Annotated in this window: 31 protein-coding genes (1 of these 31 running past the window's edge); 6 read left to right on the top strand and 25 right to left on the bottom strand. The window is 40.0% G+C overall.

The annotated features are described in order from the left end of the window. The 6 genes from FNW02_RS22775 to FNW02_RS22750 all read right to left on the bottom strand — a co-directional run. Positions 1–465: the 5' end (the start) of a type I polyketide synthase gene (locus FNW02_RS22775; protein ID WP_191759770.1), read on the bottom strand. 4,323 nt of this gene lie to the left of the window's left edge; 465 of the gene's 4,788 nt are visible here — the first part of the coding sequence; it begins with the start codon at positions 463–465; the stop codon falls past the left edge of the window. Positions 466–479: 14 nt separating this feature from the next. Further along, positions 480–3,725 carry a non-ribosomal peptide synthetase gene (locus FNW02_RS22770; protein WP_191759769.1) on the bottom strand — a complete coding sequence of 1,082 codons (3,246 nt, stop codon included), beginning with the start codon at positions 3,723–3,725 and terminating at the stop codon, positions 480–482. A gap of 123 nt (positions 3,726–3,848) precedes the next feature. Beyond that, a complete protein-coding gene (locus tag FNW02_RS22765) occupies positions 3,849–4,895 on the bottom strand; it encodes a TauD/TfdA family dioxygenase (protein ID WP_191759768.1) in 1,047 nt (348 codons plus the stop codon). A gap of 1 nt (position 4,896) precedes the next feature. Further along, complete coding sequence (locus FNW02_RS22760; protein ID WP_191759767.1) at positions 4,897–12,738, bottom strand: amino acid adenylation domain-containing protein; 7,842 nt, start codon at positions 12,736–12,738, stop codon at positions 4,897–4,899. A 1-nt stretch (position 12,739) separates the two neighbouring features. Beyond that, positions 12,740–19,420 (bottom strand): non-ribosomal peptide synthetase, encoded by a 6,681-nt coding sequence (locus FNW02_RS22755; protein WP_191759766.1) that lies wholly within the window; start codon positions 19,418–19,420, stop codon positions 12,740–12,742. A gap of 49 nt (positions 19,421–19,469) precedes the next feature. Beyond that, positions 19,470–20,378, bottom strand: coding sequence for a cupin-like domain-containing protein (locus FNW02_RS22750; protein WP_191759765.1), 909 nt, complete (start codon positions 20,376–20,378; stop codon positions 19,470–19,472). Between the two features lie 1,073 nt (positions 20,379–21,451). Here FNW02_RS22750 and FNW02_RS22745 point away from each other — a divergent pair. Together FNW02_RS22745 and FNW02_RS22740 are read left to right on the top strand one after the other, a co-directional pair. Then, on the top strand, positions 21,452–24,262 hold the full coding sequence (locus tag FNW02_RS22745; protein WP_191759764.1) for a TonB-dependent receptor: 2,811 nt from the start codon (positions 21,452–21,454) through the stop codon (positions 24,260–24,262). A gap of 127 nt (positions 24,263–24,389) precedes the next feature. Then, entirely contained in the window at positions 24,390–25,370 is a 981-nt protein-coding gene (locus FNW02_RS22740) for an iron-siderophore ABC transporter substrate-binding protein (protein WP_225225846.1), read from the top strand. A gap of 167 nt (positions 25,371–25,537) precedes the next feature. Here the strand turns inward: FNW02_RS22740 and FNW02_RS22735 are convergent, their stop codons facing one another. From FNW02_RS22735 to FNW02_RS22715, 5 genes are all read right to left on the bottom strand, one after another. Then, positions 25,538–27,349 carry an ABC transporter transmembrane domain-containing protein gene (locus tag FNW02_RS22735; RefSeq protein ID WP_191759763.1) on the bottom strand — a complete coding sequence of 604 codons (1,812 nt, stop codon included), beginning with the start codon at positions 27,347–27,349 and terminating at the stop codon, positions 25,538–25,540. A 219-nt stretch (positions 27,350–27,568) separates the two neighbouring features. Next, the gene (locus FNW02_RS22730) at positions 27,569–28,579 is read right to left on the bottom strand and encodes a methyltransferase (RefSeq protein ID WP_191759762.1); all 1,011 of its coding nucleotides are present in this window, start codon (positions 28,577–28,579) and stop codon (positions 27,569–27,571) included. A gap of 86 nt (positions 28,580–28,665) precedes the next feature. Next, positions 28,666–29,484 (bottom strand): ABC transporter ATP-binding protein, encoded by an 819-nt coding sequence (locus FNW02_RS22725; protein ID WP_191759761.1) that lies wholly within the window; start codon positions 29,482–29,484, stop codon positions 28,666–28,668. An 18-nt stretch (positions 29,485–29,502) separates the two neighbouring features. Next, complete coding sequence (locus FNW02_RS22720) at positions 29,503–30,543, bottom strand: FecCD family ABC transporter permease (RefSeq protein ID WP_191759760.1); 1,041 nt, start codon at positions 30,541–30,543, stop codon at positions 29,503–29,505. Then, positions 30,540–31,571, bottom strand: coding sequence for a FecCD family ABC transporter permease (locus FNW02_RS22715; protein ID WP_191759759.1), 1,032 nt, complete (start codon positions 31,569–31,571; stop codon positions 30,540–30,542). Before FNW02_RS22715 ends, FNW02_RS22720 begins: the two co-directional genes overlap by 4 nt. A gap of 363 nt (positions 31,572–31,934) precedes the next feature. Between FNW02_RS22715 and FNW02_RS22710 the strand changes: the two genes are divergently transcribed. The 3 genes from FNW02_RS22710 to FNW02_RS22700 are packed head-to-tail and all read left to right on the top strand — an operon-like array spanning position 31,935 to position 35,584. Further along, a complete protein-coding gene (locus tag FNW02_RS22710) occupies positions 31,935–34,040 on the top strand; it encodes an acylase (RefSeq protein ID WP_191759792.1) in 2,106 nt (701 codons plus the stop codon). 18 nt (positions 34,041–34,058) lie between these two features. Next, positions 34,059–34,760 (top strand): ABC transporter ATP-binding protein, encoded by a 702-nt coding sequence (locus FNW02_RS22705; protein ID WP_191759758.1) that lies wholly within the window; start codon positions 34,059–34,061, stop codon positions 34,758–34,760. Continuing rightward, on the top strand, positions 34,760–35,584 hold the full coding sequence (locus FNW02_RS22700; protein ID WP_191759757.1) for an ABC transporter permease: 825 nt from the start codon (positions 34,760–34,762) through the stop codon (positions 35,582–35,584). Before FNW02_RS22705 ends, FNW02_RS22700 begins: the two co-directional genes overlap by 1 nt. 159 nt (positions 35,585–35,743) lie before the next feature. Here FNW02_RS22700 and FNW02_RS22695 read toward each other — a convergent pair whose 3' ends face one another. The 12 genes from FNW02_RS22695 to FNW02_RS22640 all read right to left on the bottom strand — a co-directional run bounded on the left by FNW02_RS22695 (position 35,744) and on the right by FNW02_RS22640 (position 51,055). Beyond that, complete coding sequence (locus FNW02_RS22695) at positions 35,744–35,986, bottom strand: hypothetical protein (RefSeq protein WP_191759756.1); 243 nt, start codon at positions 35,984–35,986, stop codon at positions 35,744–35,746. Between the two features lie 105 nt (positions 35,987–36,091). Beyond that, positions 36,092–37,288, bottom strand: coding sequence for an alpha/beta hydrolase (locus FNW02_RS22690; RefSeq protein ID WP_191759755.1), 1,197 nt, complete (start codon positions 37,286–37,288; stop codon positions 36,092–36,094). A 159-nt stretch (positions 37,289–37,447) separates the two neighbouring features. Continuing rightward, complete coding sequence (locus tag FNW02_RS22685) at positions 37,448–39,925, bottom strand: dynamin-like GTPase family protein (protein WP_191759754.1); 2,478 nt, start codon at positions 39,923–39,925, stop codon at positions 37,448–37,450. Between the two features lie 375 nt (positions 39,926–40,300). Continuing rightward, positions 40,301–41,182 carry an aspartoacylase gene (locus tag FNW02_RS22680; RefSeq protein ID WP_191759753.1) on the bottom strand — a complete coding sequence of 294 codons (882 nt, stop codon included), beginning with the start codon at positions 41,180–41,182 and terminating at the stop codon, positions 40,301–40,303. 53 nt (positions 41,183–41,235) lie between these two features. Then, positions 41,236–42,288: a glutathione S-transferase family protein gene (locus FNW02_RS22675; RefSeq protein WP_431356822.1), complete on the bottom strand. Its 1,053-nt coding sequence runs from the start codon at positions 42,286–42,288 to the stop codon at positions 41,236–41,238. A gap of 247 nt (positions 42,289–42,535) precedes the next feature. Beyond that, complete coding sequence (gene rpmA, locus FNW02_RS22670; protein WP_162394929.1) at positions 42,536–42,823, bottom strand: 50S ribosomal protein L27; 288 nt, start codon at positions 42,821–42,823, stop codon at positions 42,536–42,538. A 30-nt stretch (positions 42,824–42,853) separates the two neighbouring features. Further along, entirely contained in the window at positions 42,854–43,267 is a 414-nt protein-coding gene (rplU, locus tag FNW02_RS22665) for a 50S ribosomal protein L21 (RefSeq protein WP_191759752.1), read from the bottom strand. A gap of 213 nt (positions 43,268–43,480) precedes the next feature. Beyond that, the gene (locus FNW02_RS22660; RefSeq protein WP_191759751.1) at positions 43,481–45,493 is read right to left on the bottom strand and encodes an AAA-like domain-containing protein; all 2,013 of its coding nucleotides are present in this window, start codon (positions 45,491–45,493) and stop codon (positions 43,481–43,483) included. A gap of 472 nt (positions 45,494–45,965) precedes the next feature. Next, positions 45,966–46,751: a sulfite exporter TauE/SafE family protein gene (locus FNW02_RS22655; RefSeq protein ID WP_191759750.1), complete on the bottom strand. Its 786-nt coding sequence runs from the start codon at positions 46,749–46,751 to the stop codon at positions 45,966–45,968. Between the two features lie 207 nt (positions 46,752–46,958). Then, positions 46,959–48,263, bottom strand: a complete 1,305-nt coding sequence (locus FNW02_RS22650) for a sulfite oxidase (RefSeq protein WP_191759749.1) — start codon at positions 48,261–48,263, stop codon at positions 46,959–46,961. Positions 48,264–48,445: 182 nt separating this feature from the next. Beyond that, positions 48,446–49,900 (bottom strand): aminotransferase class V-fold PLP-dependent enzyme, encoded by a 1,455-nt coding sequence (locus tag FNW02_RS22645; protein WP_191759748.1) that lies wholly within the window; start codon positions 49,898–49,900, stop codon positions 48,446–48,448. 912 nt (positions 49,901–50,812) lie between these two features. Then, positions 50,813–51,055, bottom strand: coding sequence for a hypothetical protein (locus tag FNW02_RS22640; protein ID WP_191759747.1), 243 nt, complete (start codon positions 51,053–51,055; stop codon positions 50,813–50,815). Between the two features lie 232 nt (positions 51,056–51,287). Between FNW02_RS22640 and FNW02_RS22635 the strand changes: the two genes are divergently transcribed. Beyond that, positions 51,288–53,486: a xanthine dehydrogenase family protein molybdopterin-binding subunit gene (locus FNW02_RS22635; protein WP_225225844.1), complete on the top strand. Its 2,199-nt coding sequence runs from the start codon at positions 51,288–51,290 to the stop codon at positions 53,484–53,486. A 58-nt stretch (positions 53,487–53,544) separates the two neighbouring features. Here the strand turns inward: FNW02_RS22635 and FNW02_RS22630 are convergent, their stop codons facing one another. Together FNW02_RS22630 and FNW02_RS22625 are read right to left on the bottom strand one after the other, a co-directional pair. Further along, entirely contained in the window at positions 53,545–56,514 is a 2,970-nt protein-coding gene (locus FNW02_RS22630; protein WP_191759745.1) for a CHAT domain-containing protein, read from the bottom strand. A gap of 351 nt (positions 56,515–56,865) precedes the next feature. Next, positions 56,866–57,462, bottom strand: a complete 597-nt coding sequence (locus tag FNW02_RS22625; RefSeq protein ID WP_191759744.1) for a hypothetical protein — start codon at positions 57,460–57,462, stop codon at positions 56,866–56,868. Between the last annotated feature and the right edge of the window lie 209 nt (positions 57,463–57,671).

Genomic DNA, 57,671 nt, shown 5'->3' with positions numbered 1-57,671 from the left:
CGCTACTTGCCGTTCGTCTACTGAGTTTCTAATATTTTGATTAAAATAAATGTTTAATAAGTAACCGCTTAGGTTAGAACCAGCAAAAACACCTATAGAACCATTATAGGTTTCGGAATCATACCCTGCTTTTTCTAGCGCTTCCCAAGCACACTCTAAAAAAATCCGGTGTTGCGGGTCGGTCATTTCTGCATCTCTGGGATTAAAACCAAAAAAGTTAGCATCAAAAAGTTCTGCATCTTTTATTACAGCATTAGCTTTCACATAATTTGGTTTGCTTAGAAGTTCTGCATCTACTCCTGCTTCCAGTAGTTCTTCATCACTGAAAAAAGATACTGATTCTATGCCATTTTTGAGATTATGCCAAAATTCATCAACATTATTAGCCCCAGGAAATTTTCCTGCTAATCCAATAATTGCTATTTCTGAACCGTTAGTAGGATATGTACCAGTTGGAATATTCATTATTTATTAATTCCTTAATTATTTTCAACTGATTTCATTTTTTGTAAGCGTTTTCTTTGTTGCGCTTTACCAGCTGAAATTTTCTCTGTTTGAGTATCATTGTCCTGTAACAATGCTGTTGCATTTGGAGATGTTAAATACTCTGCTAAAGAATTGATGGTAGGGTATCTAAATAAATCAAGGGTTGATAGTTCTGCTTTTAATATTTCCTGCAATTGGCTGTGAACTGTAACCAAAAGTAATGAATGACCGCCAATTTCAAAGAAATTATCGTGAATACCTATCTTTTCAAGATTTAAAGCTTTTTGCCAAACCGAGGCTATTGTCTTTTCAATCTCAGTTTGCGGCACTACATAAGCAACTTCTAATTCTGGGCGCACATCGGGCATTGGCAATGCTTGACGATCTACTTTGCCATTAGAAGTTAATGGTAATGCTTCTAATATCATAAAGGCATTTGGTAGCATATAGTCAAGCAATTTGTTTTGCAAGAAGCGGCGCAGTTCAGGAATCGTTAATGTTTTGTTTGGGTGGAGAGTTATGTAAGCTATTAAATTTTGATTTCCAGATTTATCCTCCCGAAGGATAACTACACTTGTCAATATTGATGGATGTTGATTAATAACCGCTTCAATTTCTCCTAGTTCAACACGAAAACCTCGTATTTTAACTTGGTTGTCAATGCGACCTATATACTCAATATCTCCACTCGCTAAAAAGCGAACTAAATCACCAGTTTTGTAAAGGCGATCGCCTGCTTTTTTACTAAAAGGATTGGGGATAAACTTCAGCGCTGTTAATTCAGGTTGATTTAGATAACCCCTAGCTAATCCAAGTCCGCCAATGTGCAATTCACCTACTACTCCCATCGGTACTGGTTGCAAATATTGGTCTAAAATGTACAACTCGGTATTAGCGATCGGCTTACCAATGGGTATAGATCCTGTTGAATGTTTCCCGACTGGAATCTGATAAACACAACAGCCTACCACTGTCTCTGTAGGGCCGTATTCGTTTACTAATATCGTATCTGGAGCTACATCTTGCCAGAAAGTTATACTTTGGGCTAATAAATTTTCTCCACCAATAATAAAAGCTCTAGTTTTATTTGCAATCTCTTCTTGGGATAACTGTTGTTTAAGCAAATCCAAGTGAGCGGGGGTAATTTTCACCAAACTTAAATTCGAGCTTTTACTTAAAGCTTGAGAAAGGGTTTCAATGCCTTGTTCTTCTGATAGTAATTCTATTGTACGACCAACTAATAAAGGTGAAAAAAGACTAGTGATTGTTAAATCAAAACCCAAAGGTGAATGAACTAAAGTTCCTACTCCTTGCTCTACTGGATATATTTGAGTACACCAACTTAAGTAATTAACTAATCCTTGATGAGGAATTAGAGTTCCTTTGGGTTTACCAGTGGAACCGGAGGTGTAAATAACATAGGCTAGATTTAACTCGGTTGTTGTAGTAATTGGATTTTCAATTTCTTGTTGGTTTATAGTTTGCCAATCACTATCTATACAAATTACTTTAATTCCATTTGTAGCTAAATCTGCAATTAAATGCTGTTGAGTCAGCAGCACTGGCATTTGAGAGTCGTTTAATATAAAAGCTTTTCTTTCTAAGGGATAGCTAGGGTCAATTGGTATGTATGCACCACCAGCTTTTAAGATACCTAAAAGTCCTATCAACATTAAAGGCGAACGCTCGACACAAAGTCCCACCATTACATCCGGTTTCACACCAAATTGTTGTAAGTAATGAGCTAGCTGGTTAGCACGGGTGTTTACTTCTTGGTAGGTAAATTGCTGATTTTTATAAATAATAGCAATGTTGTCTGGCGTGCGATCGCACCGCTGTTCAAACCAATGTTGGATGCACTTGTATTGTAGCTCTGCCGTTTTAGTATTGTTGAATGCAACTAAAAGTTCTTCTCGCTCTTGTTCACTGAAGATATCCAATTGTGATATCGCTAGATAAGGATTATTAATAACACTAACTAACAGCATTTGCCACTGATTCACCAAACGTTGAATATCTTCTTTACAGAAAAATTTGGCATCATAATGAAATTCTAATTTGACTAATTTATTTGGTGTATGAGTACAAGAAAGCTTTACTTTAAATCGGTCATAGCAGACATAACATTGATAAATTGAAAATACTACTTGAGGAGCATAATAACTAGTTACCGTTTTCTCAAAATCAAAACAAAATGGTAAAAATGACTGTTCTATATCATCTGTATTTGTGTTAAATAATGTATCCCAATTAAAACTATCCTGCCATTCAAGTATTTCATCTGTTAAGTTGTTAACCTGTATCAAGGTATTACTGAATGTATCATTTTCTTGCAAATGGCAAGCAAGCGGTAAATATTTGGCAAATAAACCTAGTGCTGCTTTTAATTCTTCGTAATTGCGACCATCACAGCCTAGACCTATAATTAAGTTTGATTGTCCAGTTAAACGCCAAAGTAGAATTTGCCAGCAAGTAAGGAAAAATATATTAATCGAGATTTCATATTTTTTAACAAGTTCTTCAATCTTAACAAGTAAATCACTGTGAATCACTAACTTAATCAATTGAGGATTAAATTCCGATGTTTCAGAAAGACGATTTTCAAAAGGAAGTTTTAAGCTATCCAAAGCCGAAAAATCTACTTGTTGCCAATACTTCTTCTTTGTTGTAATTTCTTCTGCTTCAAGTAATTCATTTTGCCATGTAGCGACATCAGCATATTGTAGTGGTTCTTCGTCGCTTAGTTCTACATTCTGCAAGCAGGCAGTGTAATACTGACTAATTTCATTAACTATATTTTTTAATGTTTGATAATCTGCACAGAGAGAGGATAAACTAATAAATAAAACGTATTTGATTGATGAACATTTTACCAACTCTACCTTAAATAATTGGTTTTCTTGACATTTTACGGATTGTTCTTTAATTGTCTCGAAAAGTTCTTCTATTTCTTCCAGTTGAGAAGATTGATTTTTTAAAATATGTTCATTCAAAATAACATTAATATCAGAATCTATAACCTGAACAGGTATTTTTAAACCACGCGGTCGATGAAAAGTTGTGCGAAGAATCTCATTTTTAGTAATAACTTTCTGTAACGCTTCTTTTAATATATCTAATTCTATATTTCCTTCAATAAAAATAGCACATTGATTCCGATATACATTACTACCTTGCTGTACTAACCAAAGGTGCTTTTGTTGAGGTGATAATGGAAAACCTTGAGTTTTTGCTTGCATTTTTCTTGTTCAATCCCATTTCAAATTGAGTCAAATTTTTTTTAACTGTTCTGTTTCAATGAATAGTTCCAAAAACGGTTAATATTGACAGATGCAGTGAGTTTAATAAAATAATTAACTATCTCAAGTTTGACTAAAACTTATCAGTTCGCTCATCGCAACAAAAAGCTTGCGTTCTCCCAGATATGGATTGCGTCCATGAGCGGTTAACACGTTGTCCAGTAATAATATGTCTCCTTGTTGCCAAGGAAAACATACTTCTAACCTCTGGTATACCTCACAGATATCAACCATTGTAGAGTCTTCAATAGGAGTACCATCTCCATAAAAGCAATTTCGTGGCAAATCTTCTTTTTTAAAAGATGACAGTAATGACTCACGAGTTTGTGTATCTAAACAAGCTAAATGCCAATGCTGTGCTTGATTAAACCAAGAAATTTCACCTGTCTGAGGATGCTTGATTACCGCTGGGCGAATAGAAATAGTTCTCAATCCACCATCATTTTTCCATTCAAAATCAATGAAATTATTTTGACAAAACTTTTCTACATCTGCTCTATTTTGAGTTTGAAAAACTGTTTGCCAGTCAAGCCCTAATCCATTTCCATAGTTACGAACATACATAACTTGTTTTTCAACAAATTGTTCCCTTACCTTGGGTTCTATGAATTGAAACACCTTACGACTATCAACTATTGGGGTTTCTCCACCTTGTTGTGCAGGTTGACTACAGCCGAATAAAATTTTCACAGGCCATCGATAATTAAAAGAATTCTCGTTATGCCACAGTAACTTGCTATCCGCAGGATAAAAAACTGGAGTATAAACTTTACCGCTTACTGTTTCGCGGTTATGTTCACCATTTTCATTAAATAATTCTGAACAAACCGCTAAACCAAATCTTTCAAATGCGGCTGCTGTGGTAATATTAAATCCTTTGAAAAGTATAGCACCATGTTTAATTAAATTTGTATTTACAAATTCTCGATTTGCCTCCGCCCAATCTGCAATATCAACATCTGATACGGATGGTTTGATAATTAACGGTAGGGTTTGCTCATCTCCAAACTTATCTAGTTTGATTAGTTCGGTTTCTAAATGGATGGATTTTCTCCCACCTTTGTGGAATTTTTGCTGTAAATTAAAATTACTTGTTTTTGTTGGTTTCATTTTAATCACTAACTTTAGGTACAATATCAATTGCTTTACGCTTAATTAAGCTTAATTTTTGTTTATATTCATTTTTTCGCTTTCCTTCTTCATTTAACTGATATTCTCTGTCTGACTGAATGATAATTTCTTCGAGTTGATTTAATTTAATAGCAGGATTTACAACAATTTGAGACAAAATTATTTCAAAACTATTTAGTAATCGGGCAATACTACTAGCATCAAATAAGTCTTTATTATATTTCAATAATCCAACTATTCCTTGTTCTGTATCTGTTAGTTCCAGAAGTAGATCAAATCTGGCGATCGCATTTTCTAAATAATCTAAATGAGTCAACGTTAAATCGGAAAGTGCTAAAGGATGTATGGGAGCATTTTGGAGAATGAACTTGACTTGAAATAAAGGAGTTTGGTTTAATTCTCTTTTGGGATTAAGAGCGCTAACTAGTTTCTCAAATGGTAAATCTTGGTGGGCATAAGCTTCTAGACAAACTTTACGTATTTGTTGCAGAAAATCACTAAAAGTAGGATTCCCAGATAAGTTACTACGCAACACTAATTGATTAACAAAAAAACCTATCAAATTCTCTATTTCAATTCTATTACGGTTTGCAATATCAGTCCCAACAACAATATCTTTGTCACCTGTATACCAATAAAGTAAAACCTTAAATGCTCCGAGTAACGTCATAAATAGTGTGGTTCCAAGACTATCGCTTAGCTTCTTAATTGCTTGGGATAAGGTTTTAGACAGTATTAAAGTTTGCCGCTTTTCTTGAGAGGTTTTGACTTCTAAAGACTGATGATTTTTAGGTAACTGTAAAACTGGCAAGTTATCTCCTAATTGCTTTTCCCAATATCTAAGTAACTTATCAAGTACCTCACCCTGCAAAAACTTGTGTTGCCATATCGAAAAGTCTGCATACTGGATATTTATCTCTGGAAGTGGTGAAGGCTTATCGTTAGAAAAAGCTTCATAAAGTACTGACACTTCTCGGATAAAGATTCCTTCTGACCAAGCATCAGAGATAATATGGTGCATCGTCACTAACAATATATATTCCCTAGTTTTCAATCGTAAAAGAGTTAACCTTAACAAGGGAGATTGCGCTAAATCAAACGGTTGTTGGTAACTTGCTAGCCTTAAATTTTCTACCTCTGTTGTCTGTTCAATAACAGGTAAATGTTGTAAATCTACTATTGGTAATGGTATCGCTAAAGTAGGAGCAATAAGTTGAACTGGTTGCCCATTTACCAACTGAAAATATGTTCGTAATATTTCATGTCTTCGCACTATTTCGTTAATACTTTGCTCTAAAGCAGTTATGTTGAGCGAACCTTGTAGCAGTACTGCACTAGAACCATTATAAATATATGACTTTGGATCTAATTGATGCAGAAACCATAATCTCTGCTGTGCAAAAGATAGGGGTAATTCTATCTCTCGTGAAACCCGTTCAATTGGTAGATTTAACTTAGCGACTAGCTTTTTTTCCTCGATACTTTTGGCTATTTTTGCTATCGTCGATAATTCAAAAATTTGGCGCAATGGTAACTCAACATCAAATATTTTATTAATGCGGGATGTAACTTGAGTTGCTAACAGTGAGTGTCCACCCAATTCAAAAAAGTTATCATTTATTCCTATTTTTTCTAAGCCAAGTACTTGCATCCAGATCATCGCCATCTGTTTTTCAACAAGCGTTTGAGGAGCAACAAAGGTTTCTTCAAACTCTGGACGTACTAGGTCAAGTGCAGGTAAAGCTTTCCGGTCAACTTTGCCGTTAGGTGTAAGTGGTAGTGCCTCTAATATTACAAAAGCACTTGGTAGCATGTAGCTTGGTAATTTTGACTCCAAAAAGCTACGCAGTTCAGGAATTGTTAGTGTTTGCTCGATTTTAGGGACTAAATAGGCGATTATTAGTTGAGAATCTACTGAATCTTTGCTGACTACAACTACAGCTTCTCGGACTGCGGAGTGTTGGCACAAGAGTGCTTCAATCTCTCCAAGTTCAATCCGAAAACCACGAACTTTTACTTGATGGTCAATGCGACCAATATACTCGATTTCTCCATTTGGTAGATAGCGTACCAAATCCCCTGTTTTATATAATCTACTCCCTCCTACCTTCTCAAAGGGATTGGGGATAAATTTCTCTGCTGTCAAATCAGGACGGTTGAAATAACCTTGTGCGAGTCCATCCCCACCGATATGTAATTCGCCTGCTATACCTACAGGAACTAACTGATTATATTGGTCTAGGATGTAAAGTTGTGTATTTGCGATCGCCTGACTAATCGGTACAATTGTGCTGTCTATTTCTACCTGGGATGCTGCTGACCAAATGGTGGTTTCTGTCGGGCCGTACATATTCCACAAACAGGCACACCGATGCAATAATTGATTGGCTAAATATCCAGGTAAAGCTTCTCCACCACAAAGGATTTTTAATTGCTCATTGCCATTCCAGCCTGCTGTTAGAAGTAGTTGCCAAGTCGCTGGTGTGGCTTGCATAACTGTCGCTTTGGAGTTTGTCAGTAAAACTGATAATTGCGTTCCGTCTGAGGCTACTTCACGACTAGCGATTACCAAACAACCACCAACTATGATTGGCAGAAAAAGTTCTAACGCCGCAATATCAAAAGAATATGTTGTGACTGCTAGTAAAGTATCCTCCTGGGTTAACCCTGGTGTTTTCCTCATGGAGTACAAAAAGTTGCTCAAAGCACTGTGGGGAATTTGTACGCCTTTGGGTTTACCTGTTGAACCAGAAGTATAGATAACATAAGCTAAGTTGTCAGGAGTTATATCAGATAATAAATTTTCTTGGCTTTGTTGAGCAATATAATGCCAATCTGCATCTAAACAAACGACTTCAGCTTGATGTTGTGGTATTACTTGTAAAAGTGACGTTTGAGTTAGTAATACTGAAGCTTGAGTATCTTCTAAGATAAATGCCAAGCGTTCTTTGGGATAACTAGGGTCTAGTGGGATGTATACACCTCCTGCTTTGAGGATGGCTAATAGTCCGATGACCATCCCTAAAGAACGCTCTAGACAAATCCCCACCAATACTTCTGCTTTTACTCCTAAAACTTGTAAATAATCCCCTAGTTGATTCGCTTTAGCGTTCAGTTCTTTATAAGTAAGTTGTTCTTCCTCAAACACCACTGCTACTGCATCGGGTGTTTTTTCTACTTGCGCTTCAAATAACTCATGAATGCATTGTTGAGGATATTTAACTTCTGTATCATTCCACTCAACCATTAATTGGCGTCGCTCAAATTCAGTTAACAGTGGTAACTCTGACAAACGCTGCTGTGGATTAGCAACAATTCCTTCAAGCAACGTTTGCAAATGCGCCGCCATCCTTTGTATGGAACTCTCTTCAAATAAATCAGTATTGTATTCTAAATTACCCAGTAATCCATCAACTGTTTCAGTTATATATAGGGTTAAATCCAACTTGGCACTATCACTATTGCTTTCTAAGGGGCTTAAAGTCAAACCAGGTAACTCTAAAGCAGACATCGGCGCATTCTGAAGCACAAACATCACTTGAAAGAGTGGTGTATGACTTAAATCCCGCTGTGGTTGCAGTTCCTCAACTAACAACTCAAAAGGTAAATCCTGATGTGCGTAAGCTCCTAAAGCTACTTCCCGCACCCGTTTAAGTAACTCTTCAAAGTTGGGATTTCCTGCTAAGTTAGTTCGCAGTACTAAAGTATTGACAAAAAATCCAATTAACCCTTCTATTTCTGCTCGGTTGCGATTAGCGATGGGCGAACCGACTACAATATCTTCGCTGCCTGTGTAACGCCATAACAATGTTTGGAAAGCAGCTAACAGAGTCATAAATAAAGTACTTCCCTGCTGCTGGCTGAGTTTATTTAAGGAACAAGAGAGCTGATTAGATAGCTTGAATGAGTAGGTCGAACCCCGAAAAGTCTGAATTGCTGGTCTTGGATGATCTGTGGGTAACTCTAATACTTTTGGCGCGTTCTTTAACTGCTTAAGCCAGTAAGATATCTGGGTTTTAAGTATTTCTCCTTGCAGCCATTCGCGTTGCCAAGCCGCGAAGTCTACATACTGTATTGGCAGTGCAGGTAACGGAGAGGGTTGCCCATTACAGAAAGCTTGATAAAGTGTTGCCAACTCCCGCACTAGTATATCTATTGACCAACCGTCAGAGACAATGTGGTGTATTGTCAATAAAATTATGTGTTCTTGTTGATTAAGACGTAATAGTTTCACTCTCAGCAGCAAGTCGCCTTTAAGATCAAAAGGTTTCTGTGCTTCTTGAGAAGCCTGTTTTTTGACTTCGGCTTCTTGTAGATTTAAAGGTAGCTCGCTAATATCAAATATTGGTAATATTAATGATATCGCTTCTGAGATCACAGCGATCGCTTGCCCTTCTATTGTTTGAAAATTGGTTCGTAGGGCTTCATGGCGGCTGATAATCTCGTTAAAACTTTGCTCTAGTGCCCCTATATTTAGTTGTCCCTCTAGGCGAACAGCAGCAGCAATGTTGTAGAAGGAATTATTTGGCTCTAATTGGTCAAGGAACCATAACCGTTGTTGAGCAAATGATAACGGTAATTCTTGCGATCGCAAAATCCGCTCAATATTCCTTGGCTCATTTCTTGAGTCTACCTTAAGAGCTTTTTCAATTTCTTTCGCTAGCCCAGCTATCGTTGGTTTTTCAAATAAATAACGTAAAGCAAGCTCTACTTTAAAAACTTGCCGGATTCGGGAAATTACACGAGTGGCAATTAATGAATGTCCACCTAATTCAAAGAAATTATTATTAATACCTACTTTTTCAATACCAAGTACTTCCGCCCAAATACCTGCTAATAAATTTTCGATTGGTGTGGAAGGAAGGATAATATTTGATGATGATATCTGTATAAATTCGGGAATAGGTAGCGCTTTCCGGTCAACCTTACCATTAGGTGTAAGTGGTAGTGCTTCTAATATTACAAAAGCTGCTGGTATCATATAGCTTGGCAACTTTGACTCTAAAAAGCCGCGTAGTTCAGCAATTGTCAGTGTTTGTGATTGAGGAACTACATAAGCAACTAAACGTTTAGAATCTTCGGAATCTCCACTTACTATAACTACAGTTTCTTGGACTGCTGGGTATTGGTTAATGAGTGCTTCAATTTCTCCCAATTCAACTCGGAAACCACGGACTTTTACTTGATAGTCAATGCGACCAATATACTCAATCTCTCCATTTGGTAAATAGCGGGCTAAATCCCCTGTTTTGTAGAGACGTTCAGAATTGTTTTCTGTTACCCCTTTGCCCCCCTGCCCCCCTGCTCCCCTGCCTCTTTGGAAGGGGTTGGGAATAAATTTCTCTGCTGTCAAGTCAGGGCGGTTTAAGTAACCCCTACCTACTCCCACACCACCAATATAAACTTCACCCGTTACACCTATAGCAACAGGGTTAAGATACTTATCAAGCAGATAGATTTGAATATTCGCAATGGGACGCCCGATAGGAACTATCTTTTGATTGGTAACACAATCTTTACACTGCCAAAAAGTGACATCTACAGCTGCTTCTGTTGGGCCATAAAGATTATGTAGTTGGGCATCAAGTTTATTTGAGAAGCGTTTTTGGAGTTGGGCAGGTAACGCCTCACCACTTGCTATCACCCGCTTGAGAGACTGACATTTTTCTAAACCTTCTGCTTCCAAAAACACTTGCAGCATTGATGGTACAAAATGTAAAGTTGTAATTTGCTGCTGGAAAATCAAGTTGACTAAATAGTTAGTATCTCGATGTCCTTCTGGTTGAGCTACTACTAAACGAGCGCCTGTCAACAATGGCCAGAAAAATTCCCATACAGATACGTCAAAACTGAAAGGTGTTTTTTGCAACACACTATCTGCTGTTGTTAATTGGTAGGCATCCTGCATCCACATTAAGCGATTGCATATTCCCCGATGAGTATTCATCGCACCTTTTGGTTTACCTGTAGAACCGGAGGTGTAGATGACGTAAGCAAGGTGATCACAAGTGATATTGCACACAGGATTTCCTGTATTTTCATCAGCAATTAGTCCCCAGTTGCCATCAATACAAACTACTTTAGCTTTGTGATTTGGTAGACTTTTTACTAAATATTGTTGTGTTAACAATACGCTTGGCTGAGAGTCTTCTAACATATAAGCCAAGCGTTCTTTGGGATAGCTAGGGTCTAGTGGGATGTATGCACCACCTGCTTTCAGGATGGCTAATAATCCGATGACCATCTCTAAAGAACGCTCTATACAAATCCCCACCAATTCCTCTGGTTTTACTCCCAGCGATCGCAAATAATGCCCTAGTTGATTCGCTTTGGTGTTAAGTTCTTTGTAGGTTAATTCTTGGTCTGCAAACACCACTGCTACTGCATCGGGTGTTTTTTCTACTTGCGCTTCAAATAACTCATGGATGCATTGTTGAGGATATTCAACTTCTGTATCATTCCACTCTACAAGCAACTGATGTCGCTCAGCTTCCGTTAAGAGCGACAATTCACCAAGACGTTGCTGTGGCTTTGTTAGCATACCCTCTAGCAAAGTCTGTAAATGTCTTAATATCCGGGTGATAGTGTCAATATCGAAGCGATCGCTACAAGTAATCTTGAGCAACAACTCTTCACCTGGAATCACGGTTAGGGTTATTGGATAGTTAGTCCTTTCAAAAGCATGAAAATTTTTGATCTCTAAATTTAGATTCTGCTCCAGTAAGGAAGTATCTAAAGGATAGTTCTCAAAAACTACAATACTCTCGAACAAAGATAAATCTTTAGGAACTTCGCTCCATCCTTGGACTTTTACTAACGGACTATACTCGTATTGACGTGCTTCTACCAATTGCTCTTTGATTTTCCCAAGCCAAGGCAAAAGAAATTCTTCGGGTGATACTTGTACTCTAATCGGCAGTGTATTGATCAACAGCCCTACCATAGACTCGACTTTAGCTAAAATCGGGGGACGACCTGAAGTTACTGCCCCAAAAACTACGTCCTCCTGACCACTGTAGTGGCTTAATAATAAAGCCCAAGCTCCCTGTAATAGAGTGTTTAGGGTTAATTGGTGTTGTTTTGCTAAAGATTGTAATCTTGCTGTTGTGACTACAGAAAGCTTAACTTCTCGCTCCTGAGAGCCATCAGTTTGAGCTAGTAATTTTCTAGTTCCTTGTACCGATAGCTGTGTTGGAGTGGTAAAACCTTTAAGCATCTGTCGCCAGAAAGTCTCAGCCTCAGCTAGGTTTTGTTGCTGTAGCCAGACAATATAATCCCGATATGGGCGAATAGGTTCTAGATGCACATCTTGACCATTGCTGAAAGCTTTGTAACAAGCAAAGACTTCCTTAAAAACCAAGGGAACAGACCACCCATCTAACAACAGATGATGATGACTCCAAGTAAAGCTGTAGGAGTTTTCCGAAAGTTGCACGAGTGTGAAGCGCATCAATGGCGGCTGTGTAAGTTCCAAACCTCTAGAGCGATCGCTTTGCCAAAAAAGTTCTAACTTTTGTTGTTGTTCTTCTGAAGAGAGATGCTGCCAGTTATATTCTTGCCACGGTAAGCTCACCTGCCGATGCACAATTTGTACTGGTTCTTTTAAACCTTCCCAAACAAAGCAGGTTCGTAGAATTGAATGTCGTTCTACAACATACTGCCATGCGCGACGAAATTCTGGAGTGTTGAGTTTTCCTTGGAGAGTCAAACTAAATTGTTCAAAATAGATGCCAGTGGATACTGCAAGACTATGGAACAAAATGCCCTGTTGCATGGGCGAGAGGGGATAAAAGTCTTCAATGTTTTTGTTTTTCACACTCATCTTAGATATCTCCCATAGCTGCTGTAATGGCATCGAGATCAGTCTGATCCCATTGGCTTTGCTTAAACTCAGCAAAATCGGAAGGAGTAAAACCACCTACATCGTCAGACTGACAATGAGCAATAAGCGATCGCAGTGCCTCAATAAACCTTTGAGCAAGTACTTCAATTGTGGTTTGCCGATGCAGCTGATTGCTGTAAGCCCAACTTATTTCCAGCTGTTCTTGATAAATCCCAGCGTTAATTTCTAATAAGTGAGTTCGTTTATTTCGCAAACTGTGAGTTGAACCACTTGAACCCGGTACTATGCTAAATAAAGATGATTCTGATAAAACTTGATTAAACTGTCCTAAATAATTAAAAATAACTTCAGCCTTTGACAAAGAAAACTGCTCAGTTATTTTCTTATCCCGACTCAGATAGCGCAGTAATCCATAACCAATACCTTGATTGGGAATTGCTCGGATCTGCTCTTTAATCGACTTCAAAGCTTTTGCTGGCTCGTTAGTATTTTCAAGATTTAGGTGTACTGGAAAAATACTTGTGAACCAACCTACAGTCCTCGATAAATCCACATCCTCGAAGATTTCTTCTCGCCCATGACCTTCTAAATCAATTAGTAGAGAACTTTCTCCCGTCCACTGGTGAAATGTTTGCAGTAGTGCTGTTAATAATACATCATTTATTTGTGTTCGGTAAGCTGCTGGTACTTGTTGCAGTAAACTTTGAGTTTCCTCTACAGACAGCGATACCGATACAATAGAAGTCGTTTCTTCTAGATTATTTCCACCAGGAAAATCTATCGGTATAGGTACAGATTGATGCTGTGTTTTCAGCCAAAAGTCTAGCTCTGAAAGTAGTGCTGAAGATTGGGCATATTTTTGTAGACAGCTAGACCATTGTTTATAAGAAGTTGTTTTGGGTGACAACTTTATTACTTTGCCTTGACTAATTTGCTGGTAAGCTGTTTGAAAATCTTCAATTAAAATTCGCCAAGAGACACCATCAACAACTAAATGGTGAATAATCCAAAGCAAATGGTTGGCTTGATTTTCACCCAAGTTAAAAAGGGCAACTTGGAATAACGGCCCTTGTGAAAGATTTAAGCTAGCTTGTAATTTAGTGGCTGCTGCTTCGATTGCTGCCGCTTGTTGATCTTTTGGCAATGCTAAAAAATCGAAGTATGTTAGTGGAATACTATTATCAGGACTAGCAATCAGTGCAGAAGTATTAAATTCTTCCTGGAGAAATCGTAAACGTAAAACATCATGATGCTTTTGTAGAAACTCTACGATTTTCTCTAAGATTATAGGGTCAATGTTCTGTTTGCTTTCTAACAACACTGACTGATTCCAGTGGTGTGGTTCTGGTTGATTTTGTTCAAAAAACCAGTGCTGAATAGGTGTTAACTCTAGCAAACCAGTTAGTTCCATCTGCTCGGCTTGAATTTTTTTAGTCGTTCCAACTACAAGCGCTAGTTGAGCGATCGTTTGATGTTGAAACAGTTGTTTAGGAGTCAGATTTAGCCCTATTTGGTTAGCTTTAAATATTACTTGAAGGCTAAGGATAGAATCCCCACCTAATCTAAAAAAATTATCGTTTCTACCTATTTCTTTTAAGCCTAATACCTCTGCCCAAATAACAGCTAACTGTTTTTCAACGTTCGTCTGTGGTGCAACAAAGGTTTCTTCGAGTTCTGGACGGACTGTATCAGGAATAGCTAGCGCTTTCCGGTCAACCTTACCATTGGGTGTAAGTGGTAGTGCTTCCAATATTACAAAAGCGGCTGGTATCATGTAGCTTGGTAACTTTGATTCCAGAAAGCCGCGTAGTTCAGCAATTGTCAGTGTTTGTGCTTGAGGAACTACGTAGGCGACTAAACGTTTAGAACTTTCGGAATTTTCACGTACAACAATTACAGCTTCTCGAACGGCTAAGTGTTGATTAAGTATGGCTTCTACTTCTGCTAATTCAATCCGAAAACCCCGAATTTTGACTTGATGGTCGATACGTCCGATAAATTCTAAGTTGCCATTAGGTAGGTAACGAACTAAGTCACCTGTCTGATAAAGCCGCTCCCCTCTTGAACTGTAGGGATTAGGAATAAACCTTTCTGCTGTTAAATCCGGTCGATTGAGATAGCCTCTAGCAACACCCATACCTCCAATGTACAATTCGCCAGGAGTTCCTACAGGCACGAGTTGTAAATAAGGGTCGAGAACGTAAGTTTGGACTTGGGGAATGGCTTTACCAATCGGCACTTCGCCAGCCGCCTGTATTGATAAGTCACAGAGCGTTGCTACAATTGTTGTTTCTGTAGGGCCGTAGCTATTGACAAGCCGTACCCGTTGACCAACCTGCTGCCACGTTATCAGGTGTTTTTTGTCAGCTCTTTCACCCCCAATAATCACTAATCGCAGGGAATCGGGAAGTGCCAAATCTGACGTTGCTAGTTCAGCGGTTACTTGATGCCAAAAGGCGGTAGGCAAATCAAGGACAGTTACCTCCCAATCACGACATTGCTGTAAAAATTGAGGTGTAGAACTTAACATCTCATCTGTACGCAGTATGAGAGCAGCACCACAGATTAGACAGGGAAAGATTTCTTCAGCAGCAGTATCAAAGCTGATGGAAGCAAATTGCAGGACGCGTTGGGTCGTCTTTAGTTCAAACTCTCTACATGCAGTATTGATATAGCAAGCCAAAGAGCGATGCTGAATCATTACCCCTTTGGGTGTTCCTGTTGAACCGGATGTATAAATTAGATAGGCGAGATTTTCAGGTTGTGTCTGATGAATTGGATTTTCTTGGCTTTCCTGAGAAATGGCTTGCCAGTCCGTATCTAAGCAAATGACTTGAGATTGATGTTCGGGGAGTGTGTCCAATTGTACTGACAAAGTTAGTAAAACTGACACTTGAGCATCCTTTAACATCAAAGCGAGGCGTTCTTTTGGATAGGCTGGATCTAAAGGTAGATATGCTCCTCCGGCTTTGAGAATTGCCAAGAGGCCGATGAGCATCTCTAAAGAGCGCTCTATACAGATTCCTACTAAAACCTCTGGTTTAACTCCGAGGGTTTTAAGGTAGTGTGCTAGTTGATTCGCTCGCTGATTTAATTCTCTGTAGGTTAAATACTGGTTTTGAAATACCACCGCAACTGCATTTGGTGTCCGCTCTACCTGCGCTTCAAATTGTTGATGAATGCATTCGGGTTGAGAATTTAGAATTGGGGATTTATTTGTACTAAGTTCTAGTAACTCCTGACGATCTGTGGCGCTCAACAGTGGTAAGTTAGATAACCGAGTTTGAGGATTAGCAGTAATGCTTGAGAGCAAATTCTGAAAGTGTCTCAGCATCTTAGTGATGGTAGTAGCATCAAATAGGTCAGTATTATATTCAAATGATGCCATCACTCTTTCTTCAGCAATCTCAATAGACAGGCTCAAATCAAACTGCGCTGTTTTGGTTTCTATTTTTAACAAGCTCAAAGCCAAACCAGGCATTTCTGGTAACTGCGAGTAATCTTGGACATTGAACATGACTTGAAACAGCGGTGTTCGACTGGTGTCCCGTTCTGGTTGCAGTGCTTCTACAAGTTGGTCGAAGGGCAAATCTTGGTGTGTATAGGCTCCTAAAGCTACCTTTTTTACCCGCGTCAGCAACTCGTCAAAAGTCGGGTCGCCGCTCATATCTGTACGTAGGACTAAGGTATTGACAAAAAAGCCAATTAACCCTTTCACTTCATCACGATTACGGTTAGCGACAGGTGTTCCTACAGCGATATCATTTTGTCCGGTATAACGATAGAGAAAAGTTTGAAATGCTGCCAATAGCAACATGAATAAAGTTATACCCTTTTGACGAGCGATCGCCTTGAGTTGCTCAATGACTGTTTCGGACAACTCTATAGATTGTTGAGCGCCGTGTGAAGTTTGCACTGTCGGCCGTGGTCGATCAGTGGGTAGTTGTAATGCGGCTGGGACACCTTCAAGTTGTTGCTTCCAGTAAGAGAGTTGAGTTTGCAGAATTTCCCCTTGCAACCATTGGCGCTGCCAGTATGCAAAGTCTTTGTATTGGATAGATACTTCTGGTAGAGGTGAAGAACTTCCAGTTAAGAATGCTTTGTACAGTAATGCTAGCTCTTGTAAAAATATCTCAACAGACCGGCCATCAGAGATTATGTGGTGCATCTCAAGCAAAAGAATATGTTCTTGCTGTGTTAGGCGTAAAAGTTTAGCACGTAACAATGGCCCATGTATTAGGTCAAAAGGTCGCTGGCTCTCTTGAGTCAAGAGTTCTCGAATTGCCAATTCGCCTTGCGAGTCAACATTTTTTTGCCAGTCTACTGTCGATAAAGATAATTTTAGCGAAGGAGCAATAACTTGAACGGGTTCCCCGTTGACTGTAGTAAAAGTAGTTCTGAGGGTTTCATGTCGATGGATAATTTCATTAAAACTTTGTTCTAGTAGAGTAACCTCAAGCTGACCTTTGAGATTAACAGCTAAGGAAATATTGTAAGCTGGGTTGCCTGGTTCCAAACGATCAAGGAACCATAGTCGTTGCTGAGCAAAAGACTGGGGATATTCGGCTTTCTGGACTTGCGTCAGGGATACTGACGGTATTGCTTTTGTTGTCAGTTGAGCCAGTATTTTGGTGACAAGCTTGAGCGTACTCATCCCTTCAAAGAAGTCTGCTATCGATACTTCTACTTCTAAATCAACTTCAATCCGGTTTTTTAACTCAAACACTTTTAAAGAATCAAACCCCAAAGCGCTTAATGGTTCTTCAGGATTGATATTATCTGGTGCGATCGCCAGTACTCTGGCTTCCTGTTCAATCAAATAGGCTTCTAAAAGCGGTTGACATTGCGTTGGGGAAAGCGTCAAAAGTTCGGAACGCTTTAATCGAGTTTCTTTTCTGACAATATTGCTAATTTTGAAAATATCACTGCCAATTACATTCAATTCACCATTCTGAAACTGGGTGCGAGTTGCACGACGTTGAATCTTACCGCTGGAAGTTTTGGGAATACTACCTGGTTTAATCAAAACCACAGCATAAACTTGTACTTCATGTTCTTCAGCAACAGCTTGGCGAATTGCAGATATAACTTCTTCTAAATTTGGTTTGGCGCGAAACTTTAATTCTTGTATGATTACCAGCCGTTCTTCGTTGTTAACCTCGACTGTAAATGCTGCACTAGCACCGGAATGCAAAGATGAATGGCTGCATTCTGCGGTTAATTCTATATCCTGTGGGTAAAGATTTCTGCCACGAATAATTATTAAATCTTTGGCTCTACCTGTAATGAAAAGCTCGCCATTATCCAAAAAACCTAAATCTCCCGTCCGCAGAAAAGGGCCTAAACCTGTATCTGATAGATGAGCATGGAAGGTTTTTGCTGTCTCTTCTTGGCGATTCCAATAACCTTGGCCAACACTTGGCCCAGATACCCAAATTTCTCCTATTTCATCAGGTTGACAACTACTGAGTTTGTCTGGATGAGCGATCGCTATTTCCTGTTCTGGTATGACTCGACCACAACTGACAAAATGAGAAATATTATCATTATTACCAGATGCTTCAACTACCCGATTAGACTCTAATGCAGACTTCTGGACTGTCTTAATAATCGGTGATTTTGCCTTCTGCACGCCAGAAACCATCAGAGTTGTTTCAGCCATTCCGTAACAAGGGTAAAATGCCTCTTTACGAAAGCCGCAATCTGCAAAAGCTGCTGCAAACCGCTCTAAAGTATCATACCGAATCGGTTCAGCGCCGTTAAATGCAACACTCCAACTGCTCAAGTCAAGAGTTTGTTTTTGTTCAGGAGTGATTTTTTGAGTACATAACTCATAGGCAAAATTCGGCCCCCCACTGGTTGTACCTTTGTAGTGAGATATGGCCTGCAACCAACGATAAGGACGTTGGAGAAAGGAAGTTGGAGGCATGATAATGCAAGGAAAACCTCCATACAAAGGTTGCAATATTCCCCCAATCAGACCCATATCATGGTACATCGGCAACCACGTTACGAACTTACTTTCTGGAGAATGCTCCATAAATTGGTAAGTTGTATCAGCATTGTGCAATAGGTTTCCATGACTAATCATTACACCCTTGGGTGTCCCTGTAGAACCAGAGGTGTATTGCAGAAAGGCTAAGGTATCTTGATCAATAGAGGGTTCTTGCCAAGTATCTTCTATTCCCTCTACAAGATCGTCGGTAGTAAGCCACTGTAAGGATTCTAAGTCAGTCTTTTGTGACATTAAAGACTGCACTGTAGAAAGAATTTCTGTTGTCGTCAGAGCTATAGATGCTTGTGCATCTATGGAAATAGCTTTGATTCTCGGTGTGTTGCGCTCGTTTCTGGGAGGATATGCAGTTACAGCCACAACTCCCGCATATAAACAACCGAAAAAAGCAACTAAAAAATCTAGTCCGGCTGGATAAAGTAGTAAAGCGCGTTCTCCAGTTAAATTCAATGCTTGTAATTGAGCAGCTATTTGACGCGATCGCTTATCTAATTCTTGATATGTTAGTGTTGTTTGTTCTGTTTCTCCATCTAACAAAAAGGTAAAAGCATCTCTATTTGGCTGCGTCAAGCTTCTTAAGCGCAGGACTTCGACAACTGTAGAAAAGTTGTCAACAATGTCAAACAAGTTATGAGAAAAACCATTCATTGTTATTTTCAACTCAAGGCAATGTGCAACTTATATGGTTACAACAGTTTCAATTAAACATACTTTTAAGAAAATTCATAAAATCTTTGAAACCTCCAGCAGAAATTGTATGAGATAAATAATGAGGAGCAATGTTGAGAAAAACTGATAACATATTTTTCTGCCACAAAAAATCTTGAATTTTCAGATCATACCAAAATGATAATGATATATTCTCATCTACTGCGGTAAGATGATGCCACCAAAAAGGCGGTATGTAAAGTATTTCTCCTGGCTGAAGTATAACTTCTATTCTTTCTTGCCAAGGAAACTTCGGAAATGATTCTACATCGAATATATCTGGCTTTACCTTACTATTATATGCTGCGCCAGAACTAGCCTCAAGAGGTGGATAGAATGATAAATAATTTGAAGGTGGAAATAAAAGTATTCTTTTTCTACCTCGAATTTGAGCAAAAATATTATGTAATGGGTCAAAGTGAAGGGTAGTAGTTGAAGAAAAGTTTTTACTTGAAAACCCATACCATAATGTAACAAATGCTTTCCTGTTGAAGTATTCTGGATAAGTTACATCTCCAACAATTTCAGGAAAACGTTCTTCAAAATGCGCTTCAGATAAATAACATTCTAAATATTGAGCATTGTTATTTTGATTTGCTCGATTTTCTATATGATTATGTATATAATCCTGAAATTTCATTTCTTTTTTAGGATCATAACCATCTTCATAAGAAAAATTTTTATGATTATCCCAAAAATCTTTTTTATAAAACCGTACTGGAACCAGATTATTGCCACAGTGGTTTATCAGATAATCATGAGACCAATTCTTGCAAGCATCCCAATGTTGAGCAACATCTTCAATTATAAAAGGCTGATATTGTTTACATATTTCTGAAAACTCTTTGATACTAGGACTCTTGATTTTTAAAATTGAACTACTAGTTTGGATTTGCATAAAAACTCCAACATACTTACATTTTGCACTATTTAAAAATATTGCCGCATAGAATGAATTTAATATTCATTTATTTAGGAATTATTCAAGTAGTTTTAAGTTCAATTAAATTGGTGATAGTGTTGGCTCTCCTTCTTTGATTGAGCCATATACTAATGATTTTATCTTTCCGCTTAATTAATTTAGCCAACCACTTACAGCATATTTTAAAAGTTGTTTGTAATGTATTAAATACTTTCACATTCCCCCTAAATGCACATCGATTCCTACACTTATCGTGGCAAAGACGCTACGTGTAGCAAGCTTTCAAAGTAAGAGTTACGGCAACGTTGGAAAAGTTTACAACGGACTGACTCTCATTAAAAACAGGGATTTTAATCTATTTTCCCGCCTTAAACTTAAAAAGAGGAGCCGCCGCTCCGACTGCTCTCCAAGTAGAGCAATTAGCTTGGGTTAGGGGGATATTGATACAACTTGATACTTTACAAACATCCTCTAAGATTGTTTAAATGCTAATTAATCGTGGTTTATTTGGATAAACATCTCCGTTATTGCAAGTAATTTTTATTTATCCTTGATTACCTTAACGAGAATAAGTTGCTTTAGCAATAGAGTCACCATATATATTTTTTATTAAATATAGGACTAAGTATTAGGCTTTATTATCTAGTTTTCTTTATATCTTGAGATAGATAATCAGCAATATACTTTTTCAAAGTCTCTTCTCAAGGCAGATATATAAGTTTTGTATATGACTGCATAATATAAACTTCATACTATCTTGAGTAACTGCGTAATTAGGAAGGCTATTTTAACTTTTGCGAATACTTAATTAACAAAGTAACTTTAGCTACCAACATAATCTCTGATTGTGTGTCAAGCAAACACCTACTCACAAGAATAATTGTTGCTTAGTGTTCTTAATTAAAGAAAAAATATTATTAATTAGCTTGTGTGTTGCATCACTTCATAATATGATTCAACTAACTTAAATCTAAATGACAATTTATTTCAAAGATTGTCGTTGTGTCTTCGGGTACGACCAAGTAGTGTGATTGAGTGTAAGCGGATAAATGAAGTTAGATAAATTTTTTCAAAGCCTGCTGCTGACAAGTGCGGTTGTTGTTGTGATGAACACTCCTGCTAAAGGTGAAGAAGTACAAGAGGATGTTCAAAGTAAATCTTCTAGCCAGAGGATAGGGAAGTCTGCATTAGATAAGATTGCGGTTACAGGTAAAAAATTTACAAGCAACAAATCTCCGGTATTAGCTCCCAGTAATAAAAAATCCCGACTCTTTAAGTCTCAAATTGTCAGTTCACTGCAAAGAGCAAAGTCGGATAAAACAAGTAAAAATATTCGTCAACTAAATGAAATTGAACTTCCTGCTACTAGCGCCCAAATGCTGGTACAGTCACCAACACCAACCAACACCCCGAACCCAGAAGGAAGTGGGGATCAACAAATCATACCAATCACGGGAGTAAGAGCAAATCCCACAGACAAAGGTGTAGAGGTAATTTTAGAAACGGCTCTTGGGGAACAACTGCAAGTTACAAATCGCAGTACAGGTAATAATTTTATTGTTGATGTTGCTGGCGGACAATTGCGTTTGCCTAACGGCGATGCTTTTACATTTCGTTCGGAAAAACCGCTTGCGGGAATTACGGAGATAACTGTTACAAATATTGATGCAAAGACTGTTCGAGTGACGGTAGTAGGTGATGCAGAGTTGCCGACAGTTGAGTTGTTTGATGATAATGCAGGGCTGGTTTTTGGGATCAATTCTGCTGCAACAGCGACGCAGCCATCACAGCAGCCCCAAACACCAGAAGCACAGACGCCAGCACAGACACCACAAGAAGAACCAGCAGCGCAGCAGGATGAGCCGATTGAGTTGGTGGTGACAGGGGAGCAAGATGGGTATCGCGTACCAAATACTACGACTGGTACAAGAACTGACACACCTTTGCGTGACATTCCTCAATCGATTCAAGTAGTACCACAACAAGTGTTGCGCGACCAACAAGTGACTCGCTTAGACGATGCGCTGAGAAATGTTCCTGGTGTGAATCAGGCCTTTAATTTTGGCCCAACTGGCTCTTTTACGATTCGCGGATTTGATGCAGTATCTACTAATTCTCTTAGGGATGGGTTAATTGATCCTTTAGCTACGGAAGTGACTGAACTTTCTAGTATTGAGCAAGTCGAAGTTCTCAAAGGCCCTGCATCAGTGCTATTTGGTTTGGGTAATCCAGGAGGAACCGTCAATATAGTATCTAAACGTCCCTTGAGTGACCCTTTTTACGCTATTGACGCAACTATTGGTAGCTATAGTTTTTATCGAAGCGCGATTGATTTATCGGGGCCGTTAAATGACTCGAAGACAGTCTTATATCGATTGAATGCAGCCTACAGAAATTCAGGTAGTTTTATCGATTTCTTTAATGGTGAAAGCTTAAATATATCGCCTGTTGTCAGTGTGGCTCTTAGCGAGAGTACTAACCTAGTCTTAGAGGGAGAATACATCAAGACAAGAGATTCTTACGCATCTGGCGTACCTGTCATTGGCAGTATATTACCTAACCCAAATGGCGAAGTGTCTCGTAACCGCAACTTTGGGGAACCTACTGATGAATTTGAACAAACAATTACAAGGCTGGGATACCAACTAGAACACAAATTTGATGACAGCTGGTCGTTACGCAATGCTTTTCGGTTCACGTTTCGTGATTACAGTGACCGGCTTACGATTCCCTCAACTTTGGATGAAGACAATGAAACTTTGAATCGCACATCTAGAGAATACGATCTTGAAAATAGTAATTATAATTTCACAACAAGTGTGGTTGGTAAATTTGCCACGGGTTCAATTCAACATCAGGTACTATTTGGATTTGATTTAAATCGTTTAGAAAACTTGTCACCAAGATTTGCTGAACGCGAAGCGGCAACGATTAATATCTTTAATCCTGTGTATGGTCAACCGCCGGAACCGGTCTTTAGTTCTGAAAGTAATGATCGATCCATAACAAACTCATTAGGAATTTATCTTCAAGATCAAGTTGCACTGGCAGATAGCTTGAAGTTGTTGTTAGGTGTACGGTTTGATGCTTTTGATCGGAAATATGAAGATTTCACTAATAATATAGAAAGCAGTGGGTCAGATAGTGCATTCAGTCCTCGTTTTGGGATTGTCTATCAACCCATTCCCGCTATCTCGCTTTATGCTAGTTATACAAGTTCATTTACTCCACCAAATGGTACATTCTTTTTTGATGTTGACTCTACATTAGAACCAGAACGTGGTACTCAGTATGAGGTTGGAGTGAAGGCAGATTTGAGCGATCGCCTTTCAGCAACGCTTGCATTCTATGATTTAACTCGTACCAATGTCTTGGTAGATGATCCTGATAATCAAGGTTTTCAAATCCAAGTAGGTGAACAGAATAGCCAAGGTATTGAACTGAATCTAACGGGCGAAATTTTGCCGGGATGGAATATTTATGCAGGCTATGCTTATACCGATGCACGCATTGCGGAGGATACTACTTTTACAGTTGGAAACCGATTACCAAATACCGCAGATCATTCTTTTAATTTATGGACAACCTACGAAATTCAACAAGGTGAATTACAAGGTTTAGGGGCTGGAATAGGCTTATTTTTTGTAGGCGATCGCGCTGGAGATTTGGACAATAGTTACGATGTACCTAGTTATGTTCGGACTGATGCAGCTATTTTCTATAACCAAGATAAATTCAGAGTTGCACTCAACTTCAAAAATCTATTTGATGTAGACTATTTTGAAAGTGCACTTGATTCTAATCGTGTTTACTACGGACAGCCATTTACGGTGCAAGGTACTATTTCTTGGAAGTTTTAAACAGTCAACAGTTAACAGTCAACAGTTAACAGTAAACAGTCAACAGTTAACAGTCAATAGTCAACAGTAAACAGTCTTTTGTGTTATCCCATTACCTTTTAGGGGTGGGATAAGCTTAACTAATCTGATGAAGAAAGTAAGTCGTGCAATAATCATATTTCTACTTGCTAGTTTAACAACTTTGCTTTTTTCTGCTTGCAATCAAAATCTAACTAAAAATGTAGGTAATTTCATTGAATTATCTCGCCCCACTAATTGTCGGATAATTCAGCATTTAGTGGGGGAAACTTGTGTTCCTCAAAATCCTCAACGTATTGTGACCTTGCATTTAGCTACCTTGGGTAATCTACTTGCTCTTAATATTAAACCAATTGGCGCTGCAACTGGATATCAGAAAAGTGAGTTTCCTAAATATCTTGATGGCAAGATAGATCAGATCGAATGGGTGGGAGGTGTCACACAACCCAATCTAGAAAAAATCTTGCAACTCAAACCCGATTTAATTATAAATTTGAGTGACGATAAAAGTATTTATCCTCTACTCTCAAAAATCGCCCCAACTGTACAAACTGGTTGGGAAGGCCCCCGTCAGTGGAAGGAACATTTTAGTTTTGTCGTGAAAGTTTTAGAAAAAGAAAAGGCTTATCAACAGGCATGGAATCATTATTATCAGCGAATTAAAGAACTGAAAACTGCGCTAGGCGATCGCTATCAAAATCAAAAATTTTCTTATGTCTATGTTGAAAGTAGTAGTCACCCTATATTTATTAGCGAACTTAAAAATGTATTTGCTGGCTCTATACTCAATGATGTTGGTCTGCAACGTACAGAAACACAAGATGTGATTACTCCAGATGGACACATTTTTATTCCCGAAGAAGAATTATCAAAAATCGATGGTGATGTTTTATTTATAGGCATTGATGGAGACGATGATGGAAAATCCTTTAATAAACTTAAACAAAAGCCATTGTGGAAGACGCTGAAAGCCGTTCAAAAAAATCATGTATACGTTATAAACTTGTCAACTTGGAGGGAGTCAAATCTACTTGCTGCTGATGCAGTCATCGATGACCTCTACAAATATCTTGTTAACACTCCCTTGTAGAATAGTAGCTTTAGTAATATATAATTTTGGGCTTTTCATCTTTGTGCCTTAGTGCCTTGGTGAACCAGCGCTGTAGGCGGGTTTCCCGCCGTAAGCGACTGGTGTTAGCGCAGCGTTAGCGACGAAGGAGCGTCACCCGGAGGGTGGTTTAAAAAACATTCTACTTTTTATCTCACTCCCGATTGCACCCGCCATAAATTAGCATAAATTGCATTTTTATCCAACAATTGTTCATGGGTTCCCGACTCAACTAACTCCCCATATTCCATCACATAAATGCAATCAGCATTGCGGATAGTGGAAAGACGATGAGCTATGGCTATTGTCGTTCTATTAACGGTAATCCGTTCTAAAGAACGCTGAATAGCAGCTTCAGTTTCATTATCCACCGCTGAGGTGGCTTCATCTAAAATCAAAATTGGCGGATTCTTTAAAACAGTTCTAGCGATCGCAATTCTTTGCCGTTGTCCACCAGATAATTTTTGACCCCGTTCTCCGACTATTGTTTCATAACCTTGAGGTAGCCGCATAATAAAATCATGAGCTTCGGCAATTTTCGCAGCTTCAATTATTTGTTCATCGCTAGCATTAAAAGTCCCATAAGCGATATTTTCTGCAACTGTACCATGAAATAAGAATACATCTTGACTGACTAAGCCGATACTGCGACGCAAATCACCTATATTTAATTTTTGAATATTAATGTCATCAATAGCGATCGCTCCAGAAGAAATATCATACAATCGCAATAATAATTTAACTAAAGTGCTTTTACCAGAACCAGTAGAACCAACAATAGCGATCGTTTTGCCTGCGGGGATATGTAAGGATAGTTTTTTAATTACTGGCTCTCTATCTCGATAAGCAAAAGTAACTTGTTTAAAATCAATTTCACCACGTACTTTATCAATAGGTAAAAATTTGTCTCCCGCAGTAATATTGATGGGAGCATCTAATAAATCCATGACACGATTAGTAGAAGCCATTGACCTTTGATATTTGTCAAATATTTCTCCTAATGTTACTAAAGGCCATAACAATCTCTGTACTAAAACTAACAAAACACTGTAATTGCCAATAGATATCTTACCAGCATATGTTGCCATACCTCCCCAAAACAACAAGGCTGTGAACCCTGCTAAAACTAGCATTCTAATTAAGGGTACAAAGGCAGCAGAAAGTTTTATTGCTTTATTATTACTTTTTCTATATGCTTCGCTTTCTCCTGCTAATCTGGCACTTTCATAATCTTCAGCAGTGAAACTTTTAATTGTGGTAATACCACTGAGATTATTTGCTAGTCGTGAGTTGAGAAAGCTTACCCTTTCTCGCACTTCAGCATAACGAGCCTCAAGACGCTTTTGATAAGTAAAGGAACCCCAAACAATAAATGGCATTGGCAACATTGCTGCCAAGGTAATATAGGGAGGTAAAATGAAGAAAGCACCACCAGTTAAAATGAGCAGTGAAGTGATAATGTTGATAATTTCATTAGCTCCAAAATTTAAAAAATCTTCTAGTTGGTTGATATCATCATTTAAAATTGACATCAAACCACCTGTACTGCTTTCTTCAAAGTAAGCTGAATCTAATTCTTGTACATGATTGTAAGCATCCAAGCGTAAATTATGCTGAATATTTTGAGCTAAATTACGCCAAAGTCTGTTATATGCGTACTCAGAACTTGATTCTAGTATCCAGACAATGATAGTGATAAATGAAAGTAGTAAAAATTGCCAAAATATATCTTTTACACCCAATTTGGCAATTACAGAATTTTGCTGTTCTACGAGAATATCTACCGCAATACCAATTAACCACGGTGGTGCTAAGTCTAAAATCGTATTGATGATAGAAAATGATGTTGCCTGCCAAATTTGCTGGCGATATTGGCTTCCATAGTTTAGCAAACGTTGCAAAGGATGGGCTGAATTTCTACGATTTTTAGATTCTCTAGGAGATTTTGATGTGATTGTCACGACTGGTATTATTTGTAGTTGTTAACTGTTGACTGTTAACGGTTAACAGTCAACCTTAATATCGAAGTAATATGCAATTTAAATGCATAACAGCTTAATACTGACAAAACTAAAAATTCAAACAAGGGTTACATAGTAAAACTAATATTTAATTACTTTCAAAAGCTAATCAGTTTGGTATTCATATATAAGAAAACCAAACCTGTTTTTTACTTCTTATTACTTAATACCAAAAATCATCGATTCAGAGCCAGTCAAATGCTGCTGTTGCAGTTCACGGAATCCCACAGAACGCATCCATTCAATACAATCAGCACCAGTGTAATCAAATCCTCCTGAAGTCTCAATTAACATATTCAGACTCATCAGAAGTCCAAAGGCATTTTCGCATCGATTATCATCAATAATGGCGTCATAAACAATCAGCGCACCACCAGAGGGAAGTGCCTCATAGGCCTTAGTCAGTAGCATCAGTTTTTCGTCAAGATTCCAGTCATGCAAGATATGTCCCATAACTAAGACATCAGCAACAGGTAGTGAGTCAGAGAAAAAGTTACCCGCAAAGAATTGCAACCGTTGGCTCAGACCATTAGAATTAACGTATTCCTCAAAAACTGGGCGCACAACAGGTAAATCAAACCCACCCCCGGACAGATGAGGATGCGCCAATGCAACTTGTACCGGTAAGCCACCTTGAGCTGTTCCAATGTCGATGAAAGTTTTGTACTCACTCCAAGGAAACTTTGCTGCGATCGCCTTCGCTGCTTCTATACTCAAACCAGTCATACTTTTAAGAAAAGTCTCTAAGCGCTCGGCATCAGCATAAAGTGCAGTAAAAAAGTTTTCCCCATTCTTGGCTTCATTTTGAGGTTGTCCAGTTTGCAATCCTTGAGTCAGCGAACCCCAAAATGGATATAATCGCGCATTTGCCATTTCTAAGAAGCCACCGATATACTCAAGCTTTCCACGAACGAGAAATCGCTCAGTTTCTTGAGTATTAGAGTATTGCTCGTTATGTCGTTCTAACAAACCCAATGCAACCAAGGCATCAAAGAAATCTCGCGCTGAACGTGGATGTATTCCCAACCTTCCAGCCAGCGTTTGAGCATCCAGAGGCGATGAATCAAGCAGAGTGAACAAACCAAGTTCAACTGCTACTAACAGGGTTTTTGCACTCCAAAAACCCATTCCTATCTGCATAATTGCGTCAGGAGTTATTTTAGTATCCATAATATTGGTTCAAAAGTTAACAAGACATGATGATCAACTTTACTAGATCCCCGACTTCTAAAAGAAGTCGGGGATCTACAATCAAATCAGGAATTTAAGGAAACTTGTTTATTATTTGCTTTCGCTTTGCGCCCTATCGGTACACACATCGGCGTCTCCACAATTGGATCAGGAATAATCCGACATTCCAATCCAAAAACCTCCTGAACCATTTCTTGAGTCATCACTAGCTTGGGTTCTCCAGCAGCAAAAATTCGACCATCTTTGACAGCAACTAAGTAATCAGCATAACGACAAGCCTGATTTAAATCATGCAGTACCATCACAATTGTTCGTCCCTGAGTTTGGTTCAACTCATACAACAAATCCAGAATCTCAATTTGGTGCGCCAAATCTAAAAAAGTAGTCGGTTCATCTAAAAGTAGAATATCTGTATCTTGCGCCAGCGCCATTGCAATCCATGCTCTCTGTCGTTGTCCACCAGACAAAGTATCTAATGCTCTATCTGCCAATTCCAGTAAATTTGTAATCAAGAGTGCTTGCTGTACGATTTTTTCATCTTTGGCTGACCACTGCTGCAACCAATTTTGATAAGGATAGCGTCCTTGTGCTACCAAATCTCGCACTGTTAAACCTTCCGGCGCTACTGGCCCTTGGGGCAAAATACCTAACTGTTGAGCTACTTCTTTGGTAGAAAGATTAAAAATAGACGTTCCATCAAGATAAACCATACCGCCACGGGGTTTAAGCAATCTAGCAAGACCTCGCAACAAAGTTGATTTACCACAACCATTAGCACCAACTAAACAACTAATTTGTCCGGTGGGGATTGTCAAATTTAGGTCACGGATAATCAGCGCACCATCGTAAGCTAAAGACAGACTTTTAGTTGATAGTCCTTTCATAAGTGGTATTTTCCAGCTTTACTTTTTGCGGTTACGAATTAACAAATAAAGAAAATAAGGAGCACCAATAGCAGCAGTTACCACCCCACAAGGAAGCTCTATCGGTGCAAATAGGGTTCTTCCCAGTAAGTCTGCCATTACAACAATCACTCCCCCCAACAGTGCGGAAATAGGAATCAAGCCTTCATGGGTTGCACCTACCAACTGTCGTCCTAAATGGGGTGCGATTAAACCAACAAAACCAATATTGCCGGCGGTAGCAACTCCTGCACCCGCTAAAGCTACACCCACCAGCACTAGTAAACCACGTTGCCATTCCACACGAGTACCTAAGCCTTTGGCGACATCATCTCCTAAGTTAAGAACGTTCAAATGTCTCGCTAGTACTAAAGCCATTGGTACAAAAATAACTAACCAGGGTAATAAGGAAAATACTTGCTCACTCGTACGTCCGTAGACGCTCCCAGCTAACCAAACCAAAGCACTACTAACCTCATAAATTTCTCCAAAAGTAATCATCAAGGTAGTGAAAGCAGTGGCGATCGCAGACAAGCCAATACCCATCAAAATTAATAGAATCGGAGAACTACCTTTATTCCAAGCTAGTGAGTAAATTAAAGCAGCCATCAGCAAAGCACCAGCAAAAGCAGATAGTGGTAAAGTGTAAACTGGGGCTGAAGGGTATAGTATAATTACTGACACTGCCGCTAAACTTGCCCCAGCATTGATACCGATAATACTGGGGTCAGCCAAGGGATTGCGTGTCAGCCCTTGAAAGATAGTACCAGAAATTGCAAACGCTACCCCCACCATAAAAGCTACAAGTGTGCGGGGTAGACGCAGATTGTGAATCACAAAAGCATGGTCTGGGTTTCCTGTATCTAAACCTAATACAGTTTTGACGATATCTAAAGGCGAGATTGGATATTCACCTCGGCCTATATTCATCACCATCGCCACTACAACCACTACTACTAAACACAGCAGCATGACTGGTACACGTCGGTCTATACGAAAAGATACCGCCTGCGAACGGACGACTAGCCAATCAACTTTCATTTTTTCACCTTTGACTTAGCCAGGTACACAAAAAATGGAGCGCCAAGGATTGCTGTCATTACACCTACAGGTAACTCTTGGGGTTTGAGCAACACACGTGCGGTAATATCTGCAACTAGTAGTAAAATTGCGCCCACAACTGCGGAATAAGGCAAAATCCAACGATAATCAGCTTTAATAAAAAATCGGACAATGTGGGGAACGACTAAGCCAATAAAGCCGATTGGCCCTGCAAGAGATACTGAACTTCCCGCCAGTAGTACAACGCTGATGGCTGTGATGATTTTAATCCAGGTTGTCTGCTGACCTAAACCTTTGGCCACATCTTCACCAAGACTCATGGTAGTAATTTGTCTACCAAGGGCAAAAGCCACAATTAATCCAATAACGACGAAAGGTAATGCTTGGAAGAATATATTGATATTTCTACCGGCTAATGAACCAGCTAACCAAAATCTAATTTCTTCTAATGTTCGTTGACTGACAATGAGAATAGCAGTAGTGAGAGATGAAATCAGAGCTGTGAGTGCTGCACCTGCTACTGTCAGATTCAACGGGGTAGCTCCTCCCCGTCCCAGAGAACCAAGAAAGTAGACTAACATCGCTGTGGCTCCTGCACCTAAAAAGGCCACAATGGTTAAAACACTTAAGTCCGAGCTGCCAAAAACAAAAATTGTAGCCACAACAGCCAGTGCTGCTCCCGACTCAATACCTAAAATACCTGGATCTGCTAAGGGGTTGCGTGTCAAACCTTGCATCAATGCTCCAGAGACAGCCAAGGCTGAACCTACTAGGATAGCAACAAGCGATCGCGGTAATCTCACGGTCTGAATAACTAAGTGATCATAGGAACCATCAAAGGCTACGAAAGATGTAAAAATCTTACCTAAAGGTATGGCTGCTGCACCTAACGTCACACTGTACACCAAGCAAATTAGCAAGATACACAGTCCCAGACCCAGACCAAATAAGGCTGAGATTTGTGGCTTTTTCCATCCTCTAGGTGACACTGTGGTCGCTTTTATCATGATCCTGCTGTCATTTAAAAATACTACGCTTGGCTGGTTATTTGTTTTTTAATATTTAACAGGTTTTTAATCATAAGAGTTGATAATTTTTCTTAATAACTCTATAGATTACATGATCCTGTAGCTATTTCATTATTTTTAATCAGAATCAAGGATACGGTTTCAGCTTTGATATAATTTCTCAACAAAGTGGTATTGTGAGATCAACTTAAATCTGCTGTGTCAAAGTCACTTGCTTCAGGAGTTAGGAGGTAGGAGGCAGGAGACAGGAGGTAGGAGGCAGAGTCAAGATTCTGTCTTGATTCTTCTTTGACCAATAGCAGTTTCAGTCACCAGGCATTGCAGCTATACATGGTGGTGTTAATGAGGATTGATATTTTACTCAGGGTTTGCAAAAGAAAATCAATACGCGTTTTACCCTTAATACTCAGTTTGATACTGGTTTTGTTTGTAGGAAGCCGCACTGTAGCCACACCAACAAAATCTACAGAGATATTATGGGATACTTATGGTGTACCGCATATATCCGGTAAAGATGACCGGAGTGCATTTTACGCCTTCGGTTGGGCACAAATGCAAAGCCACGGAGATTTGCTTTTGCGTCTCTATGGTCAAGCACGGGGACGCGCGGCCGAATATTGGGGAGAGGAATATTTAGAGTCAGATCGTTGGGTACAGACTGCGGGAGTACCAGAACGTGCTCGTTCTTGGTACAAGGCACAGAGTCCAGCTTTTCGTAGTTATCTCAATGCTTTTGCTGCTGGCATCAATGCTTATGCTTCCCAAAATCCTAACTTGATTGATGATGAAGTTGAGGCGGTGCTACCAGTCAAGGCAGAAGATGTCATGGCTCACTTACATCGGGTGCTCAATTTCACCTTTGTGGTTAATCCAGAGCAAGTATTAGACCTGAGTAAACAAAAGTTGCAAGCGGGATCTAATGGTTGGGCGATCGCACCAAGTCATTCTGCTAGTGGTAAAGCAATGCTGTTAGCAAACCCACACCTACCCTGGTCAGATTTATTTTTGTGGTATGAAGCCCAAATCACCGCACCCGGAATTGATGCTTATGGAGCAACACTTGTAGGTGTTCCCGTATTAGCGATCGCATTTAACAATAACTTAGGTTGGACTCACACCGTTAATACTTATGATGGTTGGGATGTTTATGAACTCACATTGGCAGGTAATGGTTATCGCTTTGATAATAAAGTTCGTAACTTCCTTTCCAAAACTCTTTCCTTAAAAGTGAAACAGAAAGATGGCTCTCTCCAAGAGCAACCATTAGTAGTGAAAAGTTCTGTTCACGGCCCTGTGGTAGCCGAGAAAAATGGTAAAGCCGTAGCGCTGAGAGTTGCAGGTCTTGACCGACCTGGTGTACTCCAACAGTGGTGGGATATGGCACGTTCCCAAAACCTCAACCAGTTTGAAACCGCACTCAAGCGCCTACAACTATCTATGTTTACAGTGATGTATGCAGATAGGGAAGGGCATATTATGCACCTATTCAACGGTCAAGTTCCAGTGCGATCAAATGGGGATTTTGCATACTGGGAAGGCATGATCCCAGGAAATACATCTAAAACCTTGTGGACAAAAATTCATCCTTACCAAGATTTACCGCGCATAGTTGACCCTAAGAGCGGCTGGTTACAAAATACCAATGACCCACCTTGGACAACTACATTTCCATCTGCCATTAAAGCCGATAATTACCCGTCTTACATAGCACCTCGTTTCATGGATTTCCGCTCACAAAGTTCTGTAAGAATGTTGGCTGAGGATAAAAAAATCTCTTTTGATCAAATGGTTGCATACAAGCACTCTACCCGTATGGAACTAGCCGATCGCCTATTGGATGATTTAATTCCGGCTGCACGCAAGTATGGTCAAGACTTAGGGCAACAAGCAGCTAGTGTCCTAGAAGCATGGGATCGGCAAGCCAATGCAGATAGTCAAGGAGCGGTATTATTTGCCTTTTGGGTAGAACAGATGGACTTAGATAAGGCGTTTAGTAAACCCTGGAATGAAAATTCTCCACGCACTACACCTGATGGCTTAGCAAATCCTGAAAGTGCAGTTGCAACGCTCGAAGCAGTAGCCGCACAAGTACAAAAGACTTATGGGACACTTGATGTACCGTGGGGCAAGGTTTTTCGGCTAAAGTTGGGTAATGTAGATTTATCTGCCAATGGTGGAGATGGCAACCTGGGAATTTTTCGGGTACTGAATTTTGCTCCTGGAGAAAACGGGCAATTCCAAGCCGTTGCAGGTGATTCGTATGTTGCAGCAATTGAATTTTCCAACCCTGTAAGAGCAATGGCACTTACCAGCTATGGGAATGCAACTCAACCCGGCTCGTCCCACATTAGCGACCAGTTACAGATGTTCGCCAACAAAAAATTGCGTCCTGTGTGGCGTGATCGCTCAGATATTCTTGCCCATCTAGAACAACGTAAAATATTCTGAGGATTCTGGGGAGACACTATGAAAAATCAACTTACTCAAAGCCAGATTAGTGAGCTAAAACTGTCTCCCAAAAACCCTATTCTCTCTGTACAAGGCTTAGGTCGAACAGTTGAGAAACGCTGGATCTGGAATCACCTGAGTTTTCAATTGTTTCCAGGGGAACGAGTAGCGGTAATTGGTGCTTCTGGATCTGGTAAAAGTTTGCTGCTACGAGCATTAGCTGGTCTAGATCCGGTACAAGCAGGGCAAATTATTTTTCAGGGACAGCCGATGAATTCCTGGTTTATACCCAGCTATCGTTCGCAAATTATCTACTTACACCAGCGACCAGCTTTGTGGGAAGGAACTGTAGAGGAAAATCTTCAACGAGTTTATCGATTAGCAGTTCACCGCCATCGAGTTTACAATCGTCAGATAATTCTAGACTATCTGCATCTTTTGCATAAAACGGCTGACTTTTTGCAGCGTCCGGTGAGCGCTATTTCTGGAGGTGAAGCGCAGATTCTCGCCTTTTTGCGAGCTTTACAACTTTCACCAAAAATACTACTACTAGATGAACCTACTGCCTCATTAGATGGTGGAACTGCCCAAAATTTAGAGGCTTTAGTTACAGCTTGGCAACATCAAGACCCACAACGAGCATATCTGTGGACGAGTCATGACCCAACCCAGTTAGAACGCATTACCAACCGCCAAATTACCTTGAAGGAAAAAGACTGATGGAAGCCAATTATATCCAGATTAGTTATGGACAACTAGCTTTGGCGACTTTGTTTATTCTGATCAATATAGGGCTTTCCTTAGTTTTACGGTTGGGACTAGAGCAAAGCCTGGGGATAGCCTCACTACGAATGGTAGTGCAGTTGTTAATGGTGGGGTACATATTGCAGTGGGTGTTTACTCTCAGCAATCCTATATTGATCATACTTTTGGCTTTAGGCATGACAGCTATTGCTGGTGTATCTAGTGTCAACCGTACGCGCAGACGTTTCACAGGTATTTATTGGAACAACTTTATTTCTCTTTTAAGCGGTTCATTTTTAGTTACAGGGATAATAGTCACTGGCATTGTACGCGTAGAGCCGTGGTACGAACCGCAGTATCTCATTCCCCTTTTAGGTATGGTTTTGGGTAATGCCCTCACGGGTACTTCTTTGAGCTTGGATCGGTTTATGGAGGACTTAATTAGTCATCGGGGAGAAATAGAGGCCCTACTAACTCTAGGCGCAACCCGTTGGGAAGCCGCACATCAAACGATTAGAGAAGCCCTGAGAACAGGAATGATTCCGACTATAAACTCAATGATGGTGATGGGATTAGTTAGCCTACCGGGAATGATGACCGGTCAAATTCTCGCTGGGGCAAATCCTAATGATGCCATACGCTACCAGATTGTGATTATTTTTGCACAGGCAGCAGGAGTTGCGATCGCCACAATGGGCGTTGTGATTCTGGCTTTTCTTGTTCTCTTTAATCGAGATCACCAACTCACAGATTTATTACGTCAGGTGAGCTCGACAAAACTAAAAAGTAGCCGCAGATAAACATCAATAATTTATCTGTGTTTATCGGGAGGACACTGCGTTGCGGGGGTTCCCAAGGCAGCTTTTGGGGGGAAGCTTCCCCCCAAAACGTGCCGCCTCGTTGTAGCAAGTGTCCGTTGTTTATCTGTGGTTCTAAATATCTAAAGAACAACCCTATATTTAACCTTGAGGCCGATCGCAACGGTACGGATAAAGCCACTCACACCGAAAAAGTCCGTGAGTGTGTTTCTCTAAAAAGGTTCCAGCGTGGCGGCTACGTGATATGTTGATTCCAGCTTTCGTTTTAACTTCATATAGCCAGGGAAAGGCTGCCACTAAAATAGCGATCGCAGCAAAGAGATACAGCATCTTAGTTTTAACTGTGGCGAATCTTTGGGAATTGCTGTTAACGTTTTGAGACATAGACCTTAGAAATAACAGTCCATCCTAAAGTAACCTAAAGATCAAAATGTTGGCGGAAGCAGTGGTCAGTTTTATCAATTTAACCTGCAAATATGCAACGCCAAATTACTGACTAAACAATGCCCAAGCCAAAAACCTCTCGGTGTAATATAACGCTAATTGATTGCTTACACCATTGAAAATGGCATCAAAAGCGTGTTCTGCCCAAGGAATTTCTAAAAAAACCGCAGTATTCCCAGAGTCACGCAACCGTTCGTACATCTGCCTACCAAATCGTGCTTGTACTAAATGGTCATGTCTGGCGTAGACTAATAAAGTTGGTGGTAAAGAGTGCGTTACGTAATTGATCGGCGAAGCAATTTGATACTGATTAGGTAATTCTTGCAGAGAACCACCAATTAACGCTTTTAAAACAGCGCGGGAGTTGATGGGATCAGGGCGTGGTGGTGTTTTATATCCTTCAACCAAGTCAACAGGCCCGTAATAGTTCACCACAGCACGGACAGGTAATGCATCTGGTTGATAAGCAGCCAACATTGCCAGATGTGCGCCTGCGGAACGTCCCAATAGTACCATGCGTTCTGGATCAGCTTCATATTCAACTGCGTGTTTGTGAATAAAATTGAGGGCTGTACGTACGTCATCTAACTGAGCCGGAAACCGATATTTTGGTGCGTGTCGATAGTCAATTGCAAATACAGTATATCCACGACTTGCTATATATTGATTAAACTCAGAATTGGCGCGAGGATTGCCATATTGCCAAGCTCCACCATAAATTACAATCAATGCTGGATATTTCCCCACTGTTGGGGGTTGGTAAACTTCAATTTTTAATGGTACTCCCGCAGAAGTTGCAAAGATAATACCTGTTTGATGACGCGTTTTACCTGATGGAATACCCCGGAAAGTATTAACTAAGGAGAAGGGATAGCTTTGCATCTTAGCGCTTACTTGAACTGGAATTTGCTCTAGATAATCTGCCCCCAATTCTTGTTTCATAGCTTTCGCCATTTGCATTTGAGTTAGTGGTATGTTAACTAGTACTGAAGCACAAATTAGTAATCCAATTAAACTTAAAGTGCAGGCTAGACGTTGTAGTTGATGCCGACGGATGCAGAAAAAAGAAAGAAGCAAACAAAGCAAATTTAATCCAAATAACCAAGGGCTGATTTCTGGTGCTCCCACTGCTAGTGTAAGTAAAAGCATGTTTGGAGCAGGAATAATAATCCAAGAACTAAGAAACAGACTAGTAAAACTTAAGAATAGTGCAAGCCATGATAAAACTTTTTTATAGAACATAGACGATACAGGGAGCACAAAATTTGTGGTGTCCAGATCCCCGACTTCTTTGAGAAGTCGGGGATCTAACTTTTCGTTTATCTGTGGTTAATTACTTGTTGTGTATCTCACTCAAGTTAGAATCGCTATCTAGTCCGAACCGTATTAGAATCATAGAAATCAAGCTGGTGCTATTCCATCCAATAAACCATCTGAAATAATAATACCGTTATTTGAAAAGATATCATCGACTTGTAAATCAGTTGCCAAATTCAGAGAATCTATATCACCAATTACAGGTAGAAAGTGGTCATATAATTGCATTGCCTGCAAACAACTATTAATATTAGATATTGCTGCATTATACACCTCGATTTTCTCTTCAATAACACTTAGCGATCGCCGATTATGAGCAATCTTATCCTCAGCTTCTTTTTCTAGTGTTTTTTCTAAAAAAGTACGTGCATGAGGGTACTGCTGCAAAATTTCATCCGCTTGCTTATCAGCCATTGGTAACAACAGCGTTTTGAGGGTTTGGTTGACGGTTTGGCGGAAAGATTTGCGAATGGTTTGGGAAACTTTTGGCTCAAAATCTAACTTTAATAATTGCCTAATTGCTGGTTCGGCTTCCACTATGCTTTCACAATCGTAACCTTGGGAAGTTTGTAGCAAGGTTTGGCGAAATTGATATATAGAAAAAGTGCCTTCATCGTAAAATCTGGGACTTTCACGCACAAAGCGATCGCACTCTACACTAGATGCACTTACTAATGCCTGTGTAACTTGTTTTTCTACAATTCTGATCTCTTGTTCAATTCCACCATCATTACCTAACAAGCGATACAATTGGCGATAGTATTCTGACTTACGAACCTTTTCAATTAATCGCTGGAAAAAATTCACAATAATTTGCTGAGACGACTCAACTAAGATATCTTCTAATTGATTTGCTAAGTAATAAAATGCCTCTACTAAAATAGCAATTAAAGGTGCAGTAGCATTGCGTGGATGGCTGAGGGTTGCACGCCGATAAGCATAACCAACAGAAAAAGTGTCTAACAACTCATCTAAACGGCGAATCATTCGTGATTGTAATTGCCGAAAGTCTGCTTCAAAAACGTCACATGAATTATTAATTAATTGATTGACTTCTTCTGTGATGTGCTGGCTAAAGTCTTTACGAAGTTCCTGGAGTTGCTGGTTGAGACGCTGTAACTCTTGCGCCTTCATCGCCTCAATTTCTCGTGGTTGACTATCTAAATTTTGCTGTACTTCCTGATAATGTTTTTTCAATTTAATACAAATATCTTCCAAATCATCAGCTAGATTTATAAATAATTGCGGACGCTTTTCTTCTGTAAGATAGCGAGTGATAGCTGTGCGAAATTCCTCAATCCCACTATCTTGAATTAGCTGGTTAATTAATGGCGTCCCCTGTTCAGTTAAAATCCTTACATAGTTCTCATTTGAAGTTTCAAAGCTGTTTACCGAAATGCGGAATTTACTAGCTGACAATTTACCTGAGTTAGCACAGTAACGATTAAATTCGTTAATAAATTGTGGTGTTTCTTCTCTACCATCCAAACCTTTAACACTTTCTGCAAAGACAGAATCTAAACCAAATCTGTCTTGTTCGCTTGTCTGTTTAATCTGACTACCGTAAAATCCTAATAATCCACTAGTTTTATAAACTCTACTGGTATCGTGAAACTGCCCAGTAATTAAATCATCCAATCGTTGCCGTAGCTGGGTGTTGTACCAAGTCTCATCAATCCGGTTGAAAATATAAAAAACGCGATCGCGTATTCCCCCATTATCCCGCATCTTTTCTAAAAGTTCTGTTTCTTCCTTTGTCATATCCCCAGCCGAAGCAGGTTTCAACACACATACCACCGCTGAAGTATCGGGATGTTGAATTTTGGCGTAAGTTAATTGTGCATCCTTCTCCACAGGTGCATCAATTCCAGGAGTATCAATAATTACATTACCATCTTGCAATAGAGGATGGTTGCAGTAATATTCTATCCTTTTCAACACAGCGCTATTACTACCACGACGTGCATAACCAGCCGCTTCCTTGAGATTGGAAAAGTTAAATTGTTCCATTGAATATGTGGCATTATCAACCGTGTGGATACGATCGCGATTTGCTACATATCCCTTTAATAACAGTATCAAAGCTTTTGCTTGTTTTGCACGTTCCGATTTACTTTCACCACCCTCTTGCTGGATAATAGTTTCACAATCTTGACGTAGCAAATTAATTACATCATATTGATTGATATTAGTTACTGTCTTAAATCCCATTTGCTGAGACAACAAAACTGCTTGTTCTCGAATCTCTGCTTCACTTAAAAACGTTAAAACTACACGTTCTTCATCTAATTCTGCATACTCAATTTTACATTCTGTACCTGTGGCGTGTCCCTCTGCACTGTATAGTAATTCTCTCTCCAACAGCGCATTGATTAGCATTGACTTACCCGCACTAAATGCGCCTGCAAATACAATCTCAAACTTGGGGGAAATTGCTTTACTCAGAGAAGTTTGTACAGATGTAATGTCTTGAGAACGTAGCGTTGGTTCTTGCTGTAAAAGTTGTAGTATAGACTCAACTTGCTCTTTCAAATTTTTGCACTGAGGTAGCATGTCTGGCATATTTAGCACCCAAAATACCATTGTATAGTTTATTCAAATTTTACTGATTTGAGCACCGTAATATCACGCATAAAATCATTCAGTTCATTTAGAACATTGCTATTAACTAATACCAATTTAAAAAAAAGAATGTGACAGACAGAACATTTAGAGACGTTGCATTGCAACGTCTCCACTTTTCGCTGTGTTCATCTGTGGTTTAATTTGCAAAAAAAATATCCTCCAGGGATGGGGTACTCCCGAAGGATATTAACAAAGACATTGGAATAATAGACCATTCTAGAAATAAATTTATCTTTATTGGTAAACCTATGCCCTCCATCTACAGGATTGCTCAAGGTTAATTATTTTAGTTATCAAGAATACAAAAAATTCTTAGAGGTTGATTTGCAGCTTTTGTGTCAAACACATTGCAATCCCTTTTTCGTAGTAAGCGGCCTCATTAATAAAAATAGGCCAAATGGTGGATTCACCTTGATAAACAATTGTTTCATCATTAAAGGTTAGGAATATCGGATCTCCTGGGTTTAGGGCTTGATAATCTCTATCTTGCAGCTGTGGATGAATCATCGCCCAGATTGTGCCATCCTCTTGTTTTGGGTAGTCTACAACAGATAAGTGCTGATACATGACCAGCGTTTCGTTGATTGAGGGAATTTCATCCTTGTTGAATCGTTCTAGATAATCTAAAACCTCATGAACAAGTTTTTCTGTTTGTTGAAACAATGTCGATTTTAAAATGCCTTGAGCAACGGGGCCAACCTCAATTGCAAAGCCTAATTCACACAGAACATTGAGAAATGGATTTTCTTCAACTGATTGAAAAGAGCAGCGATAAACTCTAACCAAAGGGTTAATATAGTTTAGATAAGCAGCTAATTTCAAGTTGAAAGGATGATTATTTACCAGAATAATCGTCAGACCCATATTGGCTGTACTGCTGTGCAAATCCAAGATAAAATCTACCTTTTTTGCACTTGCAGCTAGAGTATTTTGGATTGATTTAGCTTGTAATTCTTCGTAACTTTCGAGAGTCGGGTCTTGTAGTTCTTGTTTAAGAAAACAGCGGTTTAAATCCTTCTCTATATATCGTCTTCCTACTGCAAAAGCTTTAGGATTTGCTAGCAGAGTTACAGTTTCAAAACTAAGCTTAGCAATTAAGTCAGGAAACTGGCTAAACTTTTTAACCAGATAAGCCCCCGTAAACTCATTACCGTGAGTTCCGCCGACAATTGCCACTCGATTAATCTGGTTCACAATTACACCCACTTTGGACATGCAGCTATCGAGGAATATGTTCTCAAGATAACTTATGAAACCTCCACGCCAACACTTTGACGATTATGTGGTTCATAAAGGTATGCCATATCAGGCCCATTAGGGATGATTCCACCGGGATTGAGTGGAAACAAGTTACCGTAATAATCTTGTTTGACGCTTTCTACGTCGCAAGTATCAGCAACACCTGGAAGCTGATATAAGTCACGTAAGTAAGCTCCCAAATTTTGATAGTCTCGAATTCGCTGACGGTTGCACTTAAACAACCCGTAGTAGGCACTGTCAAACCGAAATAACGTTGTGAATAAACGGATATCTGCAAGTGTAAGATTTTTTCCACATAAATATCGATTAGTCTGCAATACCGTGTCAATCTCATCAAGAGTTACGAACAGTTCATCACAAGCTTGATTATATGCCTCTTGGGTTTGGGCAAAACCGCAACGGTAAACGCCGTTGTTCACCGCATGGTAAATCTTCTCATTCCACCAGTCAATCTTCTCTTTAAGTTCTTCTGGGTAGAGATTTAGTGTAGGATTATTTGCAAACTCGTTAAATTGAGAGTTTAGCATGACAATAATCTCTGCACTTTCATTGTTAACGATCGCTTTTGTTTGGTCATCCCACAATACTGGAACTGTAGCGCGTCCACTATAGCCGGGTTCTGCTAGCTGATATAATTCCGCAAGTGTGCGACAACCTTCGTCTTCCTGGTTGAACACCCAACCACCTTCTGTTGAAGAAGGAGACACGACTGATACCGATATTATAGCTTCAAGACCTTTAAGCGATCGCACAACCAGGGTTCGGTGCGCCCAAGGACAGCCTAGCCCAACATAAAGTTTATAACGCCCCGCAGCTGGTGGATGCGGATTTCCTACTTCTGTGCTAATAAACTTTCGGAACTGGCTGTTGGGACGGATGTACGCTCCCGATTGATTGCGGGGAGCAAGCTTCGACATCATTATGTGCCAAAGAGTCGTCCAGACAAACTTCCCCAGCCAGATTATCAGCTTTGGAGGAAGTGACTTACCCTTTTTCTTTCTAAAATTTTTGCCGTCATCCATTGGAGTTGAGTTGGTCATGGCGACAGTCTCTCTTATAAGACTCAGGACAGGCTAGAACAGTAAACAGTAAACAGTTAACAGTAAACAGTAAAGAGTTATCAAGGGGTATGGTGGGGGATTTAAACGCGCCAGATAGCGCCTTTTACTAATCGACTTTGGGTTATTAGTTTTCAGTTGGAAGTATTCGCCCCCTGAGTGATTCTCCTTAAACCCAATTATGTTTACTGTTTACCGTTTACTGTTTACTGATAGCCACCCTACTACTCTAGCTTGCGGTTGCCTCAACAACTGCGGCAGCTTCCGCTGCATAAACGCTAACTTTTTTACGGGTTTTGCCCTTTCTCTCAAACGTTACTACGCCGTCGATTAAGGCAAACAAAGTGTCATCGCTGCCAATACCGACGTTGTTACCGGGGTGAAATTTTGTGCCACGTTGACGTATGAGAATGTTTCCTGCACGCACGGTTTGACCACCGTAGCGCTTGACACCCAGACGTTGAGCATTAGAATCGCGACCGTTGCGCGTACTACCTGTTCCTTTCTTATGAGCCATGATTTCCTCTTGTGTATTTACTTATTTCTATTATTCAGCAGCGGCTTCAACTTCAACAGGAGTGTTATCAACAACAGGCGCTTCCTCCGTTGCTGCTTCTGCTTCTGCTTCTGCGGTGAACACCGTACCATTAAGAGTAATGGAGTTAATCATGAGTCTGGTAATTTCTTGACGATGACCCCGTTTTTTGCGGGTCTTCTTTTTCGGCTTCATTTTGTATACCAGGACTTTACGACCTCTGAGATGTCGTAGTATCGTCCCTTCTACAGTTGCACCTGCGACTAGCGGCTGTCCAATGCTGACTTCGCCGTCGTGCTGCACGAATAATACTGATTCTATTGTAACTTTTTCGTCTGGTTGGGCTGTCAGCAGTTCAATGTCGTAAAACCGCCCTGGCTCTACTCGTAATTGCTTACCGCCAGTTTCAATAATTGCGTAGGTCATGGAATTGTCCTTGAGGTTGCCGTACAGGTAGCTGGCTTTTTTCTCTTATGGAGATGCTTTTGCCTGCTTTTGTGGTATGTCTACCTGATCCGAGCAGGAATTAGACAGACAATCTAACATTATATTTTATTAACAGGTGTTCAGTCAAGAGACTTAGCAGTGCTACGTCTCTACATTGATTTTTACCAGATGTCTAAACAATATTGTCTAACTTTAGCTGGAAACAACGCGATCGCGTCCTTTTCTTTTGGCTTGATGTAGCGCTGACTCAGCAGCATTAACTAAAGTCACAGGCTCGGTTTCTACTGTGGGAATGACACTAGCCACACCTATGCTAACAGTTAAAACAGCAGCGGGTAAACCACCTATTCCAGGATACTCACACTTAATTGCCAAAGCTTTTACTTGTTCTCGAATGTGTTCAGCAACAGCCATAGCAGCTGTAAAATCTGCATGGGCGAGAATGGCGAATTCTTCACCACCGTAGCGAGCTACTAACACCGTGTTTTCTTCGTTGGAATCTACCACTTGGGAAATTGCTAAAGCACTAGTAGCATAAGTACTACTAGCATACGAGAAACTGCTACTAAGTGAGCTGTTTACACAGTTCTTGATAGTATTAGCGATTTGTCGCAGACACTCATCTCCTGCGGAATTACCGTACGTTTTGTTGTAAATCTTGAAATAGTCGATATCGCATAAAATCAGGGATATGGGGATGTACTCGCGTAGTGTGTGCGTGGTATGCTTGCGAGCGGATCTTTGCCACTCTATTTGCAAGTATGTATGAAAGTAGTGGCGATTGGCTAATTGCGTTAGTTCATCTAAGCTAGAGAGCGCACGTAATTGTTGGTTCTCTTTTTTCAACTGTTCAACGTGAGCATTGCTCAAATCTTCAGTTGTTGTGAGTTGTTCTCGAAAATACAAACGATACAGCTCACATGTAGGAGTATAGCGATCGCATTCTAAATTAATTAACCCCAAACTCTGTAATTTATATGCTAGTCCTGGTTCTATTTTCACATGAGCTGTAGGATTAATTACTTGAGCAAAAGCAGCTGCTAATTCCGGCTCCTCTCTTAGTTTTAATAAATACCGCCTTAAATACTCGTTATAAATTCCCGCTTCTGTGGGTGCTTCCTGCAATAGCTGTTGTAAATCTTTCTCTAACCCTCCTTTACCCATAAGATGATACAAAGCGAGTCGAATTAAATAAGGATGTCCCCCAACCATCGCCATCAAACTTTCAACATCTTTACCATCTGTCCAATCTAATCCATGACGTTGTGCTAAATCTTGCACCTGTTCTTTAGTAAATGGGAGTAGCTTAATTGGCAAACCGATATTAAATGGTGATTGAGTTAGTTTGAGAGGAACAATAATTTCTGTTGAGTACACCAAAACAAGACGGAGTTTTTGCCAAATTTCCATCCGTTTGGCTTGTTCGTACCAAGACCGCACTAATGGTAAAAAATCTCCAGCAATTTCTGGGTACTCAAATACGCAATCTACTTCATTTAATACCAAGACAAGCGGACTTTCCAAAGTGGACAACAAATACTTTTGGAAATAGATGGAGCAACTGACTTTGCTACCCATTTCCTCATCCCAATAATCATTGAGTTTTGGTTCTAGCTGTAATTCCCGACTAATGTTGGCACACAACCATCGCAAAAATTTATCCAAGTTAGCAAATACCGCTTTGTCTGCTTGCTGAAAGTCTAAACTTACAGTGCGAAAGCCTTGATTACTAGCATGTGCAAGCAACCGTAATATCAATGAGCTTTTCCCCATCTTCTTGCTAGCTTTAATGCAGACGACACTCCCTCGTTCAGCTATTTGTGCATAAGCAAGTTCTTCAATTGGCGGGCGAGGAATGTAAAATCTGGAATCAAGGGATACTGGCCCACTGGGAAATTCTAAGGATATGGCTGTGGCTGCTCGGTTGAATTCTTTAATTAATTGCTGATATGTTTGACTAAGATTGCGATTTTCTAGAATTTGACGGAAGTTAGATTTATTAATAGATTCCTTCCAAAAGTTACTCAGCAATTGCCATAAATTAGAAGCAACTTTCCTAACACGCTCCTCTCCGTAGTGTGCTTCCAGCGCTATACTGGTGTAAGTTTTTCCTTCCCACGAAGCACGCAAAATCATTTCTTGGAGCGTCGTTAAACCGGTTGCTTGACTGGCTTTTAGTAGCTGTACTACTTCATCTATAGTCATTTAGTAATCGGCTCTACTTCTATTTGAAGTTTCCCCAAACCATTGTTCTTTGTAGCTCTATGCAGCCTTCCTTTTGGAGGTAGCAGCTTATCTTTCCTAAAGCAGCTACAAACAAGCTTTGATCATTTTTTGGATGGTGAAACATTTGACATGACTTGTTAATCAGGTTGTTTTACATGCTTCTCCTATGCTTATGGAATTTTATGTAATTGGATATACTTTGTTCTAAATATATTTTAGAATGTAAATAAACACAATCTACTTAGTTTTTTCTTATAGATGGTTATAGCGATCGCTACAAAGCTGACATTCATTCAGTTAACTGTTTTCTAGATTACATTCCAAATCATGATGCTATCTGCTGTGTACTTAACCAAGTTAACGATTTGTTAATAAAAATAAAATTTTCCAACAAACAAGATTCCCGATTTATCCAATAAATCGGGAATTTTGAATCTAATACCAAAGATTTTTAAGCTATGAGTTGATAATTTATCCAGGCTTCCCAAAAAATATAAATTGATAGAATTCCTAAGAAAATACGCAGTGCAAAGCTAACAACTGAATCTGGTATTTTTGGCAGTGTGCGAGTACTCATTTGCACACCTATAAGACCGCCGCATCCCAAAATTATACCTTGAAAAAACAGAATATTCCCCTCTAATGTGTGCCCTGTACAAGCAGCTAAAGCAGTAATGACAATAACGCCTAAACTAGTTTGAATTGCTACTTTAATTTCTTCTCCTAGGAGCAATATTTGCAGCGGCACCATAATCGTACCACCGCCTAAGCCAAACAAACCTGCTAAAATTCCTGCTGCTCCCCCAGTACCAAGTTTGGTAAGTAATGGGTTAAATGCTGGTGCTGTATTTTCATTCTCTGTTTTTGAAGCTAGTTGTTTGCGAAGGTCTATCAAATAGATATTAGCTAGTAGTATGATGCCAAATGAAAAGAGTATTATGTATGGTGGAATTTTATTGGCGAAATAGACTCCTATGCCAGTAGTTAAGAAAGCTGGAATTCCTAAGTAAATTACGCGTTTAAAATCAAAGTAGCCCATCCACCAATTTTGTATACTTCCAGAAATTGAAGTAATAACAATAGCAAGACTACTAGTAGCGATCGCTTGAACTGGTGTATAACCTAGAGTGACTAGAAGAGGAATTGTGATAATACCGCCGCCAATTCCTAAAAGTCCCGCGATGACTCCAGATATTAGACCCCCAGCTACTAAAATCAACCAACTAAAATCATTCATACAATAAGTTTTATCAAAGAACTTTTAAATCAGTAAACAGTAAACAGTTATCAAAGCGTATGGTGGAAGATTTAAACTCGCCAGATAGCGCCTGCTACTCATCGGCTTTGGGTTATTAGTTTTCAGTTGGAAATACTCGCTGATATAGTGGTTCTTCTTAAACCCAATTATCTTAACTGTTAACTGTTTACTGTTAACTGTTTACTGTTAACTGTTTACTGTTACCGGGTGGCTAACAACGCCTCCGTAAAGCAACCCAAAATCATTCCACGGAACTGTAGTTGGTTGGGTGTTACCTAAATTGTCAGTAGCACGAGCTTGCAGAGAATACTCTCCAGGAACAGGGTTCCATTCAATGTCCCAGCGAACCCACGCAAATGGAAAATTTGGCTCTCGCAAACGTGCAAATTGCCAGGTTTTACCACCATCTAAGCTGACTTCCACACGCACAATCTTTCCTTTTCCAGACCAAGAACGTCCGCGCAGTAGATAAGGTTTAGCAGCAAGCGTAGCTGGCCAAGCTAACTCAAAGGCGCTTTTAACATTTTGGTACGTAATTAATTTGCCTTTATATGGAGAGATAGCTGGATAATCTGCACCAACCAGTACCATCTGCTTTAGCACCCATTGGGTGTATATTGGTGTTTCAGAGACTTCAATTCGCTCAATCCATTTAACGTTAGCATTTCCGCCCCAACCAGGAAATAAAGCACGGCATGGCTGACCGTGGTCTGGAGGTAATGGTTCCCCGTTCATTGCATAGACGAGGAGTGAGTTATCTGCTAATGCCTTGGAAATCGGAACTACACTACTGAACTTGGATTGCTTCGAGTCCAGCGAATCCAAATCTCCACCTTCAACTAGTACGTCTCTTGCAGTTGATTTCAGTCTGGCTCGCTCAAACAATATGCTAAGTGGTACACCAGTCCACTCAGCCACGCCAATAGCGCCGAGCCGCCACCGTGTTCCAGAAAGTGGTTTGTTGTAAGCTTCTTCAAAGAAGCGCCGACCATTAGCAGCACACTCAATAGCACAAGTGACTGAAATGGATGGCATAGCGATGATTTCATCGTAAGAGAATTCGCAGGGCGTGGAAACGCCAGTCCCTTGAATGTGCAAGCGCCAAGTAGATGGGTCAAAAGGAGGAGGCGTATTGCGGTTATGAACGTAAAACCAATCGTTTGGCACTAGATAGCCACGTTCATACATGGCTTCCCAGTTCATCTCTAATGTGCCTTTGCTATGAGAGATATATCCTGGTGGCAATGGCTTAAGTATTCTACTGCCTTTGGTGACAGTAGCGGAGGAATTTGACAGATTTGATTTGCTTGTCTGGCTGTGAGCAGGTGCAGGTTTAGCCAATCCTCCAATGGCTGTTGCTCCAACCATAGTGGCTAGTATTTGCAGAAACCGCTGGCGCGAAATACCTGCATCTGAGCTTTTTTGCCAAATATATTCATCAACCCGTGCTTGTAGGTAATCCTCCTGGTCAAAGAGGTTTTCATCGCTCAAGCTGTTACCCTCCTTGTAATTCGTAATTCGTAATTCGTAATAACGCTCGATGGCGAAGCGTTAGCGCTGCGCTAACGTAATTAAGGCACATAGAATAAGGAAGTAGCAAAGGAGTTTAAAGTCTCCCTCTGCTACCTGAGATAATCAACAACTATCAGTTTTAGCGTGATGAACAGATGAGACTAATTATCTATCGCAGCCCAAACACCACTTGTCTCATCTTGTTTGTAGGAAGGCAAATAGTGATCAAGTCCATTCCGAGCTATTTCTGAAATCGCCTCAAGGAACCTATGACAATCTTCAAGTGTATTATACACAGCAAAGCTGGCCCGGATAATGCTAGGAATGTTACGCGTAATTCCGCTCTCTACTTCTTTAGCAATCTCGCAGTCTTGCTCGTCCGAAATATTCTTGAGTTTGCGAATATATTCATAAGTGCAGAAAGCCCCAGCCCGAACCCCGATACCGTATTCTTGTGCCAGAATCTCTGCTACTAAACGTCCGTCAAATCCATCAATGTCAAAGGGGATGACGTGGGCTAGATTATCTCCTGGGATATGTACTTTCACACCAGGAATTAGCTTCAGCCGTGTATATGTGAATTCAACTAGAGAGTGTTCGTATTCCGCAATGCGATCGCGTCCAAGTGCTTCTATAATTTGAATTGCCTTGGCAATGGCAATAGCACCCATTGCATTTGGGGTTCCGGGGTCATGTGCCCGTTCTGTGTAAAAACGCTTTATCTCTAGGTTTCTAGTGATATAAGGCAGGTTTCCACCACCGATTTGATAAGGATAGGAGCTATCAAAAAACTCCTTCGGCCCCAGCAAAACCCCTGTTCCATAAGGAGCATACATTTTATGTCCAGAAAAAGCGACAAAATCCAAATGACACGGGTCATCATCTGCACGCATATCTACCCGTTCATGCTGGATTAACTGACACACGTCAGCAAACATCTTGGCTCCATACCGATGTGCTAAAGCCGCAATTTCGTAAATAGGTGGTCTATAACCTGTAATTGTTGAAGCACCTGTAATGGTCAGTAACTTGATTCGCTCTGCTTCAGGGCGGTTTTCGTGTGCCTTGAAAATATCCTCAATTTCAGCTACACTTACGCTTCCGTCTGGTTGAGTTCTATACTGAACAACTTCGTCTCTAGTTACCCAAGGTAGCAAGTTTGATGAATGCTCAATATCAGAAACTAAGATTTTGCCAGGTTTCTTCGCCCACAGTGTAGCAGCTCCATTAATTGCTTCTGTTGTATTCTTGGCAAATATTACATAGTTATGTGATGATGACCCCACAAATTCCCGAATCACATCTCGACTTGCATCATATTCTCGCGTAGTAATAATAGACTTTTGCCCAGAGCCTCGATGCACACTGCCATAAGTATCAAGCATATCATCTACGTGCTGCTTAAGCGTTGCAAAGGGAGTGGTTGTCGCTCCATTATCTAAGTTTACATACTTGATATGCTTTCCGTTACGAATTTTCACCTTGAAACATAGAGACTCATCTGTGAATAAAGGTCTAATTTCTTTATTCCAAAAGCTGTCAAGATTTTCTGCAAATAGTGGCAATTGGGTTGATTCTTGCTTTTGTTTTGCACCCAAGGCAAGTAATTCAGTCATTTTTAGCACCTTTATAGTTAAATGTTTAATTTTTGAGAAAGCTTAACCGTTACAATGCTTTATCTAATACAGTAATCACGTTAATTGGTAGGGAATGTGGTGTTTAACAGTACTTAGCCACTAATAGAAAACTCGGTTATTGCAGTTATTCTTTAATAAACACTAAAAAAATGTAGCCGTAATTATACTTGACTATAATATACTTAAGTAAACAAATAATACGATGTAATAGTATTTACTAATAAACTGTTGTACTTAAAGCAGTTTTCTCCCAGCTATCAGAAAAACTTCGGATGTTGATAATAAAAGTATAATACAAGCCTATCATTTAATAAACTTCAAAATGCTTGCCATACATGTATTTACTAAAAAAAAAGCCTGCTATAAGTTTTATCGGTCTTTGAGAAAAGCTTATAAATCTACTTGACTAATATTACTTTTTATTAACGAATAAATTCAGCATTTTTACGCAAATGTCAAGGTTTGCTGACTTAGTCATTATGGTCAAAGCTCTTATTTGCTTGCTAGTAAATGGCTATGATCACTCAGTACTCTGTAATAATATGTCAAATGATAGATGACTATATAAACAACTGTCTAAAGTAATAAACAATACTAGTATAAAAATGTTTTAGAAAATACATTTTTAATGTATACCCTAAGACGGTTGCAATTGTATGTTTAATAGTATGTGAGCTTAATACTTTTCCATTTTGATACAAAATAAAATTTATCAGCTAAGCTGTTATGCATTTAAATTGCAGATTACTTCGACATTCAGGTTGAGTGTTAACCGTTAACTATCAACAGTTAACAACTACAAAGACTAGTTATGCAATTTAGACGCGCATTAGCTTAATACTGTTAGTTTGTATTGCATTCAATTACAAACCGTTATGTGCAGAGCTATACTTATCGGGAAAAATCTCTGGATAACGACCTGCTCGGTAAATTAAAGGGTTCGCAGTAGTTGACATTAGTGAAATTACTGCTAAATGTATCAAGTGCATTAGCAATATTTATACCATAACTATTTGTGCTATCAGCATCCATATAGTAGTTATTGTTCGTAGCTGGATGAGGGTCAAAGATTCCAGGCATGAGCGCAATAGAAGCAATAATCAATGCAGAATCAAATATAAGTGCAAGTTTCATAGATTTATTTTTAAATTAGAATGAGTGCAATCAATGCTCTTTAGTAAGAGAGTGCCGTTTTTCATAAACTTTAACTTCCTACACTTAGTTCACCTGATTGGCTGAGTTGTCTCTCACCCATTCGGGTGAGCAGGGGGGTAGGGGAGGCGGGGAGCAGAGGGACAGAGGGGCAGAGAGGCAGAGGGGCAGGGGAGAGAATAATTAATGATCAATGAACTATAATTTGGCAAATATGCAACACCGAATTGTTGGTAAGCCACTGGATCGTGTTGATGGCAGGCTCAAAGTTACAGGAGAAGCAGCTTACACAGCTGACGTGCCAATAGATAATTTGGTTTATGGAGTGATTTTCACTAGTGCGATCGCAAAAGGCAAAGTTATCCAAATCGATACATCAGCAGTAGTCATAGCCCCTGGTGTAATAGATATCATTACTTACGAACAAACCCCATCTCTGGTAAAAATACCCTTCTTTTCCCCCCAACAACCTCAGCCAACCGAAAAAGACGATAACATCTACTACGATGGTCAACACCTGGGGATTGTAGTTGCCCAAACTTTAGAACAAGCTCAAACCGCTGCCTCTCTGGTAAAAATTAGCTACGAGGAAGCACCGCCTACGGTAACAATGGCACAAGCAGAGATATTTGAGCCAGAATCAATATTGTTTGGCATCATGCCCGGTAAAATTACTAGAGGCGATGTTGAATCTGGAAAAGCCCATGCAGATATCCTCATGGAGCAGGTTTATACGACGCCAATAGAACATCATAATCCCCTAGAAACCTCTGCAACTATAGCAATGTGGGAGGGGGATAATTTAACACTTTATGAAACCACTCAAGGCATTTCTTCAACACAACGGGGAATCTGTGCTGTTCTGAATATTCCTCCAGAAAATGTCCGAGTTATTTCCAAATATTTAGGGGGTGGATTTGGCTGCAAAGCGCTGCTGAAGTCTCATACTATCCTAGCTGCGATCGCAGCTCGCCAAGTCAAGCGACCTGTTAAAGTGGTGCTAATGCGATCGCAAATGTACACTTCTTGCGGGTACAGATCTCAAACCCAGCAGCACTTAACCCTAGGTGCAACCAAGGACGGTAAACTAACCCTCATCACCCACATTGGCACATCCTTAACTTCTCCCTTTGATGACTTTGTAGAACCTGTGGGTGCAGCAACAACAATGATGTATGCTTGTCCCAACTTAGAAGTCAAATATCGCCTAGCTCGCATCAATGCCAGCACACCAACCTTTATGCGTGCGCCAGGAGAAGCGCCAGGAATGTTTGCCCTAGAATCGGCAATGGACGAACTAGCGTATGCTTTAAATATTGACCCAATTGAACTAAAACTCAGAAATCATGCAGACATCGACCCGCATACAGGATTACCTTGGTCAAGTAAATCTTTGAAACAATGTTACCAACAGGGAGCAGAAATTTTTGGTTGGGCACAACGCAACCCAGTTCCTCGCTCAATGCGCGATGAGCATTTCTTGATTGGTTGGGGAATGGCGAGTGCTACATTTCCCAGCCATGCTGGCTCTGCATCAGTTAAGGTAGAAATTTTTGCTAATGGAGAGGTGCGAGTCCAAAGTGGTACTCAAGATATTGGTACGGGTACTTATACAGTAATGACTCAAGTAGCCGCTGAAGCATTAGGCTTATCAAGCCAGTCGGTGCAGTTTGAACTAGGTGATAGCAATCTCCCTAAAGCTCCCGTCACCGGTAACTCGATTACAGTCGGTAGTGTTTCGCCTGCTGTGCATAAAGCAGCCAGTGCAGCACGAGTGAAGATGATCCAAATGGCAATAACAGATTCAAATTCTCCGCTATATGGATCTCAATTAGATGATATTACAGTAGAATCGGGGCAAATATTTTTAAAACAAGACTCTTCTAAGCGAGATAGTTACACCGATATTCTGCACCGTCACGGGTTACAGAGTTTAGAAGTCACAGAGGAAAGCTCACCCAACCCAGACAAACAGTATTCCAAACACTCTTTTGGAGCAATCTTTGTTGAAGTTGCTGTTGATGAATTATTAGGAGAAATCAAAGTTAGACGTTGCGTAGGCGTTTATAGTGCAGGGCGAATTCTCAACTTGAAGACAGCGCGGAGTCAGGTTATCGGTGGGATTACTTGGGGAATCGGCATGGCGCTGATGGAGAAAACAGTAATGGATGCTAATCAGGGTCGAATAGTTAATGCTAACCTTTCAGATTACCTGATTCCTGTTCATGCAGATATACCAAATATGGAAGTGCAATTTGTTGAAGAACACGATTCTTTTGTGAATGCGCTGGGAACCAAAAGCCTTGGGGAACTTCCAATTGTTGGGGTAGCAGCTGCTATATCTAACGCTGTTTATCATGCTACAGGTAAACGGATTCGTGACCTGCCAATTACACCAGATAAGTTGCTGTGAAATGGCTCAAATTCCCGACTTCCAGATTCCCGACTTCTCTAAGAAGTCGGGAATCTTGTTAACGCGCATCACCAATTAAGACAAACGGCGACCAATAAAAAGGATGGCGATCATCTTTAATTAGCTTTAACTTAGCTTTTTGCAAAGCTTCCCCTTTACTCATACCCTGTTTGAGATTCTGATAAAAATCAACCATCAATTCCTGAGTTGCTTCATCTTCAACTGCCCACAAGCTTGCCATCACAGCTTTAGCACCAGCACGCTCAAATATGTAAGCAACGCCTGCAATTCCTTCACCATTAAAATCAGTTTCTACAGCAGTTTCGCAAGCACTAAGTGTTAGTAATTGTGTACCTTGTAGCCCTAAAAGAGCAGCATCGGCAATGTCTAAGGGTTTATCAGCAAATAGTAATTTATTATTTAGTAAATCCACTTTTTTGCAGTCTTCAATTTTGAAACAGCCGTGAGTTGCTAAATGCAAAAATGAAAAACGCAAAGCTTGGGATTTAAACTTTTCTAGGGTAGCTTCATTGTGGATATAAACTTCACTTTCTGGGAATATTTCTTTAATCTTTCTGACTTCTGCCTCTGCACCTGGAATATTTTGCGGGTTACGGGGTACAGGATTACCAAATGCTAAAACAGCTTGTGCTTTGCGGGGTACGGCATTTTGCACACCCGGAGATTTTAGGGAATTATTGGAAATACGAGTGAGATAGTTAACAGGATATTTTTGGATGAGAAATTGGTTAGTTTTACTGTCGTAAAGAGTCTCAAAAGGGAAATGGCGCAGTTTACCAGTAGCAATAATACTCAGTTGTTTGGGGGATAAAGCCTTAATTCTGTCTTCGATAGGACGAATGAGAATATCATAAAGTTCGCCACCAGTTTCAGCGTAGCTAGCATCACCATCGTTTTTTACCTGTTTTAGGTATTGAGTGAGAAGTTTATTAAATTTAGTGGGATCAATAGGTTTTTTAATAACACTCAACTCACCTTTTGTGAAGATGAAAAATGCAACGTTATTAGGCATATTTCTCACATTAGTCAGTAAGACAGGTTGAACTACAACCGTTCCTATGGGTATGGAGGATGTCAGGTTTTTAATATCTGCTGGTGTAGTTTCAAATAGTTCTGCTACTTCAGGGAAACGGCGAGAGATATTTTCGGCTTCTGAATAAACTTGTGCTTCTAATTGCCGAATTTTTTGAGGTAGGCTTTCGGAACCATCGCTTTGCAGTTGTTGCCGCAGAGATTCTAATTGTTGATTTTTTTTACTCCAGTTATCAAGGCTCTGCTGTGCTTCTGGGTTGGCAACTTTGGCATTAATGAGGCGAGTATAATCAGCAAGGTCGGCTGTGGTGAATAGGTTAACCCATTCAAAGGCTTGAGCGTATTTCTTTTGGTTAATCAGGACATCAACTAAAGCAGTTGCACTTGCACCGTTTTCCTGTAAAAAGTTTTGGCGATTTTCTCGTTGCAAGCCCCGACGCATTTCTAAGCTAATTTGGAGAGCTTGCTGCAAATTAGTAATGGCTTGGGTTGGTCGATTTGTGTTTTGGAATAGTACACCAATATTACCCAAGGTAACAGCTTCACCAGAGCGATCGCCCACAGCCCGTCTCAGGGGCAAAGCTTGGTTGTAAAAATCGAGTGCTTTTTGCTTTTGTCCTAAATCGTCGTAGACTAAACCGATGTTATTGAGTGTGACAGCTTCAACAGAGCGCTCGCCCACAGCCTGCAAAAGAGGCAGAGCTTGGTTATAGAAATCGAGTGCTATTTTCTTTTCTCCTAAATCGGAGTAGACTAAACCAATGTTATTGAGTGTAGTCGCTTCTCCAGAACGATCGCCCACAGCACGAATAAGGGACAGAGCTTGGTTGTAGTAATCAAGTGCTATTTGCTTTTGTCCTAAATCGTCGGAGACTGCACCGAGGTTATTGAGTGTAGTCGATTCACCAGAGCGATCGCCCACAGCATGAAATAGGGGCAGAGCTTGGTTAAAGAAATCGTGTGCTTTCTGCTTTTGTCCCAAAGCGTTGTAGACTGCACCGATGTCATTGCGTGTAGTCGCTTCTCCAGAACGATTGCCCACAGCACGAAAAAGGGGCAAAGCTTGGTTATAGAAATTGAGTGCTTTTTGCTTTTGTCCTAAATCGTCGTAGATTTGACCGATGTTATTGAGTGTAGTCGCTTCTCCAGAGCGCTCGCCCACAGCCCGCAAAAGAGGCAGAGCTTGGTTGTAGTAATCGAGTGCTTTTTGCTTTTGTCCTAAATCGGAGTAGACTAAACCAATGTTACTGAGTGTAGTCGCTTCACCAGAGTGATCGCCCACAGCACGTCTCAGGGGTAGAGCTTGGTTGTAGTAATCGAGTGCTTTTTGCTTTTGTCCTAAATCGGAGTAGACTAAACCAATGTTACTGAGTGTAGTCGCTTCACCAGAGTGATCGCCCACAGCACGTCTCAGGGGTAAAGCTTGGTTAAGGTAATCAAGTGCTTTTTGCTTTTGTCCTAAATCGGAGTAGACCCCACCGATGTTATTGAGTGTAGTCGCTTCTCCAGAGCGATCGCCCACAGCCCGAAGAAGGGGCAGAGTTTGGTTGAAGTAATCGAGTGCTTTCTGCTTTTGTCCTAAATCGTTGTAGACTTTACCGATGTTATTGAGTGTGATAGCTTCACCTGAGTGATCGCCTACAGCACGAAATCGGGGCAGAGCTTGGTTGTAGTAATCGAGTGCTTTCTGCTTTTGTCCTAAATCGTTATAGTTACGCCCAAGCCAAAGCAGTGCGAACGCTTCAAGTTCTTGAACTTTGAGTTCTTGTGCAATGGTTAAAGCTTGCTGTAATATTTGTATTGCCTGTTGGTGTTGCTGTTGCTGTGACAGTTGTATCCCTTGCAGAAGCAGTCTTTGTGCTTCTTGCGATCGCGAGTTTTGAGTCTGTCCCCAGGTGGGTTGAGCTATCAGCATTACTGTTAAAGGCGTTAGAGAAACGCCCAAAACCAAAAAAGTGGTGAGAATTTTTTTCATAGAATATTTACAGATATAATCAGTTTTCATTGAGCATCAGCCGAAGCTGTAGTTAGGAATTTTGAAGCTGTGGTTACTAACGTTGAAGCTGCTATAAGAAATACTTAAGCTGTTGTTAAAACGACTTAAGCATTTGTTATTAATGCTGAAGCTGTAGTTACTAACGCTGAAGTTGTTATAAAAAATACTTCAGCTCTGGTAAAAACAACTCAAGTGTTTGTTATTAATGCTGAAGCTGTAGTTACTAACGTTGAAGTTGTCGTTACTAAAGTTGAAATGACCGTAGAAAACGTTGAAGCAAATAGTTTGTTATTTGATTCATTTTCAGGCGGTTGCTGAAATAATTCATGCTCAATAAGGTTTTGCCAAAATAGTGATCGTTCTTTGTTGCGAATTGAACTGGATTTCATCTACCACATATTGCCGATTTCTAGCCACTGACCGAATACCTCGCAACTGTGCTGTGGAAACTACAGGTGGTTTGAGCTTCACTACTGCTTGACCTTGGATAGGATTTTTTATGGTAAAAGTATTTAGGGGGATACCACTCCAAGTTACTGATTTACCTTGGGGACGGTCTATTTGTATGCTCCGCATAAATTGAAGCTCATTCCTACTGTAAACCAACGTCTCATTCTTGAAAACTACTCTTGCAATTTGGCTCAGGGGAATTGTAGCAATTTTACCACTACGCTGAATTGATAGTGCTTGGCCTTGTGCATCAATTCCTATTATCTGACCACTGCTTGACTCACCCCCTTTAAAGATGACCTGCGCTAACTTTGGCAAGGACACTGCAAGGTCTAATTCATCTGCTTTGACTGGTGTCTGTGCCAACAAAGAATTTACCGTCTTGACATCTTTGCTAATTACAGCTTGGATGTTTCCTGCTAGCGTTGCTGCCATTACTAGGATTGCTACAACCCATCCCTGGAAAAAAGCTTTCATGGCTTTACACGGTATATTTGACTATATTTAACTTTCTCATTAAACTTCCAAAGCAGATACCAAATTTCCGTAAAATCACACAATAACAACAAGATCCCCCAGATCCCCGACTTCTTTAAGAAGTCGGGGATCTAAGCCACCTGAATAAATCTCTCCCCCTGCCTCCCCTGCCTCCCCTGCCTCCCCTGCCCCCCCTGCCTCCCCTGCCT

The sequence above is a fragment of the Komarekiella delphini-convector SJRDD-AB1 genome (assembly GCF_014831675.1).
Taxonomy (GTDB): domain Bacteria; phylum Cyanobacteriota; class Cyanobacteriia; order Cyanobacteriales; family Nostocaceae; genus Komarekiella.
The sequence above is the reverse complement of the archived record's forward strand: the minus strand, read 5'-3'. Positions and strand labels throughout refer to the sequence as shown.

Coding starts and splice junctions, on each gene's coding strand:
- FNW02_RS22760 (WP_191759767.1), bottom strand. CDS start 12,738: ATGAGTGTGAAAAACAAAAACATTGAAGACTTTTATCCCCTCTCGCCC.
- FNW02_RS22630 (WP_191759745.1), bottom strand. CDS start 56,514: ATGAAAAAAATTCTCACCACTTTTTTGGTTTTGGGCGTTTCTCTAACG.
- rplU (WP_191759752.1), bottom strand. CDS start 43,267: ATGACCTACGCAATTATTGAAACTGGCGGTAAGCAATTACGAGTAGAG.
- rpmA (WP_162394929.1), bottom strand. CDS start 42,823: ATGGCTCATAAGAAAGGAACAGGTAGTACGCGCAACGGTCGCGATTCT.
- FNW02_RS22685 (WP_191759754.1), bottom strand. CDS start 39,925: ATGCCAGACATGCTACCTCAGTGCAAAAATTTGAAAGAGCAAGTTGAG.
- FNW02_RS22740 (WP_225225846.1), top strand. CDS start 24,390: ATGAAGAAAGTAAGTCGTGCAATAATCATATTTCTACTTGCTAGTTTA.
- FNW02_RS22770 (WP_191759769.1), bottom strand. CDS start 3,725: ATGCAAGCAAAAACTCAAGGTTTTCCATTATCACCTCAACAAAAGCAC.
- FNW02_RS22675 (WP_431356822.1), bottom strand. CDS start 42,288: ATGACCAACTCAACTCCAATGGATGACGGCAAAAATTTTAGAAAGAAA.
- FNW02_RS22655 (WP_191759750.1), bottom strand. CDS start 46,751: ATGAATGATTTTAGTTGGTTGATTTTAGTAGCTGGGGGTCTAATATCT.
- FNW02_RS22710 (WP_191759792.1), top strand. CDS start 31,935: ATGAGGATTGATATTTTACTCAGGGTTTGCAAAAGAAAATCAATACGC.
- FNW02_RS22660 (WP_191759751.1), bottom strand. CDS start 45,493: ATGACTATAGATGAAGTAGTACAGCTACTAAAAGCCAGTCAAGCAACC.
- FNW02_RS22745 (WP_191759764.1), top strand. CDS start 21,452: ATGAAGTTAGATAAATTTTTTCAAAGCCTGCTGCTGACAAGTGCGGTT.
- FNW02_RS22625 (WP_191759744.1), bottom strand. CDS start 57,462: ATGAAAGCTTTTTTCCAGGGATGGGTTGTAGCAATCCTAGTAATGGCA.
- FNW02_RS22640 (WP_191759747.1), bottom strand. CDS start 51,055: ATGAAACTTGCACTTATATTTGATTCTGCATTGATTATTGCTTCTATT.
- FNW02_RS22700 (WP_191759757.1), top strand. CDS start 34,760: ATGGAAGCCAATTATATCCAGATTAGTTATGGACAACTAGCTTTGGCG.
- FNW02_RS22720 (WP_191759760.1), bottom strand. CDS start 30,543: ATGAAAGTTGATTGGCTAGTCGTCCGTTCGCAGGCGGTATCTTTTCGT.
- FNW02_RS22750 (WP_191759765.1), bottom strand. CDS start 20,378: ATGCAAATCCAAACTAGTAGTTCAATTTTAAAAATCAAGAGTCCTAGT.
- FNW02_RS22715 (WP_191759759.1), bottom strand. CDS start 31,571: ATGATAAAAGCGACCACAGTGTCACCTAGAGGATGGAAAAAGCCACAA.
- FNW02_RS22725 (WP_191759761.1), bottom strand. CDS start 29,484: ATGAAAGGACTATCAACTAAAAGTCTGTCTTTAGCTTACGATGGTGCG.
- FNW02_RS22695 (WP_191759756.1), bottom strand. CDS start 35,986: ATGTCTCAAAACGTTAACAGCAATTCCCAAAGATTCGCCACAGTTAAA.
- FNW02_RS22645 (WP_191759748.1), bottom strand. CDS start 49,900: ATGACTGAATTACTTGCCTTGGGTGCAAAACAAAAGCAAGAATCAACC.
- FNW02_RS22730 (WP_191759762.1), bottom strand. CDS start 28,579: ATGGATACTAAAATAACTCCTGACGCAATTATGCAGATAGGAATGGGT.
- FNW02_RS22635 (WP_225225844.1), top strand. CDS start 51,288: ATGCAACACCGAATTGTTGGTAAGCCACTGGATCGTGTTGATGGCAGG.
- FNW02_RS22705 (WP_191759758.1), top strand. CDS start 34,059: ATGAAAAATCAACTTACTCAAAGCCAGATTAGTGAGCTAAAACTGTCT.
- FNW02_RS22755 (WP_191759766.1), bottom strand. CDS start 19,420: ATGAATGGTTTTTCTCATAACTTGTTTGACATTGTTGACAACTTTTCT.
- FNW02_RS22690 (WP_191759755.1), bottom strand. CDS start 37,288: ATGTTCTATAAAAAAGTTTTATCATGGCTTGCACTATTCTTAAGTTTT.
- FNW02_RS22765 (WP_191759768.1), bottom strand. CDS start 4,895: ATGAAACCAACAAAAACAAGTAATTTTAATTTACAGCAAAAATTCCAC.